This window comes from Serratia sp. TSA_7 (genome assembly GCF_052692135.1).
The window spans coordinates 57,672-99,499 of record NZ_JBQZFU010000013.1; the positions used below are offsets into that span (position 1 = coordinate 57,672).

Consider the following 41,828-nt stretch of genomic DNA (forward strand, 5'->3'; position numbering starts at 1 on the left):
AAACGGAGAACGCACAGAATATGGACGCATCAACCAAGTTGTCCCTGGATGTATCGAAGAATTTTTATAAAAAATGCTGGGATCTGCTGCCCGGCGGCACGCACTACAACTTTGGCGATCCCGAACGACCGCTGGTGATCCCGTTCAACCGGGGGCGTAATTCGCGCGTCTGGGATCTGGACGGCAATGAACATCTCGATCTGTTCTGCAAGTTTGGCGCGCTTTTCGTTGGCCACCACAACGAAGCCTACAACGCGGCGCTGATGGATTACATGGGCAAAGTCACCTCGGTGGACACCTGCGATCTTGAGGTCGAGGTTTGCGAAACGCTGGTGAAACATATTCCCAGCGCGGAGATGGTGCGCTTCTGCCTGAGCGGTACCGAAGCGGTACAAAACGCATTGCGTCTGGCGCGCGGCTTCACCGGTAAAAACCGCTTTATCCGCTTCCACGGCCATTATCACGGCAACGCCGACAATATTATGGGGTGGCGCAAAAAACAGGATTTGAGTTACCCGGTACCGGAGCAGTTCAAAGGCGATCTGCTGGACACCTGGGGCCGCGCGACCGGGGCGATTGCCGATCAATCCTTTATGCTGCCGTGGAACGACATCGAGGTGCTGACCGCCACCATCGAGCGCTACCACGATGAGATTGCCGCCGTGTTGATGGAGCCGATCTGCATCAACGGCGGCGGTATTTTCCCGCGTGAAGGCTATCTGGAAAAAGCCAAGGCGCTGTGTGAAAAGTACAATATCGTCCTGATTTTCGACGAGATCATTACCGGCGTGCGTCTTGGCCTGGGCGGCGCGCAACAGCTGCTGGGCGTTACGCCGCATCTCTCGACTTTCGGTAAAGCGCTGGGCGGCGGCTCCATGCCGATCTCCGCCATCGTCGGGCGTCGCGACATCATGAACCTGTATACGCGCGGTAAGGTTATCCATGCCGGCACCTTCAACGGTTATCCGCTGGGCCTGGCCGCCATCAAGGCGACCTTCTCGCTGATAGAACAAGATCCCGGCTGTTATGAGCGCATGGCCGGCTTCACCCGCCAGATCTCGAACATCTTCGTTAAAGCCGCCGAATCGGTAGAGCTGCCGCTGGTGGTTCAGGGGATGCCGACGGCGCTGGTTTACCACTCGCAGAACTCGCCGGTCGATCGTTCCGAAGGGTACAGCGATAAGGTGAAATTCTGCGACATCATCATTCGTGAAATTTCCAAACGCTACGGTATCCAGTTCTCTCCGTTATCGCGCATTTACGCCAACATGCTGATGTCCCAGGACGATGTGCAGTTCTTTGAAGAGCGCATTTATGACGCAATGGCTAATGCGAGAAAAATCATCGACATCACCTTTAAAGAGGGTGTTGACGCATGAGCCATCAGGTCGCCGTGGTGACCGGTGCCGCAGGAGGGTTCGGCACGGCCATCGCCAGGGTGTTGCTGGATATCGGCTACCAGGTCGCCGCCGCAGACGTCAGTGCAGAACGGCTGACGCAACTGGCTGAGCGCCTGGGACACCCGGAAGGGTTGCATACCTTCGTTATGGATGTCACGCAGGAGGAATCCATCGCCCAAGCCGCGCGCGAAATCGAAGCGCGCCTTGGCGCTGCGTTGACCGTGCTGGTGAATAACGCCGGCGTTATCGAACGCAGCTTCTGTCTTTCCGAACGTGGTCTCAGCGGCGCGGCGCGCGTGCTGAACGTCAACCTGCTGGGCACCTTCAACTGTACCGCCGTGTTCTCCCGTTATATGGCGCGCCTGAAGTACGGGCGCATCATCAATATCGCCTCCATTGCCGGTATCTGGGGCGCTGCCGGCGGATCCGCTTACGCGGCCTCGAAGGCGGGCGTGATCTCGGCTACCGAGTCATGGGGGCGCGAACTGGGGCCGCTCAATATCAGCGTTACGGCGGTTGCGCCGGGCATCTGCAAAACCGAAATGCTCGCGCAATTCGTCGACCCGCACATGATCGATACCCCCGAAGAAGAGAAGATCGTGCGCTCCATCGTGCCGGTAGGCCGATGGGGTACGCCGGAGGATGTGGCGGAGGTTGTTGGCTTCCTCGCCAGCTGTAAAACCAATTACCTCAATACAACGGTGATCCCGCTGGACGGAGGGATGCGTGTCGGCACCCTTTAGCCGTCGCGGGTCAGGCTCATTTAATCGCTTTGTTGAGGGATGAACATGGTCAATGTTAATCAACAGGTAAAAAATATACTGCTTACCGGCGCAACGGGGGTATTGGGCGGCCGTATCCTGCTCGAAATCCTGCAGAGTACCGACGCCTGCGTGTACTGTCTGGTGCGCGCCGCCAGCCCGCAGCAGGCGCTGGAGAGGCTGGAACAACTTCTCTATACCTACGATCCCGAACGTCGCAGCCGGGAACATCTCTGGCGCGTGATCCCGCTGATCGGGGACATCACCCAGCCAAGGCTCGGGTTGGACCAGGCGGATTACCAGGAACTGGCAATGGGGATCGATCGCGTTATCCATTGTGCAGCTAACGTCAGCCTGGTGGCGTCGTACGGCAAAATCGCGCCGGTCAACGTCGGCGGTACGCAGAACCTTATTGCGCTGTGTCTGCTGGGCAATGTGCCGCTGCTCTATACCTCAAGCTTCAGCATCGTCGGCGATAAGCTTTACCAGGACGGGTTTACGCTGCAGGAAACGGATTTGGACGTCGGCCAGTCGTTTAATGACATGGACTATGAACGATCCAAGTTCGAAGCGGAGCAGGCGGTACACGAGGCGGGTAAACGCGGGCTGCGTTGGGTGATCACCCGGCCGGGCAATATCTGGGGTGACAGCGTCAGCGGGCGCTACCCGCTGGTGGAGACCCGGGTGAAGGGCATCTACTACGAGATGATCAAAGCGCTGGTGGAAACCGGTATGACGTTTAGCTCGCGGGAAGATTTTGATATTACGCCGGTGGATTACGTTGCCCGCGCATCGCTTTGCGCGATAGTGGACATAGACAGCTTCCAGGGCCGTACGCTCAACCTGACCCATCCCAACCCCATTACCTATGACGATATCGTCGACTTCCTGCGGCAGTACGGCTATCGCATCAGCACGCTGATCAACGCCGATTATTTCGACGCACTGACCGAAAACCGTCTCTGGTTACAAGGCAAACCTTATCGCTCCACCTTCACCGATCTGCTGGCGCTGTTCTACTGCGGCAGCGAAATCAGCGAGAAGGCCCGTTACGCCACGCAGCACACCCGTCAGCAGTTGTCGCATGCCGGGATTACCTGCGTGCCATGCGACCGTGCGCTGCTGTTCCGCTACTTCGATTATCTGGTGGAAAGCGGTTTTATCGCCGCGCCCGGGCAGCAGGGGCCTGCCGCTGAAATTCGGGAAATCGTGCGTCAGGGCGGCTTCCTGGAGCAACTGTATGACGCCGATCTGCGCTGAAAAAATCACACATTATTGAGGGAGATTAGAGACATGACAGATCAGGATCTGCGCGTCACCTTGGTCCAGAGCGACATTATCTGGGAAGACGCCGAACGTAATCGCCGCCGTATGGCGGAGCACATCGCCAAGGCCGAAGCCAGCGACATTATTATCCTGCCGGAAATGTTCACCACCGGCTTTTCCATGGCGCCGCGGGGGATCGCGGAAACCATGCAGGGGCCTGGCATCGCGTGGATGCAGGAGCGCGCCTCTCATTCCGGCAGCGCGTTGGTGGGCAGCATGATCATCACCGAAGAAGGGCGCTTTTATAACCGCCTGCTGTTTGTCACGCCGGACGGCGGCATTGCGCACTACGACAAAAAACACCTTTTCTCTTTTGCCGAAGAGGACCGGGAATATACCGCGGGCGAGGCTCAGTTGGTGGTTAAGCATCGCGGCTGGCGCATTGCGCCTTTTATCTGTTACGACCTGCGCTTTCCCCTTTGGTCACGCAATGCGGACGCTCGCTACGACGTCGCTCTCTATATCGCCAGCTGGCCGGAAAAGCGCGCGGCGCATTGGCAAGCCCTGCTCACCGCGCGGGCGATTGAAAATCAAAGCTACGTGATTGGCGTCAACCGCGTGGGAGAGGACGGTAACCGGCTGCGCTACAACGGCCACTCGATGCTTATCGACCCGCTCGGCGAGGTTCTGATCGATGAGGTGGAGGTGGAAAGCGTGCGCAACGCCACGCTGTCGCGTGAGCATTTGCTGGGTGTCAGGGAGCAATTGCCTTTCCTCAGGGATGCAGACGCGTTTGCGCTGATCTAACCCCTTTTACCGTTATCCCCGTCAAGAAAAGCAAAGGAAGGATGGCAAATGTCTGTTTCCGCAGTATTTGAGCAGTCTGTAAATCGTGATCCGCAGCAGGTCGCCATTAGTCAGGGCGAAACGCGGGTAACCTATCAACAGCTATTGCAACGGGTCACCGCATTGAGCGCCGCGCTGCGCCGACAGCCGGGTAGCCCCTTTACGCTGGTGCTGTTGGAGGAAGGGGCCGCGCTGGTGACGGCGGCGCTCGCGATTATGCATGCGGGGCAGGCATTTGTTCCTTTATCGCCGACGTTGCCTCGGCAGCGACTGGAAACCCTGTTGGCGCAGTTCCCCGATGCGCGGTTGATCTCGACGTCGCACGGGCTGGCTTCGGTTCGCCATCTTACCGACCGGCTGAACGTTGTCGAGGTGGATGAGCTGGGCGTGCCCGCGCTGTCCACCGGCGAGCCCCTTCCCTTAGCGCCGATGCGAACGCAGCCGTTGGCCTACGTCTATTTCACTTCCGGCTCCACCGGCATACCCAAAGCGGTGCTGGGGCGCAGTGACAGCCTGCTGCATTTTATCGAGTGGGAGAGCCGGGAACTGGCTATCACGCCGGACGATCGCGTCAGTATGCTGACGTCGCAGATGTTCGATCCTTTTTTGCGCGACATGCTGCTGCCTTTGCTCAATGGCGCCACTTTGTGCATTCCGCCGTCCCGCGAAGTGATCCACACGCCCGCCGCGCTGCTGGCCTGGATGCAGGCGCAGCGGATTACCGTCACCCATCAGATCCCCTCGTTGCTGCAGGTTTTGCTGGAGTATCCCGATGCGGCGCAGCGGCTGCACGCCTTGCGCTATGTGCTGCTGGCGGGCGAGATGCTGAAAGGTTCGCTGGTGGCGCGCTTTTATCATAACGGCCCGGCAAACGCCCAACTCATCAACCTTTACGGCCCGACGGAAACCACGCTGGCTAAGCTGTTTTATCGCGTAACGCCGGCCGATGCCGCTTGCGCGGGCGTGCCCGTAGGGCGGCCCATTCCCGGCGCGAGCATCAGCGTGATTGATGAAAGCGGCAATCCCGTCGCCGATGGCGAAAGCGGCGAGGTCATCATTATTACGCCGTGGATGAGCGCCGGCTATCGGCAGCCCGCCGCCTCCGACGCCTTTTTCACCGACGAGCGCGGCACGAAAATGTACCGTACGGGCGACGTGGGTCGCCTGACGGCCACCGGCGATCTGGAGCTGCTGGGGCGCAACGATTTTCAGTTGAAGATCAACGGACAGCGCGTGGAAACGGCGGAAATTGAAACGCTGCTTGAGCGCCATCCGGCGGTGCGGCAGGCTGCTGTCGTCGCCTTTGCGCAGCCGCAGCAACTGGTGGCGTTCATTACCCTGAAAAGCGAACTGAATCAGGCGTCAACCGAGCTGCGCGACTATCTGGCCGCGTCGTTGCCCGCCGCGCTGTTACCGACCGATTTTAGCATCCTCGAGCTCTTTCCCCGCCTGCCTAACGGCAAGCTTGACCGCAAAGCGCTGCCTCAGCCTGCGCCGCGCCGAAGCGCCCCGTTGACCGCGGCGCAACAGCCCCACGCCGGTGAGGAGCAGAAGCTGGCGGCGATCTGGCAGCGTCTGCTGCCGGTGAACGCGGTCGGGCGCGATGACGACTTTTTCGCCCTCGGCGGGAATTCCCTGCTGGCGATGCGCATGATCGCCTGCGTGCGCGCCGAACTGGACCGGGAGCTTGAGTTCGCCGCTCTGCTGGCGCAACCGACGCTGGCGGGCTGCGCACAAGCGCTGCGCCAGGCCGAGCAAGATAGCGTGCAGACGCAGAGCAGCGTCACGCTCAGCGATGAGCAGCAGGGCATGTGGTTAATTCAGCAGCAGGCTCCCGAATCGCCCGTATGGCAGTTGGCCTACCGTGCCGAATGGCAGGGGCCGCTGAACATTGAGCTGTTGCAGCAGGCGTTGAATCAGGCGCTGCGTCGCCATGACGCGCTGCGTACCCGCTTTATCCCGGATCAAGACGGCGTGACGGCGCAGATCGCCGAACAGGTTGTCGTGGATATCGACCGGCAGGATTTTGGCGCGCAAGGCAGCGACGCGCGTGGAGCGGCGGAGGGCTGGTTGACGCAGTTAGCCACGCGACCGTTCAATCTTGCTCAGGCGCCGCTGTTGCGCATCGCTTGTGCGCAGGTGCAGCCGCACCGGACGCTTATCGCTCTGGTGTGTCATCACATTATCGCGGATGCGGAGTCCGTGGCGCTGCTGTGGCGACAGATGTTGGCGGATTATGGCCGTCTGCTGGCGGGCAAAACGCTGACGCCGGTTGCAGCGACCTCCTGCCAGACAGCCCATGCACGCCGCCAGCAGCAGCGTAGCGCGGGGCCGCGGGGCGAAGCGCTGCGTGCCTGGTGGCGACAGCAACTGGCGGGGCCGCTGCCGTTGCTGCAGCTACCTTATGATTTTCCCGTCCCGGCGGTGCGCAGCTACTGCGGCGGCCGTATTCCTTTCCACTTGTCCCAGGCGACCGCAGGTGCGCTGGCGGCGCTGGCCGTGCGTCACGGCGTTACGCCTTACGTGGCGTTATTGACGGCCTACACCGCTTTTATGGCGCGCTATACCCGCCAGCAGGATCTGACGATAGGTACGCCGATCAGCTCCCGCCATGCGCTGGATAACGAGCAGGCATTCGGCTTGTTGTTCAATGTGGTGGCGTTGCGTCAGACCGTGGATTTGCATCAGCCGTTCAGCCGATTGATGCGACAGGTTGCCGCCGGTTTTATCGCGGCCGTTGCCCATCAGGATTTGCCGTTTGGTCAGGTGCTGACGGCGCTGGAGGAGACGCGTCATCCGGGCATTTCCCCGCTGTTTCAGACGCTGTTCGTCTGGCAGCAAAAGCCGGATGCCGCAATCCGCCTGGGCCAGAGCAGCGTCTCAGCGCTGCAGGCGGTGGATCGCGGCAGCGCCACTTATGAACTGACGCTGGAGATGTGGCCCGACGAGACGGGCATCGCAGGCCAGTTTGAATATGCCGACGATCGCTTCCTGCCGGACACTATTGCCCGTATGGCGGCCAACTTTACGACTTTTGTCGAGCGCTGCATCGCGGACAGCGAAGAGGCGGTGGGGCGTCTGCCGCTGCTTTCCGAAGCGGAGCGTCGGCAAATCTGGCAGTGGAACCAGACGGCGCAGCCTTTCAGCAGCGATATCGGCATTCATCAGATGTTCGAGCGCCAGGTGGCGCGCACGCCGGACGCGCCTGCGCTGGAGTTTCTCGATGAGGTGCTGAGTTATCGCGAACTGGACGCGCGCGCCAACCAGCTCGCCCACTGGCTCATCGCACAGGGGGTTGGGGTGGACGTCGCGGTCGGGCTGTGTATCGAGCGTTCGCTGTCGCTGGTGATTGGCTTCCTGGCCATCCTTAAGGCGGGCGGCGTCTATGTTCCGATCGATCCGGACTACCCGCAGGAGCGCAGCGATTATGTGATTGCCGATTCCGGGCTGCAGTTGATGCTGACGCAGCCGCAGTTTGTCGACCGCTTCACCCGTGCCGCGCAGCACATAACGCTGTTCACTGTCGAAGCGCTGGAGCCGCAGTTGAACGGCTTGCCGACCCTGGCCCCCGCGCCGCGCGCCGGTGCCGACAACATCGCCTATATCATCTATACCTCCGGCTCCACGGGCCAGCCGAAGGGCGTGCCGATTCGTCATCGCGGCGTGTGTAATCTGGCGGAAACCGAAGTGGCGCTGCTGGATATGCAGCCCCCAGGCCGGGTGCTGCAGTTTGCTTCGTTCAGCTTCGATACGTCGGTCTGGGAAATCGTCATGACCCTGTGCTCCGGCTGTACGCTGCTGATGGCGCCGCGCCTCTCGCTGCTGCCCGGACCGGATCTGCTGGAGCAACTGGAACAGCGCCGGGTCAGTCACGTCACGCTGCCGGCCTCGGCGCTGGCGGCATTACCGGAGGCTCCGTTGCCGGATCTGCGCGTGCTGATCGTGGCGGGCGAAGCCTGCGGACTCGATCTGCTGCAAAAATGGGGGAAAACCCGCCGCTTCATTAACTCTTACGGCCCCACGGAAACGACCGTCAGCGCCACCAATGCCGAACTGACGCTGGCCGACAGCCGTGTGCATATTGGCCGACCTGTGCATAACACCCAGGTATGGATCCTGGATGAGTTCCATGAGCCGCTTCCCGTGGGCGTCGTCGGGGAGCTGTGTATTGGCGGCGTCGGCGTTTCACAGGGCTATTTGAACCAGCCCGCTCTGACCGCCGATCGCTTTATCGCCGATCCCTTCAGCGCGACGCCTGAGGCGCGGCTCTATCGTACCGGCGACCTCGCCTGCTATCGCAGCGACGGCAATATTGATTACCTGGGACGCATCGATAACCAGGTGAAAATCCGTGGTTATCGCGTTGAGCTGGGCGAGATTGAGACCGCGTTGCGTCGCCATCCCGCCGTGGCGGATGCGGTCACCCTGGTGCGCGAGGATTACCTGGCCGCCAGCGCCGTCGTCGCTTATGTGTTGCCGCATGCGGGGCAGCAGCCGGATCGGGCGCAGTTGCATGCCTGGCTGGCCGCCACGCTGCCGGAGTTCATGTGCCCCGCCTGCTATGTATTGATGACCGCGTTCCCTCGCCTGCCGAACAATAAAATCGATCGTAAGCGTTTTCCGACGCCGCAACCCGATGCCGTGGCGAACGCGCCAGGCGAGGCGCCGAAGGGCCGGGCGGAGCAGGCGATTGCCGCCGTCTGGAGCCGGGTGCTGGGGATCGAGGGCATCGGCCGCGACGACTCCTTCTTCGCGCTGGGCGGACATTCGCTGCTGGCGGCGCGGGCAGTGGCGCTGCTGGCCGCTGAGCACCAACTGCATTTGCGCGTCAGCGACATCTTTACCCGTCGCACTCCGCGCCAGTTGGCGCTCAGCGCAGGAGAAACCCAGGCGGACAGCGCGCTGTGCAGGCAGCCGGCGCTGAAAGAGGCGCCGCTGAGTTTCGCTCAGCAGCGTATCTGGTTCCTTGAGCAGCTTCATCCCGACGGCAACAGCTACATTACGGGGGAAATCAAAACCTTTACCGCGCCGGCGGTGACCATCGAGCGCCTGAGCGCGGCGCTGGACGCGCTGTTCCGTCACTTCCCCTTGCTGAATACCCGCCTGCGCGCCGACGGTGCCGTACCGTGTCAGTATTGGTCTGAGGCTCCCGTTGAATTTACGGCCGAAGGCGTCGACGATGACGCGTGGCACGCCTGTGTGCAACAGCGCGCGGCCGAGCTGATGAGCGAGCCCTTTACGCTGCTCGCGGCGCCGCTCTATCGTCTGTGCTTTATCCATTCCCCGCAGGGACAGAGCGCGCTGATCTTCTGCGTACATCACCTGCTGGTCGATGAACACACGCTGTCGTTGATAGACCGGAGTCTGACGCTGTTGATTGACGATCCGCAGGCGGCATGCACCGCGCCTGCCGTCAGCTATTTGCAGTATGCCACGTGGGAGCGCAGCACCTCGCATCAGGAGGGGCTTGATTGGTGGCGCGAAGTGTTCCTTACGCCACCGCCGGTCATCGCCCTGCCGCAGCGTCCACAGCCCGATGAAACGGACTGGCGGGCGGCTTATCAGACGTTGACGTTGCCCCTGCCGCTGACCGAAGCGCTGCGCCAACTGGCGCGGCAGCAGGACACCACGCTGTTTACCCTGCTGCTGTCGACGTTCCAACTGCTGCTGCAGCGTTACAGCGGCGAAAACGATTTAACTATCGGCCTGCCGGTGTCGCTGCGCGACAGCGACACCTTGCAAAATCTGCCGGGGTTGCTGCTCAATACGCTGGCGTTTCGTCAGACCCTGGACACCAGTCAGCCTTTCGCCACTTTTCTTGCCGCCAGCGAGGCGGCGCTGCGTGAAGCGCTGGCTCATAAAGAGACGCCCTTCGAGCAGGTGGTTAATGCGGTATTGCCGGCGGAGGGGCGCGCTACGTCCCCGTTGTTCCGCATTATGTTCGTTTATAACGCCTCACCGGATGAGCGCAGAGAGGGGGCCGAAGCGCGGCTCAGTAGCCAGGCACTCAACGCGCCGGACGCCAAGTTTGATCTGACGCTGTTTGTGCAGGAAACGGCGACGCAGTTGACGCTGAATATTGAGTATCGCCCGTCGCTCTATAGCGCCGAGGCTATCGACGCTCTTGCCGCGTCCTATGGTCGCCTGCTGGCGAGTGTGAGCCGCCGGCCGCAGTTGCCTGCCTGCCGGTTGGATATGCTGTCAGAGGCGGAGCGCCGCCATTTGCTCGATACCCTCAGCGCAGGTCCGCGCCGTGCGGCCGCGCCGTTGTTGCAACAAGCTTTCGAACGGCAGGCGCGGGCCACTCCGCAGGCCACGGCGTTGGCCTGGGGCGAACGGCAGATGAGTTATCAGCAGCTTAATCAGCAGGCCAATCAGTTGGCGCATCTGCTGGCGGGGCTGGATGTCGGGCCTGGCGCGCGCGTGGCGGTGCTGCTGCCGCGTTCCCCCGCGCTGGTCTGCGCGATCCTCGCGACGGTCAAAAGCGGGGCGGCCTGGGTGCCGGTGGATATCGCTTATCCGGCGGAACGCATCCGTTACATGCTCGACGATGCACGCGTGGCGCGCGTTATCACCACGCGCGAACAGGCTCTGCGGCTGGAACTGACCGAGCAGCAGACGATGTTGTTGACGCCGGAGATGACGACAGACGGCGACGTCGGCATGGCTGACCCGGCGCAGGGCGCCGTTGCGGACGATCCCGCTTATGTGCTCTACACCTCCGGCACCACCGGCGCGCCGAAAGGCGTGGTCATTCCCCATCGCGCGCTCGCCAATTATCTGCAGCATGCCTACGATAACTACGATTGCGCGCAGGGACGCGGCAACACGCTGCACGCCTCCATCTCGTTCGATGCCACTCTGACCAGCCTGTTCCTGCCGCTGTTGAGCGGTAAAACGCTGTTTATTCTGCCCGACGAGGAGGATGTCCCCGCGCTGGTGTCGGCCTGGAAGCAACTTTCCGGCATGACGATGGCGAAGATAACGCCTTCTCATCTTGAACTGCTCAGCCAGCAGATTCCCCCTGCGGCGGCCGGCCACGCGGCAACGCTGGTCATCGGCGGCGAAAACCTGGCGGGCGCCGCAGTGCGCTTCTGGCGTGAACATGCGCCTCAGGTCTCGGTCGTGAATGAATATGGACCGACGGAAACCACCGTCGGGTGCTGCGTCTATGCGCTGGCTGCGGGCGAATGCGCCGTCTCGGGCGCGGTTCCGATTGGGCGGCCGATTGCCAATATGCGCATTTTCCTGCTGGACGAACACCGGCAACTGACGCCGCCGGGGGGCGCAGGGGAGATCTATATCGGCGGGGCGGGTGTGGCGCTGGGCTATTTTAACCGCCCGGAACTGACCGCCAGTCGTTTTATTGACGATCCCTTTGCCGCCGAACCCGGCGAGCGGCTCTATCGTACCGGCGATCTGGCCCGCTGGTTGCCGGATGGCAATCTGCTCTATCTCGGCCGCCGGGATAATCAGGTGAAGCTGCGTGGGCACCGTATTGAGCTCGAAGAGGTTGAAGCGCAACTGGTCGCGTGCGAGGGCGTCAGTCAGGCTGCGGCAGGCATTCGTCAGGTCAACGGGCGTCCTCACCTGGTGGCCTATGTGGCCCTGGCCAAGGGGGCGGCAGCGCTGGATGGCGTGCGTCAGCAGATTGCGCACCGCCTGCCGGAAATCATGCGTCCGACCCAGTGGCTATTGCTGCCGTCCATTCCCCTGACCGGCAACGGTAAAATCGATCGCGCCTGGCTGGCCGCACAACCGCTGCCGGTGACGGTCGCGCTCTGCTTCCGGGCGGCGGAGAGTGAGACGGAGCGGCAACTGGCGGCTATCTGGCAAAAGGTGCTGGGAGGCGAAACGCCAGGGATGGATGACGACTTCTTTGCCCTGGGCGGCGACTCCATTCTTAGTCTGCAAATCGTCTTCCTCGCTCGCGAGGCGGGGCTGCGCGTTCAGGCGCGTATGCTGTTTGATTATCCGACGATCGCCAGCCTCGCCAGCGTGGTGGAACCACTGGCGTCCGCGCCGGCGCAAGCACGCCCGGCCATGCAGGCTTATAAGCTGCTGCCTGCCCAGCGCTGGTTCTTCGCGCTGGGCGCGGAAAAAGCGCATCACTACAACCAGTCTTACCTCTGGCGGCTGGACGCACAGGTCAATTTGCCGCAGTTGGAACGGGCGCTGCGCGGGGTTTTGCAGCAGCATGAAGGGTTGCGCGCCCGCTTCAGCGCAGCCGATGCGCCGGCCACTATCGCCGCCCTGACGGACGCGCCGCTGCTGCGTGAAACGTGCCTTGGCGCACCTCACGACGACGAAGCGGCGGTTATCGCCTGGGCCGGAGCGCGGCAGTCGCAGCTGGACATTGCCCAAGGGCCGGTGTTCAGCGCCGATGTTATCCGTGCGGCATCCGCCGATTACCTGCTGTTAAGCGTTCACCACCTGGTGGTGGATGGCGTCTCCTGGCGCATTATTATCAGCGATCTCAGCCGCGCGTATCAGGCGCTGGCACGGGGAGAAGCGCTGCCCTGCGAGCCGGCGACGGCTTCGCTGGCGGAATGGGGCGCATGGTTGCAGCAGGTCGTCGACCCCGTTTCGGCTGCCGATGAGCACCGCTATTGGGAAACGCAGCGGCATGCCGGCGCCGCCATTCCGGTAGACAGCGGCATGCGTGCGCTGCCTGGCCGTACGGGAGAAATGCGCAAGGTTCAGATTACGCTGGATCGCGCGGCCACCCAGGCGTTGGTGCGTCAAACCGGGCGGGCTTATCACACCCATGTCGGCGATCTGCTGCTGGCGGCGCTGGCGCAGACGCTAAGCGAATGGACCGGCAGCCGCCGACTGCGTATCGATTTCGAAGGGCACGGGCGCGATGACGCGCCGGATGCGCCGGATGTCAGCCGTACTGTGGGCTGGTTCACCGCTATCTACCCGATCCTGCTGCAATTGCCGTCGACGGGGTCGTGGGGCGATCTGATCCAGGATGTTAAAGAGGCGCAGCGTCGGGTTCCCCACGGCGGCGTGGGGTACGGCATGCTGTATGACGCCGCGGCACAGGCAGCGGAGGTCTGCTTCAATTATCTTGGGCAGTTCGACGGCGATTTCCATCAGCCTCCGCTGAGCGGCGTGGCCGATCTGCTGATGGCGCACCGTTATGCGCCGGAAAACCGTCGCGGCTGGGCGCTGGAGGTGGACAGCTACATCGATGAGGGCGAACTGGTCATCGTCTGGAGCTATAACCCGAACAGTTGGCGGGCGGAGACCATCGCCGCGCAGACGGACGCGATGAAAAAGCATCTCGATGCGCTGATCGCCCACTGCCAGGCGCAAGCGCGCACGACCTGGACGCCGTCCGATTTTCCTCTCGCGGGCCTGAGCCGGGCATCGCTGTTGCAACTGCAACAGCGTCATTCGCAGATTGTGGATATTTATCCTCTTACGCCGACTCAGGAGGGGATGCTTTACCATTCGCTGGCCGACGGCGATGCAAGGCTCTATCACGAGCAGATCTGTTTTGATCTTGCGCGCGGGGTCGATCTTGCTCGCCTGCAACAGGCGTGGACCCAGGTGATCGCCGCCTGCCCGGCGCTGCGTACCACCTTCGATCTGAACGCCGAAGCCGGGCCGCTGCAACTGGTGCATCAGCAGATGCCTGACGCTTGGCGCGTGGTGGATTACCGCTCGCCGCAGGAGGAGGACATCGCGGCGCTGTGGCGTGCGGACCGGGAGCAGGGATTCGATCTGCATCAGGGGCCGCTGTTCCGCATCACCGTGCTGCTTGCGCAGGATAGCGTGCAGATGCTGTTCAGCCATCACCACGCCATTCTGGACGGCTGGTCGGTGACCCTGCTGCTGGCGCAGGTGGCTGCGGCCTATCATCAGACACCGCCGCCGTCGGCACCGGCATTCAGGCACTATATCCAGTGGCTGCGCCGTTCCCGCGCCGGCAGCCAGGCGCACTGGCAGCAACGGCTGGCGGGCCTCAGCGCCGCGACGCCGTTGCCGGCCGCTTATCCGGGGCGTACGCCGTCTCGGCAACGCCAGCGGCAGGATTTTCAACTGGATGCCGCCCTTTCCGCGCAACTGGCCCGCTTTGGCCGCCGTCACCGCCTGACCATCAGTACGCTGGTGCAGGGCGCCTGGGCGCTGCTGCTGCAACGCTACAGCGGTTCGACGGAGAGCCTGTTCGGCGTCACCCTTTCTGGCCGCCATGCCGATCTCAGCGGCATTGAGCGCATGGTCGGTTTGCTTATCGGCACGGTGCCGATGCGGGCGAGCGTTCAGCCGGACGTTCGCGTGGTCGACTGGCTGCATGAGCTCCAGCGTCAGCAACTGGAAAATGAGCGTTTCAGCGACATTTCGCTGGCGGAGCTGAAGCACAGTTGCGGGCTGGCCGGTTGGCCGACGCTGTTTGATACCCTGGTGGTCTTTGAGAACTACCCGCAGCAGGAGAATAACGGGTTATTCAGTTTCGCGGCGGCCCAGGAGAGCACCAACTATCCGTTAACGCTGGTGGCTTCGTTTGGCGCGGCCCTGAGCGGGGCGCTGGTGTATGACGACGGGCTTTACTCTCCGCACACCGCCGGCCAGTTGACGCAGCACCTGCTGCATATATTGCAGCAATGGATAGACGCGGATGACCGGCGGCTGTCGGAGATCTCCTTGCTGGACGCCTCGGGAAATGCGGCTTTGCTCAAAGGGCTGCAAGGGCCGGTTCTGCCGCTGCCCGAGGGCGGCGTTTACGCGCTGTTTGCCCAGCGCGCCGCAGCCATGGGCGACCATATCGCGGTGATTGAAGGCGAGCTGAGCCTGACCTATGACAGGTTGCGGCAGCGTGCCGAGCAGATCAGCGCCCGTCTGCATCAGCGCGGGTTGCGCGCCGGGGATCGCGTCGCGCTGTTTTTGCCTCGCGGCGTGGAGTATGTCGCGGCGATGCTTGCCGCCAGCCGCATCGGCCTTTGCTATGTGCCGATCGACGCCGCCAGCCCTGCCGAACGCGTCCGTTATCTGCTGTCCGACAGCCAGTGCCCGCTGACCCTCACCCAGCAGACCCTGGCGGGTGCGCTGCCGTCCGATCAGCCTCTGCTGCTGGTTGACGAAGCCTCGCCCGATCTGCCTTTGCCGCCGGAGGTCAGCCAGGGGAACTCGCTGGCTTATATCCTGTATACCTCCGGCTCAACCGGCAGGCCGAAAGGCGTCATGATTGAGCATCGCAGCCTGATTAATTATCTCCTCGATGCGTGCCGACGCTATCAGCTACGTGCCGGTATGCAGAGCCTGTTCCATTCGTCGGTGAGCTTTGATGCGACCCTGACCAGCCTCTGGCTGCCGCTGCTGACGGGCGGCACCCTCGTCGCCATCCCCGGTGAGGGCGATTTGCAGGCCATGGCGCGCCACCTGAGCACCTCTTCTGCGGAACAACTGCTGAAAATCACCCCTGTCCATCTCGCGCTGTTGCAGGAGCAACTGGATCACGCGGCGAAAAGGCGCGTCAGCGCGCTCGTCGTCGGGGGCGAAGCCCTCAATTGCGAAACCGTGCAGCGCTGGCTGCGGGAGGCGCCCGACACTCGCATATACAACGAATATGGTCCGACGGAAACCGTGGTGGGCTGCTGCGTCCATTTGGCGGATGCGGCGCGCGATCGTCAGGGTGCCATGGCGATTGGTTTGCCCATCGCCAATACCCGTCTGCTGGTGCTGAACGAGGATCGGTCGCCGACGCCGCCGGGGGCGGAGGGCGAGCTTTATATCGCCGGCGCCGGGCTGGCGCGGGGGTACTGGAACCGGCCTGATTTGACCGAGGAAAAATTCATTACGCTGGATTTGGCCGGGGAAACCGTACGCGCCTACCGCACAGGCGATCGGGTCGGCCTGATGCCGAACGGCGAACTGATGTATTTCGGCCGCTGCGATCGCCAGCTCAAAGTGCGTGGCTACCGTATAGAGCCGGGTGAGATTGAGGCGCAGCTGATGCGTCATCCGCAGGTGCTGCAGAGTGCCGTTGCCCTGCTGCCCGGGCGCTCGCAGGAAGATGCGCAACTGGCGGCCTGGGTCGTGCCGCAGCAGGCGGGGATGGAGAGCGAGGCGCTGCGCGCGTTTCTGGCGCTGACGCTGCCTGGGTACATGATCCCGGGCGCGATCGTGGTGCTGCCCGCGCTGCCGCTGACGTCGAACGGGAAAGTGGATTATGGCGCTCTGCCTCTGCCCGTTCGCCCGCAACATACCGAGCTGCTGGCCCCCGCTACGCCGCTGGAGAGCGCCATTCAGGCTACCTGGGGAGAAATTTTACGCTGCGGGCCGGTCAGCTGCGACCAGAACTTTTTCGCGCTGGGTGGGCATTCGCTGCACGCCCTGCGGGTCGCCGCGCGACTCGAAAATCAACTTAACGTCAGGGTCTCCCTGACCGATCTGCTTAACCATCAGACCGTCCGGCAGTTAGCGGCGGTACTGGCGCAACGGACGACGCCGATATCGGAAGAGCGCGCTATCACCCGCGTGTCGCGCCGACAGGAGAGGCCATTGTGATGCACAACCCAGAATACGATAAACCGCAATTTACCGGAGGCGACATGCAGGAAAACCATTTCCAGTTCAGGGCATCGCTGGCGCAAAAGCGTCTGTGGCTGCATGAACAACTGGGACATGATTCAGCAATTTATCACATCAGCACGTTACTGGAGCTGGAAGGGGAGCTGGACGAAACGGCGCTGCAACAGAGCGTGAATGACCTGGTGGCGCGCCATGAATCTTTCCGCACCGATTTTGTCTGGCAGGATGAGGCGCTCTTTCAGCGCTGTCATGACACCATGACGCTGCCGCTGGAGAAGGTGGATTGGGTTGCGGCCGATGAAGCGGCGTTGCAGGCGCAGCTGAATGCGGCGAGCGAACGCCCGTTCAATTTACAGCAGGCGCCGCTGTCGCGTTTCGTGCTGTTCCGCCGCGGCGCCTGTCACCATATGCTGCTTATCGTGTTGCATCATATTATTTCCGATGGCTGGTCGGCCGGTATTATCAGCCGCGAGCTGGCTTCCTGCTATAACGCCCGGCGCCAGGGGTTGGCGGCGGATCTGCCCCCGCTTGACATTCAGTACATCGATTATTCCGAATGGCAGCATCAGCAGCAGGAGGGGGGTGACGTCGCCCGCTCCCTCGACTGGTGGCGCGAAAAACTGCGTAACCTTGAACCGATAGATTTGCCCTGCGATCGCCCACGGCCAAATCGGCTCAGCCTGCGCGGAAAAACCCGCTTCTTCTCGCTGCCGCCGGCGCTGGCGCAAACGCTGGGTGAACGCGCCCGCGCACGCAACAGCACGCTTTATTCGCTGTTGCTTAGCGCCTTCTCGTTGATTCTGCATCGTTATAGCGGACAGCGCGACCTGGCCATCGGCTCGCCGGTGTCCGGGCGTGGGCGGCTTGAGCTGGAAGGCGTGGTGGGCTTCTTCGTCAATACGCTGGTTTACCGTATCCAGATCGATCCGGAAGAGAGCTTCACCGCCTTGCAGCAAAGCGTTTTCCGCACGGTGGTCGAAGCGCTGGAGCATCAGCGGGTGAGCTTCGATCGGCTGGTTGAAACCCTTAACCCAACGCGCGATCTCAGCTACTCGCCGCTGTTCCAGGTGATGTTTTCCTTTGACGAGAGCGGGCAGCAGGGCTGGACGTTCGATGGCCTACAGGTTAAGCCGCATTCTCTGGCCGGTGAACAGGCAAAATTTGATCTGACGCTGTCGATGGAGAGCCGAGGCCGGCAGCTACAGGGTGCCTTCGAGTACAGCAGCGATCTGTTTGATGACGCCACCATCGCCCAGTTGGAAGCGGATTTCCTGTTCCTGCTCGGTGAAGTGGCCCAGGACGACACCCAGCGGCTGGAGAGCTACCCCTGCATCACCGCGCGCGACCTGCACAGCGAACGCCCCCATACGCACCCGGTCAGCCAGGCGTTGCATCAGCGTTTCGAATATCAGGCGCAGCGCTATCCGGATGCCGTAGCTATCGGAACGGGCGGGGGACGCGGGCTGACCTATCAGCAGTTGAACGCGCGGGCGAATCAACTGGCGCACTATCTGCTGCTGGGCATGCAGGATCGTCCGGCGCAAGGCGGCGGTCTGGTCGGGATCTGCATGGATCGCGACGAAGCCTTGCCGATCGCCATTCTGGCGGTGCTGAAGGCGGGGATGGCCTATCTCCCCATTGACAGTGGCCACGGGGCGGAGCGCGTCCGTTTCTACGTCGAGGACGCCGGGGTTCGTCAGGTGATCGGCGTCTCGGCGCATCAGTCGCTGTTTGAGGGCTGCGAGGTCGACTATCTGTGCACCGATTGCGAAAGCGGCTTGATCCAGACGATGCCGGAGACCAATCCCGATCGGCCGGTTACGCCCGATGCGCTCGCCTATGTCATCTACACCTCAGGCTCTACCGGCACGCCGAAAGGCGTGGAAATCCCTCATGCCAACGTTATGCGCTTGTTTGCCGCCAGCGAGCGCCATTTTGCCTTCAGCGAACATGACATATGGACGCTGTTCCACTCCAGCGCCTTTGATTTCTCCGTCTGGGAAATCTGGGGCGCATTGCTGTATGGCGGTCAGCTCAGCGTGGTGCCGTACTGGGTCAGCCGCTCCCCGGAACAGTTCCGGCAGTGGGTAAGCGATGAGCGAGTGACCGTGCTTAACCAGACCCCTTCCGCCTTTGCGCAGTTTATCGCCGCCGATGCGACGTCATCGGACGCGGCGCCTCTGTCGCTGCGCTACGTGATTATGGGCGGTGAAGCGCTGGAGCCGGCGACGCTGCTCGGCTGGCTGGCGAAATATGGCGAAGATGCGCCGCAGATTATCAATATGTACGGCATTACCGAAACCACGGTGCACGTCACCTGGCGGCGCATCACGTTGGCGGACGCGCGACAGGGAGGCAAAAGCCCCATCGGCGAGCCGCTGGACGATCTCGAAATCTATCTGCTGGATGCGCAGCGGCGGCCGGTGCCGCCCGGCGTGGTGGGCGAAATGTATGTCGGTGGCGCCGGGGTCGCGCGCGGCTATCTGAATCGTCCCGAACTGACTCGCGAGCGGTTTTTGAATAAAGCCGAGCTGCTGGGCGGCGGCGATGACGATGGTGCGCGCCTCTATCGCAGCGGCGACTTGGCGCGTCGACGTCGCGACGGCTCGCTGGAGTATCTGGGGCGCGCCGATCATCAGGTCAAAATACGGGGTTTTCGCATTGAGCCGGGAGAGATTGAAGCGGCGCTGCAGCGGCTGGATGGCGTGGATCAAGCGGTGGTGATTGCCCGTGCGGACAGCGCCGATCGTCAGATGCGTCTGATTGCCTGGGTCGCCACGCGTGAAAACGGTCTCAAGGTGGAGACGCTGCGCAACGGGCTGCGCCGTACGCTGCCGGATTATATGCTGCCCTCCGCCTTTGTGTTTATGGAGGCGTTGCCGCTAACCGCGAACGGCAAGCTGGACCGGCGCGCGTTGCCGGATCCGCAGGCGCTTCGCCCGCAGTTGGCGAGCGACTATCAGGCGGCGCGCACCGATACCGAGGCGGCGCTGCTGGCGCTCTGGCGCGACGTGCTGAAGGTGGATGACATCGGCGTTTATGACAACTTCTTTTCGCTGGGCGGTGATTCGTTACGCGGAGTACAGGTTGTCGGACGCGGGCGCGAACGGGGGTTGGCGCTGACGCTGGTCAATCTGTTCCAACATCAGACCGTGGCCGAACTGGCGGCGTTGCTGGACGCCGGCAGCGGGCAGGGCGTCGGCGGGCCGATAACCGCTGCGCCATTCAGCCAGATCACGCAGGAAGATCGCGAGCTGTTGCTGCCGGAGGTGATTGACGCCTATCCGCTGAGCCGTATGCAGGCGGGCATGTTTTACCATATGAACCTGACGCCGGACGCCAACGTTTACCACTGTACCGGCACCTCGCACTTGCGTATCAACGCCGCCTTCGACGAAGCGGCTTTTCGCCGGGCGGTGGCGGAGACGGTGGCTGCTCACGATGTGTTGCGAACCGGGTTTGATTTCGCACGCTACAGCCAGCCGTTGCAGTTGGTCTGGCCGCAGGCGGAGCTGCCGATCGTAGTGGAGGATCTGCGCCATCTCGACAAGCAACGGCAGGAGGAGCGTATCAGAGCCCTGTTGGATGAAGAACGCCGTACACCGTTCGATTTGCAACGACCGACGTTGCTGCGTTTCTTCATTCAACTGCGTTCCCCGCAGAGCTTCCAGTTCACCATGACCGAATGCCACCCGGTATTCGATGGCTGGAGCTATCACACCATGATCGTCGAGGTGTTTAACCGCTATGCCGTTCTGACCGGCGGCAGCCAGTGGCAGCCGCCGTTCAAGCCGCAGCAGGAGTACCGCGACTTTATCGTTCAGGAACAGGCCGCCATCCGGGACGATGCGCAGCGCCGTTACTGGCAGCAGACGCTGGCGGATTGCACCCTTCTCAGGCTGCCTCATCAGGCTCAGGATGCGACGCCGGGAGCTGCGCCGCGTCTGAAATCGCTCTCGTTTACGCTCGACGATACGGTTTATCAGGGGATGCGCCAACTGATGCAGCAACTGGGCGTGCCGCTAAAAAGCGTGCTGTTGGCAGCCCATGTCAAAGTGATGAGCGTGTTCAGCGGCGAGCCGGATATCCTGACCGGCATTCCGACCAATGGTCGTCCGGAGGCGGAGGGCGGCGATTGGCTCTATGGCCTCTATCTCAATATTTTGCCGTTCCGCCAGGTGCTGGGTGCGCAAAGCTGGGCGGAAGTGATTCGTCAAACCTTCGCCAACGAATGTGCGGCGATCCCTCATCGCTGCTATCCCCTTGCCGAAATTCAGCGCCACTTTGGCCCCCAGCCGTTGCTGGATGAGGTGCTGTTCAACTATATGGATTTCCATATTTACGATCAGATGACGCCGGCGCTGGGATTGGGCGTGGTGGATAAGCTGAACGTGCAGGATGTCCATGAGGGGACGCACTTTACCCTGAATGCACATTTCCAGCACAAAACGCTCTCTTCAGCGCTGGCCAGCAATCAGGTGAGCGTCCAGCTGGATTATAACGCCAGGCTGCTGAGCCGGGAGCAGGTGGAGCAAATGGCGGCCTGCTACCAACGCGTCCTCGGCGCGATGGCGGCAGAGCCGCAGGCATTGCACCTTGCCGTCGATTTTGTTCCCGCAGAGCAGCAGCGGCAGTTGGCCGCATTTACGCGCGGGCCGGCAGGCTACGCCGGCACCGAAACCCTGGCGACGCTGTTTGCCCGTCAGGTGGCGCAGCAGCCCGATGCCGACGCGGTAGAATGGGAAAACCAACGCCTGAGCTATCGCGAACTGGATCGGCAGTCAGACCGGTGGGCGTCCTTGCTGGCGCAGAGCGGCGTGACGCGCGGCAGCCGCGTAGCGCTCTATCTGGGCCGCAGCGTCGGCCTGATTGTGTCAGTGTTGGCGCTCAGCAAACTGGAGGCGGTTTATCTCCCGCTCAATCCGGAAGATCCGCATGCGCGTCTGGTGGAGCAGATAACGGATGCGCGCTGCTGCCTGTTGATCACGCACCAACCGGAAAGGGCGCTGGCGGCAGAGACCGGCGTGCCGCAGTTGACGGAGAAGGAACTGAGCCAGAGCGATGCCCCGGCGATGCCTTTTGCTGTCGCGCGAGGGGAGAGTTCCCTTCCTCTGTACGTGATGTACACCTCCGGTTCGACCGGCAAGGCCAAAGGGGTGCTTATCGCTCAGCAAGGGGTGATTCGCCTGGTGAAAGAGGTCGGCTATCTCGATTTCACCCATTGCCGCCGCTTTCTGATGCTGGCCGCCGTGAGCTTTGACGCGTCTACGCTGGAAATCTGGGGGCCGCTGCTGAACGGGGGCACCATCGTCATCTATCCGCAGGGTCCGGTGGCGATACCGCAACTGGAGACATTGCTGGTCGGGCAGCGGGTAGAGAGCCTGTTTCTCACCACGTCGCTGTTTAACCTGATTGTCGATGAATGTCCGCAGGCATTGCGTGAAGTACGCCAGGTGATAAGCGGTGGCGAGGCGATGTCGCTGCGCCATGCCGCCCGCATCAGCGGGCTCTATCCGGCGCTGACGCTGATCAATGGCTACGGCCCGACCGAAAATACCACCTTCACCACCAGTTGGCGTTATCGCGCCACCGAAAGCGGCAGCGTGCCAATCGGCAGGCCCAATGAGGGCAATATTGCCTGGATTCTGGACGCCTTTATGCAACCGACGCCTCTCGGCACGCCTGGCGAGCTCTATATCGGCGGGCCAGGCCTGGCGCTGGAGTACCTCAATCAGCCCGAACTCTATCAGCAGCGTTTTATCGCGAATCCTTTCGATCCGGAACGATCCGAACGCCTTTATCGCACGGGCGATCGCGCCCGTTTCCTGGCCGACGGGGCGATCGAGTTTTTGGGGCGGATTGACGATCAGTGCAAGATCCGCGGTTTTCGTATCGAGACGGGCGAGATCGAAGCGACGATCGGTCGCCACCCTGACATTGAACGGGCTGCGGTGCAGGTGGTGGAGGAGCCCAGAGGCAAACGCATTGTCGCCTGGCTGGTGATGCAGCCGGGACGTTCTTTCGATGCCGCTGCGCTGCGCACCTGGCTACTCCAGCATCTTCCGCGCTATATGGTTCCGGCCCGCTTCCAGGTGCTGGATGCGTTGCCGCTGACGGCCAACGGCAAGCTGGATACCTCCCGCCTGCGCGCGGAAGATCGCCAACCCGCGCCGACCGACACGGCTCCGGTGGAACTCACCGATCCCACGGCAAAAGAGATACAGCAGGTCTGGAGCAAGGTGCTGGGCGTGGCCGCGCCAAATCAGCAGGAGAACTTTTTTGACCTCGGCGGCGATTCGTTGCTGCTGGCGCGTGCGCACCTGCGGCTTGCCGCGCTGGGCTATAGCGGGGTGAGCATCGTTGACCTGCTTAACTACCCGACCATTCAGCAACTGGCGGATTACATCAACGGCGGCCAGCGGCAGCCCGACGCCAGCCTTGATGCCATTCAGTTACAGGTGAATGCCGGCCGCAGCCGTCTTGCCGGCTTGCAGCAAAGAAGGAGCGGTAAACAATGAGCAATGCGGAGATGTTAAAGGACGCACTTCCTCAATCCCTGCACGGTTTTGAGATCGCGATTGTGGGTATGGCGGGGTCGTTTCCCGGCGCGGCAGATATTGAGGCTTTCTGGCGAAACATTGCCGCAGGGGTTGAAGCGATACGCGAACTGAGCGATGAGGAACTGGATGAGGCCGGTACGCCGCACGCCGAACGCGAACAGCCGGACTTTGTGCGCCGGGCGGCGGTGCTGGAGGATGCCGAGGCGTTCGACGCCGCTTTCTTCGGCTACTCGCCGCGCGAAGCGCAGGCGATGGATCCGCAGCAGCGGCTGTTTCTGGAAACGGCGTGGCTGGCGCTGGAACATGCCGGTTATGCGCCGGGGAAATTTCCCGGACAGATTGGCGTTTTCGCCAGCGCGTCCAACAGCAGCTACGCCATGAGTTATCTGTTGCGTCATCCCGATATCCAGCGGCATGTGGCGCTGGACGGTCTGTTGTCGGGCAATAATAACGATCTGTTATCCACCCGCGTTGCTTACAAGCTCAACCTGCGTGGCCCGGCGATGACTATCGGAGCCGCCTGTTCCAGCTCGCTGTTGGCGCTGCACGCCGCCTGCCAGTCGCTGCTGGCGGGCGAGTGCGATATGGCGCTGGGCGGCGGCGTGCACGTCGGCTTCCCGTTAAAAAGCGGCTACCGCTATGAAAACAGCGGAATTTTATCGCACGACGGACGCTGCCGCAGCTTCGATGCCGATGCCAGCGGCACGGTGGCGGGCGATGGCGTCGGCGCGGTGGTGCTGAAGCGGTTGCAGGATGCTCTCGATGGCGGCGACAGAATATACGCCATCATTAAAGGCTCGGCAGTCAACAACGACGGCTCCAGCAAACCGGGCTTTACCGCACCGTCGATCAACGGTCAAACCGAGGTGCTGCGGCGCGCGCTGGTCGCGGCAGACGTGGCCCCGGAAAGCATCGGCTACATTGAGGCGCACGGCACGGCCACGCGGCTTGGCGATCCCATTGAGTTAAAGGCGCTGCTGAATGCTTACGGTAAACAGCGGGGGCCGGATCATCGCTGTGCGGTCGCCTCGGTCAAAGCGAACGTTGGCCATCTCGATTCTGCGGCGGGCGTCACCGGCGTGATCAAAGTGGCGCATATGCTGATGCATCGCTATCTGCCGCCGGCGGTGAATTTTTCCCGGCTGAATACCGAGATCGACCTGCGGGGATCGGCGTTTTATATCCCGCAACAGGGGGAACCCTGGTCCAGCGACCGGCCGCGTCGCGCCGGGGCCAGCGCCTTCGGCATCGGCGGCACCAACGTGCATATGGTGCTTGAGGAGTCGAGTTTTGTCGCTCCCTCCGGGCCGGGACGCCCGCAGCAGTTGCTCTGTTTCTCGGCGAGCTCGGCGGCGGCGCTGCGCGACGGGATGGCGCGTATGCAGGCATGGTTGTCATCCACAGAGGAGAATGAATCGGAGGGCGAAGCCCTGGCCGATATCGCCTGGACGTTGCAGGTTGGACGCGAGGAGATGAACCATCGCTGCGCGCTGGTCTGTCGCGATCGTCAGCAGGCGCGAGCGGAACTGGCCCACCGGTTGGCCCTGCCCGACGGGGGCAAGGCGATGGCGGATGCGCGGACGATTTTTATGTTCAGCGGCCAGGGATCGCAGTATGCGGGCATGATGCATGATCACTATCAGCAGGAGCCGTTTTTCCGGGATGTGGTGGATGAATGCGCCGGCTTGTTGAAACCGCTGCTGGGACGCGATATTCGTCCGCTGCTGTTTGAAGCCGCCGACGATGCTTCGCTCTCGGCGCTTTATCAAACGCGTTTTACCCAGCCTGCGCTGTTCGTGGTGGAATACGCGCTGAGCCGGCTGCTGATGTCCTGGGGCCTGGCGCCTGCGGCCTGCATCGGGCACAGCATTGGCGAATATGTTGCCGCCTGTCTTGCGGGCGTATTTTCGCTGGAGGACGGACTGCGCATTGTCGTCCGCCGTGCGGCGCTGATGAACGAGATGCCGCCGGGCAAAATGCTGGCGGTTGGCCTGAGCGCCGCAGAGCTGGCGCGCTGGCTGCCGGATGGCGTGTCGCTGGCCAGCGAAAACGCGCCGGAGTTTTGCGTGGCATCAGGAGAAAGCGAGGCTATTGAAACGCTACAGGCTCTGCTGGATGCCCGCGGCGTCGAGGCGAAACCCCTGCACACCTCGCACGCCTTTCACAGCGCCATGATGGAGGGCTGCCTGGCGGATTTTGAACGCGCTTTTGACGACATCACACTCTCGCCGCCTGGGCTGCCGTTTATTTCCTGCGTCACCGGCGACTGGATACGCCCTGAGCAGGCGACCTCTCCGGATTATTGGGTCAGTCAGTTGCGTCAGCCGGTGGCTTTCAGTCAGGGGGTAAAACGCCTGCTGGACGAACCGCAAAACCTGCTGCTGGAAGTGGGACCGGGCAGTACGCTCACCGGTCTTGCGCGTATGCAACTGGAGGGTGTCGCTGCCCGGCGCCGGGTGTTTAACGGCGGCGTCGGCGTCAAGCAGCCGCGCGCTGGCCTGCAGACGCTGTTGGCGGCACTGGGCGAGTTATGGTGTCAGGGCGTGGTTGTCGACTGGCCGCGTCTTTATCAACATCAGCAGCGGCGACGCGTGCCGCTGCCCGGCTATGCGTTTCAGCGTCAGCGCTATACGCTGGCGTCATTGGTCAACAGCCAGAGTGCGCCACTTCCGGCGGTCGGCGAGCGTCTGCCGATGGCGGAATGGTGTTATCAGTCACGCTGGAAGCAACTGCCGCCGCTGTCGTCAACGCCGGATTCCTGGCGCGGGCGGACGGTGGTTCTGTTTATGGATCGGCTGGGCAGCGCTAAACGGCTCGCGCGCATGCTGGAAAATCAGGGCGCGCGCGTCAGGCGCGTCAGTAAAGGAATACGCTTCCGTATCCTGAGATCCGGCAGCGTCACCGTCAATCCGCAGCGTCCACAGGATTTTCATCTGCTGGCAGAGTATCTCCGCAGCCAGCAGCAGGCGCCGGACGCGCTGATCCACGGCTGGAGCATCACGCGCAGTCGTGCGCTGTCGGCAAAAAACGCCACCCTTCATTATGAGTCGCTGTTGCATATCGCCCGCCATTTTCACCCGGAAAATGACGACGCCCCGTTGGATCTGTTTGTGCTGTCCAATCATCTGCATGCGCTGGCAGGCGATGAGCAGATCGATCCGGGCAAGGCGCTCATCATCGGCCCGAGCCGCATCATTCCGAAAGAGTTCAGCCAGATTCGTTGCAAAAGCATCGATTTCATCCCGCCGTCGCGCTACCGGGGGCTGGCGACCACCCGCGCTTTGTCGACGCTGCTGGCGGAGATGCAGCACACCGATGAGGCTCCGATGGTGGCGCTCCGTGGCGCGCAGCGCTATGCACCGCTGACGGAACTGGATTGCGGGCCGCAGACTGAACCGCCGTTTAGCTTCTGCAATGGTGGCAATTACCTCATCACCGGGGCATTCGGCGGCATAGGTTCCACCATTGCCGAGAATTTGGCGCGCCGCCATCGTGCCCGGCTGCTGTTTATTGCCCGTGGGGAGCTGCCGCCCGAAGCGGAGTGGGAGAGCTGGCTGGCGCAGCATGATGCCAGCAACGCCAAATCGCGGCGCATCGCTTTCTTGCGGCAACTGCAGCAGGCCGGCGCCCAAGTCACGGTGATCAGTGCCGACCTGGCCGATAAGCGCAGCGTCGGTCGCGGTATCGCCGCTTTTACCCAGCGCTATGGAACGCTTAACGGCATATTCCACTGCGCAGGCGTGGCGGACGGCGGTCTGATCCAGAACCGCTCGGCGGACGATTCGCAGCGGGTATTTCAGGCGAAGGTGCAGGGGACGCGCGTGCTGGAAGCCTGCCTGCGCCAGCATGCGCCCGATTTTTTTGTCGTCTGTTCTTCGCTGGCCGCTTTCGTCGGGCCGGTCGGCCAGGTGGCCTACTGTGCGGCTAATGCCTGGCAGGATGCCTGGGCGCTCAACGCTCACCAGCGGCGCGATGCGCGCACCCGTTATCTGGCCATCGGCTGGGATGCCTGGCGCGATGTCGGCATGGCGGTTGACAGCCTGCGGCAGTGGCACGGTGACAGCGGCGAGAAGACGTTGCGTGACGCCATTACGCCCAAGGAGGGATGGACGTTGCTGACGCAACTGCTGGCGCGCAATGGCGGCCATTATCTGATCTCGACCCGCGGTCTGCCGCTGGTCGACAGCGACGCGAATGTGCAGACGGATATCGCCCAGCCGGATCGGGATGGAGAGGGGCTTCAGCCGGCCTTGTTTCCGCGCCCGCCGCTCAGCAGCGAATATCTGGAGCCACGCAATGAAACCGAACGTCAAATCACCGCAGCCTGGCAGGAAAAAATGGGTATCGGACCGCTTGGCATCGAGGATGATTTCTTCGAGCTGAACGGCCATTCGCTGATGGCCGTGCAGATCATCGCCCTGATTCGCCAACGGCTGAACGTTTCCCTGCCGGTCGGTTTTATCTATGACCACCCGACAGTGGCTGCGCTGTCGGAGCAGGTTCTTATGCGTTTGCAAGAGCGTCAGCCCGCGGTGGAGGAGGCTAAATGAGTGTTCATCATGACGTTCAGCATGCACGCAGCCCTTATGGCGACGAATGGGCAAGCGCCGCACCGCAGGAGGGCGTCGTCTATCCGCTGGGTTATGCCCAGCACTGCTTCTGGTTTGTTGCCGCCACACTTGGGGATACGGCGAATAACCAGAGTTGTATTCAGATTGAGGGAGAACTGCAGCCCGCGTTGCTGGAGCGGGTATTGGGTGGCCTGATTGCCCACCATCCGATATTGCGCAGCGCCATTTCGCGCTGGGCGCCCACGCAGCGTATCCAGCCGGTTGGCGGCTTCGATTTGCCCTTTGCCGATTTGACCGGCGAGACCCCGGTGCAGGCGCAGCAGCACGTCAAGGACGTGGCGCGTCGTTTGCTCGCCGAGCCATTCGATCTCCAGCGGCCGCCGCTGCTGCGCGCTCAGCTTTTTCGCCTGCAGCCCCAGCAGCACGTTCTGGTGCTCTGCTTTCCGCATATCGTGGCTGATGGCGCGGCGGTGCATCTCTTCTGCCAGCAGCTCTGGCAGCGCTATCGTCTGCTGGCGCGCGGAGACAAGCTGCCGTTAGCCGGACAGGCAGAGATGCCCTTTACCGCGTTAATCGCCAGTGAACGGGCGCGCTATCGTCGTCATGGCAGCGAAGATCAACGCTTCTGGCGCCGGCATTTACAGGGCTATCCGTGGGCCACTTTTCCCCAGTGCTATGTCAATCAGCAGCAGACGCACGCCAGCGACCGCTATGTCTCTTTTCCGGCCGACAGCTATGAACGGCTGGAGAGCGTGGCGCGTCAGCATAAGGTGAGCCTTCAGATGGTGCTGTTGGCGCTTATCGGCAGGGTGGTGCGCGAGATGACCGGCGCATCGCGTTTCGCGTTGAATTCCGTGCTGGAAGGGCGTGACCGGCCGGGGAGCGAGTCGCTGATGGCGCCGTTGCTTCGCGTCATGCCTGTCCCCCTGGATATGAACGATGCGCCAACCTTTCCCACGCTGCTGGCCCAGGTGCGGGAAAGGGTGCTGCGCGCCTACGAACATATCGACTGTCCGTGGAGCTTGCCGGTTGGCGTGATGGCCGAACAACGTTGGCGCAACAGCCCGCGTCTGTTAACGCTGTTGATCCGTGCCGTCAGCGGGATCTATACCGCGCTCTGCCCGCGTGCAGCCCTCTATCCGCGCTTTCTAGCCGATTTCCTGCTGATGGAGCCGCAGCCGCCGCGCGCCTTGTTCCGGCGCGTTCCGCAAAGCGTCGGTGTCGCAGATCCGATCATCAACATCAATATTCTCCAGGATGCATTTCGGCAGAAAGCGCCGAGCGGCGGGGATGATCCGTTACGCCTGAGCGTCTGGCGGCAACCTGATTCGGAGGATGAGCAAGAGGAGGCGGATAACTGGGAGAACGACTCGATCAATATTTATCTCACCAGTTCGGCGGAGGGAAAACCCGTTTTACATATCACCTGCTGCTGCTTCAACGCTGACGGGATAGAACAATTTATCAATCTGATGCAGCGGGAGCTTAGTGCTGTTGCGTTTGCGGCCTCCTGATAACGGACAAAAAAATTATGGAAAATAAAAGCAGTGAAAAAGTCATCGCCTTCGATGGGGTGCGTAAGCGCTACCGCAATCATGAGGCGCTTAAAGGGATTACTCTGGATATTTTTCGTGGCGAGTTTATCGGCCTGCTGGGCCCGAACGGCGCCGGTAAAACCACGCTGGTGGAGATCCTGGAAGGGTTAAAACAGCCGGACTCCGGTTCGGTAAAGGTGTTGGGAAAAAGCTGGGCGCAGGATGCGCAGTTTCTGCGTCGACGGTTGAGCGGGGTGCTGCAGGAGACCCTGTTTATCAACAAACTGCGGGTTGAGGAGACGGTGAATCTGTTCGGCAGCTTTTACGGCTGCCCGCGCCGCCGTACCGGTGAAGTGCTGGAGTTGGTCGAGCTGTCGGCCAAGCGTCGCACCTTTGTGGAGGGGCTTTCCGGCGGCGAGCGTCAACGTCTGGCACTGGGGGTGGCGATTCTCAACGAACCCGAGATTATGATCCTCGATGAGCCGACGACGGGCCTGGATCCGCGCATCCGTCACGATACCTGGAATATTTTGCGTCGCCTCAACCAGGAGAATGGTTCAACCATGATGCTGACCACCCACTATATGGAGGAGGCCGAGTATCTCTGCGATCGCATCTGCATTATGAACCAGGGGGAGATCCTGACGCAGGGCACCATGACGCAATTGCTGAAAAAGCATTGCGACGGTGAAGTGATTGAATGTCGGGCCACCCGGCCCGAGCGCCTGGAGGCCATGAGACAGCATCCTCAGGTGCTGGAATACGATTTCAACGAAAAGGACGGAAAAATCAGCATGCTTATTATGGATGCGAGCAGCTTTATCAGTCACTTGCTGGCATTTGCGCAAAACGCCGGCGTCGAAATAGCCGAGCTGATCGTACGGAAAAAAACGCTCGACGATCTGTTTATGTCGCTGGCTGGGAGGGGGTTCCATGAATAGCGCGCTGTTCAACCTGATGCTCACTCAATTCCGGCAATACATTCGTGAGCCGCAGATCCTTTTCTGGTCATTTGGGTTTCCCCTGCTGCTGGTATGGCTGTTGGGCCTCTCTTTTTCCTCGCAGGACATACCGGAGCGGCGTATTGGCATTGTTATGCCGCAGGATCAGACGGCGGCGGCGCAGGTTCGCGAGTGGAGTGAGCAACTGGCCGCTACCGATCACCAACTGCAAGGTATCGTCAATCTGCAAGAGGTGAAGCGTCAGCATCTGATTAAGGTGAAATACCTCGTCAGTTATTATCAGAACCGCGATGAGGTTATCTTGGCGCTGAAACGCGGCGACATTCAGATGTTCGTCGAGGTCATTCCGCAGCAGACGGGGCAGAAGCGGATTTACTATCTCGATCCGCAGGACAATGAAGCCATGCTCTCGTACTATTTGATGAATGAGAAGGAACAGGGCGAGCGGCAACCGACGGAGAAAAATCTTTCCGTTCTCGAAACTGCCGGCCTCCGTTACGTTGATTTCCTGGTGCCGGGGTTGCTGGCGATGGCGATCATGGAAACCTGCCTGATCGCCGTTGGCTGGGCGTTGGTGGAGAAGCGAATTACCCGCGTCACACGGCAGATGTGTATCACGCCGATGCGAAAATCCACCTTTCTGATGGCCCATATCGGCGCCTGTTTTCTGATCAACTTCATTGAGATTCTGATCATTAACCTGTTCGCGCGCGTTTATTTTGATGTGGAAATTCAGGGATCGTTCAGCGCGTTTCTGCTGCTGCTGTTCGCCGGTAATGTCTGTTTCTCTGGCATAGCGGTGCTTGCCTCGTCACGGGCGATGAAGGCGCAAACGGCAAACGGCCTGCTGGAAGTGACCATTCTGGTCCAGGTGCTGTTTTCCGGCATCTTCTTCAGCTACAAAAATTTCCCGCACTGGATGGTCAGCATTATTGAATACCTGCCGCTGACGATGCTGGCGGACGCCATGCGCAAAGTCTTTATCGAAGGCGGAGATATCAGGTTGATCATGCCGGCTACGCTGATGCTAATGGGATTTGGCGTATTTACCTTTGTTCTGGGGATGCGGATTTTCCGCTGGCACTAGATAAGGAAGAGGGCGGGGAGGAAGACTCCCCGCAGAGGTTTTTTACTGGCAATGACGGTGCTGCCAAGCGAAATCCTGCTGATCTTGTAAAAAACCGGGATAGAAAATGGCGCGTGGGAAAAATAAACCTTTGTACCAGGTCTCTATTAATGAGTCCTCGGTGCTTTTTTCCAGCATGGAGTGCGTCGCCTGCGGATAAAATTTGATATCCAGCTGGCCTGCTTTGTTTAAGCGCTTGCGGTATTCATTTTCGGTATTTTTAATATCGACGTTAATGTCTTTTCCGCCCAAGGCCAAAAAGACCGGCGAGTGAACCTGGGCAAGGTCTTGCGTAGCGTCCGAACGGTAATTTTTCATCACGAAGGTCCAGCGGTCGGCGGTGAAGTCGGCGGCATTCCCCTCTTTTTGTTGATATTGTTCGAAGCTGGCGTTGGCGTCGAGCAATGCCAGGACCTGCTGCTCGCGCTTTAACTCCGCCGCTATCTCACTTTCCGAACGGCCTTTTTGCTTCATGCTGGCGATAGTATTATAGCGACCCTGCTCCAGCCAGTTAACGGCGGGCGAAACGGCAATCATGAAACAGATATCGGGATATCGCGTTGCGACTTTCGGTAATACCCATCCACCTTGGCTGGCACCCCAGAGTGCGATACGCTGGCCGTCCAACTGGGGCTGATGTTTTATCCAATCGATGGCGGAGATCACTTCGCTGGTGCGATCGTCCATGCTCTGTTGCAGCCAGTTGCCCGGCGCGCCGCCAACGCCAGGTTTATTCCAGGAGAGCGAACTGAAACCGGCTTTGGACAGCGCTTCCCAGATGGGGCGGTAAAAACCGCCGTGAGTGGCGTTAATATCTCCGTCGCCGTGAACAAATATCACTACGCCGGGTTTCTCGCCAGGAGGAAGATGGCGCGGCATCGCCAGGACGGCATCAAGATTATTCGGTTTGTGAGGGATCGTTACCGTACTTTCAACCAACTGATAATTATTCTGATAAAGAATAAATGCCAGAATGGAGGATGTGACGGCAAGTGTGAAAACTATTTTTCTTTTTAAAAGAAAACGCCTGATTAATTTCATTACGTATATTTTTAAAAATGTTATTTCTTGTACAATAATGAAACTGTTTTGGCAGGTCAAGCTTAAAGCTCTGTCGCCGTAAAATGAGTGGCAAGCGGGATATCTTGATAACAGCGTTGAATTATTTTCCAGGAAAGTAATTCACTGCTTATGAGAAAGGTTAACGCGAAAGAATAACGGCGCAGCGGGCAGCCGGCAGGAAGTCGGCTGGGTTAAATACGTCGAATGTTGGTTGTTATCCGGCGCAAATCAGGCAACGTCTGACGATACCTAAGCCATTTTGTGGCAAAGAAAAAGTTCAACATCACCCATTGGAAGGTTTGCATAAGGCGTTCATTGATCGCAGTGATTGATATTGGGTTCCGCGCAGTTATCGGCGTAGTACTTCAGCACTCGTTTATATAATGACGGCACAGGTTTTTGCGGGGGAATAATTAGCGGTAAATTAATTACATATCGTGGGCAGGGTTTGCCATTATCCAGCCAAGCCTCTTTTAAAACTAGGGGTAATGGTTGACGAAAATGGCTGACCAGCTTGGGAATAATGTTGTGACCGGCACCCTGATAAATGTTGGCGATAATGTTCCCGACTCTCCTTTACCAAGCCTGTCGGCTATATCGGGCAGCGCATGCAAACTGTGCAGTGAATTTTAAACGGAAAATAACCCCGTTCGCAGAAAGGTGTGGGTCGCATTATAATTTAATGGATATTTTTGTTTTTTGTACCCTCATTTATACCCTCAGGCCTTAATGATAAGAATACGGAATAGAATCGAGCACGAGATTGAGACAAGCCCTTGGTCAAAAATGTAAACACACCCAGTGAGAGTCATGTTGATAAGGGCTTTGAACGGCGTCTCTGACCTGTTCAAGGTACAGGTGAACGCCCCCGAAAAACACGCCAGAAACACCAGAACAACGTTGTACATGCGTCGCATCATTCACGCAAATCTGCCGCTGTCTCTTGCCGGTCAAACAACAAAATTCAAGCCTCTGGAGGTAATGCTGCAGGAAAATGCTTTGCTGCAATGTCCTTCATCTTATCGACCGGTTCCGGTCTTTTAAAAAGTGAAAAGGGGGCGTTTACCGGTGCCGGCACCCGGCGTATGGGGCGTTTTGAGCTGGTGGGCCAAGGCACGCTGTTTTTACGAGCCGGCAGAAATCTCGATCGAGTCGCCGCCACCCACCGCGACCTGCAGCAGAGGGTCGCCGACCGCGAATTCCGCAGCGGCCTCTATTACCGGCTCAATGTCTTCCCGATACTCATTTCGGCAGAAAACAATTTCCGAATGTTGCTGAGTATTTGTATGAAAACCAGACGGATAATTGTTTTTAGACTGAATGTTTGAACGTGAAAAAGATATTATTTTATGGATGTTTTTATACGTAATTAACGAATGAATCTGAATCGATTATTCTTGTTGGCTGGCAAGTTTATAATGCATCACCTATAACTATCTGGGTGTTGGATTTATAGGATTGTGAGCATGCTATCAATTCCGAATGCATTAATATCCAATAGGTAATTTGTTTATTTAAAGGATGAGGTCAAAGCGGTGTCGGCAGTGATTTAAAGCGTCTGACATGACCCTTTTTGATAAGTTTATTTGCCTCTTTTCATTATGATTGCTCAGTAAAAACAGCAGGTTATGTAAATCCACTTTGGGATGGGTTGAGGTGTTATAAGGCTTGATTTCATTATGATAAATAATGAGGTGGTCTTGTTTTTCCGGCTTTTCCCGTAATTTTAACCGGTTGAAAGTAATATATTTAACCGGGTGGAGGGTGGTGCATAATTAGGGTGTTTAGGGGGCGCTTCGCGTGAGGATATATCGCTGAGTTAATTCTAAAACGGAATGTGGTAATTTTCAGACGAGAGTCTAGCCTGATTAGAACCTAATCTAACATCTCCACTATCCTCCTATGGGAGAGTGTCATGAGCAAACCGATCAAGAATATCGTCATCGTGGGCGGCGGCACTGCGGGCTGGATGTCCGCCTCATACCTCGTCCGGGCGCTCCAGCAGCAGGCGAACATTACGCTCATCGAATCTGCGGCGATCCCCCGGATCGGCGTGGGCGAGGCGACCATCCCGAGTTTGCAGAAGGTGTTTTTCGACTTCCTCGGGATACCGGAGCAGGAGTGGATGCCCCAGGTGAACGGCGCGTTCAAGGCCGGCATCAAGTTCGTGAATTGGAGAAAGTCTCCCGACCACTCGCGCAACGATTACTTCTACCATTTGTTCGGCAATGTGCCGAGCTGCGACGGCGTGCCGCTGACCCATTACTGGTTGCGCAAGCGCGAACAGGGCTTTCAGCAGTCGATGGCATACGCTTGCTACCCGCAGCCCGGGGCGCTCGATGGCAATCTGGCACCTTGCCTGCACGACGGCACCCGTCAGATGTCCCACGCGTGGCACTTCGACGCGCACCTGGTGGCCGATTTCTTGCAGCGCTGGGCCGTCGAACGCGGAGTGAACCGCGTGGTCGACGAGGTCGTTGAGGTTAACCTGAACGACCACGGCTTCATCTCCAGCCTGCTCACCAAAGAGGGCCGGAAACTGGAGGCGGACCTGTTCATCGACTGCTCCGGCATGCGGGGGCTCTTGATCAATCAGGCCCTGAAAGAGCCCTTCATTGACATGTCCGACTACCTGCTGTGCGACAGCGCTGTCGCCAGCGCCGTACCCAACGACGACGCGCAAGTGGGGGTCGAACCCTACACCTCCGCGATCGCCATGAACTCGGGGTGGACCTGGAAAATTCCGATGCTGGGCCGGTTCGGCAGCGGCTACGTCTTCTCGAGCAAGTTCACCTCCCGCGACCAGGCCACCACCGATTTCCTCAACCTCTGGGGCCTCTCGGACAATCAGCCGCTCAACCAGATCAAGTTCCGGGTTGGGCGCAACAAGCGGGCGTGGGTCAACAACTGCGTCTCCATCGGGCTGTCGTCGTGCTTTTTGGAGCCCCTGGAATCGACGGGGATCTACTTCATCTACGCGGCGCTTTACCAACTCGTGAAGCACTTCCCCGACACCTCGTTCGACCCGCGGTTGGCCGACGCGTTCAACGCCGAGATCACCTACATGTTCGACGACTGCCGAGACTTTGTTCAGGCGCACTATTTCACCTCGTCGCGCGAAGACACGCCGTTCTGGCTCGCGAACCGGCACGACCTGCGGCTCTCTGACTCCATCAAAGAGAAGGTTGAGCGCTACAAGGCAGGGCTGCCGCTGACTACCACGTCGTTCGACGATTCCACGTACTATGAGACCTTCGACTTCGAATTCAAGAACTTCTGGTTGAACGGGAACTACTACTGCATTTTTGCCGGCTTGGGCATGCTGCCCGACCGGTCGCTGCCGCTCTTGCAACTGCGACCGGAGTCGATCGAAAAGGCCGAGGCGATGTTCGCCCGCATTCAGCGTGAGGCCGAGCGTCTGCGGGCGAGCCTGCCGACGAACTATGACTACCTGCGGTCGCTGCGCGGGGGCGACGCGGGGCTGTTTCGACCCGGGCCGACGCCCGCGTCGCCGGAGAGCCTGTAGTGGAGCGCGCCCACGACCGGGCATGTGTATTCGCGGCCACGCACGCTGCCGTGGCGGCCTGCGATCCGCTGCAGGCGCGCTCGCTCGTTCTGCAACTGCCGGACCTGAACCGTAACAAGGACGTGCCCGGCATCGTGGGCCTGCTGCGCGAGTTCCTCCCGGTGCGCGGCGTGCCCTCCGGATGGGGCTTCGTCGAAGCCGCCGCCGCGATGCGGGACATTGGGTTTTTCCTGGGGTCGCTCAAGCGGCATGGACACGAGCCCGTGGACGTGGTGCCCGGGCTCGAGCCGGTGCTGCTCGACCTGGCGCGCATGACCGACCTGCCGCCGCGCGAGACGCTCCTGCATGTGACGGTCTGGAACCCCGCGGCGGCCGACGCGCAACGGAGCTACACCGGGCTCAGCGACGAAGCGCACCTGCTCGAGAGCGTGCGCATCTCGATGGCGGCCCTCGAGGCGGCCATCGCGGTGACCGTCGAGCTGCACGACGTGCCCCTGAGGTCGCCCGCGTTTGCGCAAGGGTGCGACGAGCTGGCGGCCTATCTGCAAAAAATGGTCGAATCGATCGTTTACGCGTACCGCTTCATCTCGCCGCAGGTCTTCTACGATGAGCTCCGCCCCTTCTACGAACCTATTCGCGTCGGGGGCCAGAACTACCTTGGCCCCGGTGCCGTAGAAATGCCCCTCTTCGTGCTGGACCACGTCCTGTGGGGCTCGCAATCGGACCACCAGGCTTATCGAGAATTCAAAGAGACGTATCTGCCCTATGTGCTTCCCGCGTACCGGGCGGTCTACGCTCGGTTCGCCGGGAGGCCGTCGCTCGTCGACCGTGCGATCGGCGAGGCGCGAGCGGCCGGTGCCCAGGGCGAATCCGTCCGGGCCGGGCTGGCGGCCCTCAACCGGGTCTTCGTGGTCCTGCTGCGCTTCCGGGCACCTCATGTTCAATTGGCGGAGCGGGTGTACGAAGTCGGGCGAAGCGGCCCGGCAATCGGCAGTGGGGGGTACGCGCCCAGCATGCTCGGCGATCTGGCCACGCTCACGCTTGCCGCGCGCTCCCGCATCCGCACCGCTCTCAACGAGTCCTGACACGCACGGCCATCTGTTCCATCTCATTAAGGAGATTTGCCCTCATGACTCAGAAGAGCCCCGCGCACGGGCGCGATAACAACCACTTCGACGTGATCATCCTCGGCTCGGGCATGTCCGGCACCCAGATGGGGGCTATCCTGGCCAAACAGCAGTTTCGCGTGCTGATCATCGAGGAGTCGTCGCACCCGCGGTTCACGATCGGCGAATCGTCGATTCCCGAGACGTCTCTGATGAACCGTATCATCGCCGATCGCTACGGCATTCCGGAGCTCGACCACATCACGTCGTTCTACTCGACGCAACGTTACGTCTCGTCGAGCACGGGCATCAAACGCAACTTCGGCTTCGTGTTCCACAAGCCCGGCCAGGAGCACGACCCGAAGGAGTTCACGCAGTGTGTCATTCCCGAGCTGCCCTGGGGGCCGGAGAGCCATTATTACCGGCAAGACGTCGACGCCTACCTGTTGCAGGCCGCCATTAAATACGGTTGCACGGTCCGCCAGAAGACTAAAGTGACCGAATACCACGCCGATAAAGACGGCGTCGCGGTGACCACCGCCGAGGACGAACGGTTCACCGGCCGGTACATGATCGATTGCGGAGGACCCCGCGCGCCGCTCGCGACCAAGTTCAATCTCCGCGAAGAGCCGTGTCGCTTCAAGACGCACTCACGCAGCCTCTACACGCACATGCTCGGGGTCAAGCCGTTCGACGACATCTTCAAGGTCAAGGGGCAGCGTTGGCGCTGGCACGAGGGGACCTTGCACCACATGTTCGAGGGCGGCTGGCTCTGGGTGATTCCGTTCAACAACCACCCGCGGTCGACCAACAATCTGGTGAGCGTCGGCCTGCAGCTCGACCCGCGTGTCTACCCGAAAACGGACATCTCCGCGCAGCAAGAGTTCGACGAGTTCCTCGCGCGGTTCCCGAGCATCGGGGCGCAGTTCCGGGACGCCATTCCGGTGCGCGACTGGGTCAGGACCGACCGCCTGCAGTTCTCGTCGACCCGTTGCATCGGCGATCGCTACTGCCTGATGCTGCACGCGAACGGGTTCATCGACCCGCTCTTCTCCCGGGGGCTCGAGAACACCGCTGTGACCATCCACGCGCTCGCGGCCCGCCTCATCAAGGCGCTGCGCGACGATGACTTCTCCCCTGAGCGCTTCGAGTACATCGAGCGCCTGCAGCAAAAGCTTTTGGACCACAACGACGACTTCGTCAGCTGTTGCTACACGGCGTTCTCGGACTTCCGCCTGTGGGACGCGTTCCACAGGCTGTGGGCCGTCGGCACGATCCTCGGGCAGTTCCGGCTCGTGCAAGCCCACGCGAGGTTCCGCGCGTCGCGCGACGAGGGCGATCTCGATCACCTCGACAACGACCCTCCGTACCTCGGGTACCTGTGTGCGGACATGGAGGGGTACTACCAATTGTTCAACGACGCCAAAGCCGAGATCGAGGCGGTGAGCGCCGGGCGCAAGCCGACCGGGGAGGCCGCGGCGCGGATCCACGCCCTCATCGACGAACGAGACTTCGCCAAGCAGATGTTCGGCTTCGGGTACTGCATCACCGGGGACAAGCCGCAGCTCAACAACTCGAAGTACAGCCTGCTGCCGGCAATGAAGCTGATGCACTGGACACAAACCAGCGCGCCGGCGGAGGTGAAAAAGTACTTCGACTACAACCCGATGTTCGCGCTGCTCAAAGCGTACATCACGACCCGCATCAGCTTGACTCGGAAGAAGTAGCCGGCCATCGAGGACACAAAAATGATGAACGACATTCAATTGGTTCAAGTGAACGCCGAGGAGCATCCTTCGAGGGCGTACGACGCGACCACGAGCGTGGCCGCGAGCTGGTACGTCGCGATGCGCTCGGATGACCTCAAGGACAAACCGACGGAGTTGACGCTCTTCGGCCGTCCTTGCGTGGCGTGGCGCGGAGCGACGGGGCAGGCGGTGGTGATGGACCGCCACTGCTCGCACCTCGGTGCGAACCTGGCCGACGGGCAGGTCAAGGACGGGTGCATCCAGTGCCCGTTTCATCACTGGCGGTACGACGAGCAGGGCCAGTGCGTTCACATCCCCGGTCACAACCAGACGGTGCGCCGGCTGGAGCCCGTGCCGCGATCGGTACGCCAGCCGACGTTGGTCACCGCCGAGCGATACGGCTACGTGTGGGTCTGGTACGGCTCCCCGGAGCCGCTGCACCCGCTGCCCGAAATCGCCGCAGCCGACGTCGACAACGGCGACTTTATGCACCTGCACTTCGCGTTCGAGACGACGACGGCGGTCTTGCGGATCGTAGAGAACTTCTACGACGCGCAACACGCGTCCCCCGTGCACGAGCTCCCGATCTCGGCCTTCGAGCTCAAGCTCTTCGACGATTGGCGCCGGTGGCCGGAGGTTGAGTCTCTGGCACAGGCGGGCGCGTGGTTCGGTGCCGGGATCGACTTTACCGTGGACCGGTATTTCGGGGCCTCCGGCATGCTGGCACGCGTGCTCGGCCTGAACATGTCGCAGATGAACCTGCACTTCGATGGCTACCCCGGCGGGTGCGTCATGACCGTCTCGCTGGACGGAGACTTCAAATACAAACTGCTCCAGTGTGTGACGCCGGTGAGCGACGGCAAGAACGTCATGCACATGCTCATCTCGATCAAAAAGGTGGGTGGCGTTCTGCGCCGCGCGACCGACTACGTGCTGTTTGGGCTGCAGACCAGACAGGCCGCGAAGTACGACGTCAAAATCTGGAACGGGATGAAGCCGGACGGCGGCGGCGCGTACAGCAAGTACGACAAGCTCGTGCTCAAGTACCGTGCGTTCTACCGGGGTTGGGTTGACCGCGTTGCGAGTGAGCGGTGATGCGTGAGTCGGCGGCCCTCACCGAGCAGGTTTCGGACACGTCGTTCCGCCAGGCGCTCGCGAACCTGGCGAGCGGCGTCACTGTCATCATGGCGTATGGCGCGGCGGGCCCGCTCGGGCTCGCGGCCACCAGATTCGTGTCGGTGTCACTCTTTCCGAGGTATTCATGACTGTCTGGCTGTTGCAACTGGTGCTGGTGATCGCGCTCTGCAACGTCTGCGGCCGCCTTGCCGAACGGCTTGGCCAGTGCGCGGTCGTCGGCGAGATCGCGGCCGGTTTGCTGTTGGGGCCTTCGCTGTTCGGCGTGATCGCACCGGATTTCTACGATGCATTGTTCGGCCCTCGTACGCTGTCGGCGATGGGGCAGGTCGGTGAAGTCGGCCTGATACTGCTGATGTTTCAGGTGGGTCTGCATATGGAGTTGGGCGAGACGCTGCGCGGCAAGCGCTGGCGCATGCCCGTCGCGATCGCCGCGGGCGGGCTCGTCTTACCGGCCGCGATCGGCATGATCGTCGCCACTGTCTCGAAAGACATGCTCGCCGGCGACGCGCCGGCGCTGCCTTATATACTCTTCTGTGGTGTCGCGCTTGCGATATCAGCGGTACCGGTGATGGCGCGCATCGTCGACGACCTGGCGCTCAACGCCATGGTGGGGGCACGGCACGCAATGTCTGCCGCGATGTTGACGGATGCGCTCGGATGGATGCTGCTTGCAGCCATTGCTTCGCTATCGAGCGGGCCTGGTTGGGCATTTGCGCGCATGTTCCTCAGCCTGCTCGCGTATCTGGTGCTGTGCGCGCTCCTGGTGCGCTTCGTGGTTCGGCCGACGCTTGTGCGGCTCGCATCGACTGCGCATGCGGCGCGCGACCGCTTGGCCGTGTTGTTATGCTTCGTCATGGCATCGGCACTCGCGACGTCGCTGATCGGATTTCATAGCGCATTTGGCGCACTTGCAGCGGCGCTGTTCGTGCGGCGCGTGCCCGGTATCGCGAATGAGTGGCGGGACAACGTCGAAGGTTTTGTCAGGCTTGTGCTGATGCCGGTGTTTTTCGCGTATGCGGGGCTGCATGCGTCGGTCGGCACGATCGACGACGCGGCATCATGGATGTGGTTCGGCGTATTCCTCGCGGGCGGATTCATCGGCAAGTTCGGCGGCAGTTATCTGGGCGCGCGTGCCACCGGGCTTGAGCCACGCGATGCGATGTTGGTGGGTTCGCTGATGAATACGCGCGGCTTGATGGAGCTCATCGTCCTGTCAATCGGTCTGCAGATGCAGATCCTTCCGCCAAAGGTCTACACGATCCTCGTGGTGTTCGCGCTGGTGACGACGGCGCTGACCGTACCGCTGGTTCGACTCACGCTGCGCGCGCAATCGCGCGCGACGTCAGCAATCCCGGGGGCCGGCAAGTGACGCGCATTAGGTAGGTTGCGCCAATTGAAAATAGGCCCTCTGGCGGATCGCTACGCATACGCGCCAGGGCTATTATCCGCAGGGCATTATTTGCTTCACATGAGCCACCACGTTTAATCGGTCCCCTGAAGAGGCTGGTGGGATTCACGCCACAGAGTGATGCCAGCCGCTTCACTTTTCAACCGTTCGGGGTTATCACCAGTGAGCGAGAAAAGGACGCCTGTGCGCCAACACAGGCATCCTTTTTTAAGAGAATGACCCGTCCTGAATAGCGTTGACACATTTTACTCACGCACAGAGGAAAATGTGATGA

General features: G+C 60.8%; 17 protein-coding genes and 1 pseudogene (1 of these 18 only partly in view). 17 read left to right on the forward strand and 1 reads right to left on the reverse strand.

The genetic code is table 11. The features are described from left to right. The 10 genes in view from ACUTQW_RS24110 to ACUTQW_RS24155 are tightly spaced (at most 48 nt apart) and all read left to right on the forward strand, a layout consistent with a single transcriptional unit that may run on beyond the window. Window positions 1-1,379, forward strand: the 3' portion of a protein-coding gene (locus ACUTQW_RS24110; RefSeq protein ID WP_020439796.1) for a PfaD family polyunsaturated fatty acid/polyketide biosynthesis protein. It extends 1,654 nt beyond the left edge of the window; 1,379 of the gene's 3,033 nt are visible here — the last part of the coding sequence; the start codon falls outside the window, past its left edge; its stop codon occupies window positions 1,377-1,379. Beyond that, complete coding sequence (locus tag ACUTQW_RS24115) at window positions 1,376-2,143, forward strand: SDR family NAD(P)-dependent oxidoreductase (RefSeq protein ID WP_006328024.1); 768 nt, start codon at window positions 1,376-1,378, stop codon at window positions 2,141-2,143. Before ACUTQW_RS24110 ends, ACUTQW_RS24115 begins: the two co-directional genes overlap by 4 nt. Before the next feature lie 45 nt (window positions 2,144-2,188). Next, window positions 2,189-3,421, forward strand: coding sequence for a thioester reductase domain-containing protein (locus ACUTQW_RS24120; protein ID WP_006328022.1), 1,233 nt, complete (start codon window positions 2,189-2,191; stop codon window positions 3,419-3,421). 33 nt (window positions 3,422-3,454) lie between these two features. Then, window positions 3,455-4,234 carry an amidohydrolase gene (locus ACUTQW_RS24125; RefSeq protein ID WP_006328020.1) on the forward strand — a complete coding sequence of 260 codons (780 nt, stop codon included), beginning with the start codon at window positions 3,455-3,457 and terminating at the stop codon, window positions 4,232-4,234. Window positions 4,235-4,282: 48 nt separating this feature from the next. Further along, complete coding sequence (locus tag ACUTQW_RS24130; RefSeq protein ID WP_445654994.1) at window positions 4,283-16,789, forward strand: amino acid adenylation domain-containing protein; 12,507 nt, start codon at window positions 4,283-4,285, stop codon at window positions 16,787-16,789. Next, window positions 16,789-23,331 (forward strand): non-ribosomal peptide synthetase, encoded by a 6,543-nt coding sequence (locus tag ACUTQW_RS24135; RefSeq protein ID WP_208295267.1) that lies wholly within the window; start codon window positions 16,789-16,791, stop codon window positions 23,329-23,331. The genes ACUTQW_RS24130 and ACUTQW_RS24135 overlap by 1 nt, the downstream gene beginning before the upstream one ends. Continuing rightward, entirely contained in the window at window positions 23,328-27,923 is a 4,596-nt protein-coding gene (locus ACUTQW_RS24140) for a type I polyketide synthase (protein WP_006328015.1), read from the forward strand. Before ACUTQW_RS24135 ends, ACUTQW_RS24140 begins: the two co-directional genes overlap by 4 nt. Next, entirely contained in the window at window positions 27,920-29,458 is a 1,539-nt protein-coding gene (locus ACUTQW_RS24145; protein ID WP_006328013.1) for a condensation domain-containing protein, read from the forward strand. Before ACUTQW_RS24140 ends, ACUTQW_RS24145 begins: the two co-directional genes overlap by 4 nt. A gap of 17 nt (window positions 29,459-29,475) precedes the next feature. Continuing rightward, the gene (locus ACUTQW_RS24150) at window positions 29,476-30,420 is read left to right on the forward strand and encodes an ABC transporter ATP-binding protein (protein WP_006328010.1); all 945 of its coding nucleotides are present in this window, start codon (window positions 29,476-29,478) and stop codon (window positions 30,418-30,420) included. Continuing rightward, window positions 30,413-31,528 (forward strand): ABC transporter permease, encoded by a 1,116-nt coding sequence (locus tag ACUTQW_RS24155; RefSeq protein WP_006328007.1) that lies wholly within the window; start codon window positions 30,413-30,415, stop codon window positions 31,526-31,528. Before ACUTQW_RS24150 ends, ACUTQW_RS24155 begins: the two co-directional genes overlap by 8 nt. 42 nt (window positions 31,529-31,570) lie before the next feature. Here the strand turns inward: ACUTQW_RS24155 and ACUTQW_RS24160 are convergent, their stop codons facing one another. Beyond that, window positions 31,571-32,668 carry an alpha/beta hydrolase family protein gene (locus tag ACUTQW_RS24160; protein WP_445654995.1) on the reverse strand — a complete coding sequence of 366 codons (1,098 nt, stop codon included), beginning with the start codon at window positions 32,666-32,668 and terminating at the stop codon, window positions 31,571-31,573. A gap of 992 nt (window positions 32,669-33,660) precedes the next feature. Here ACUTQW_RS24160 and ACUTQW_RS24165 point away from each other — a divergent pair. From ACUTQW_RS24165 to ACUTQW_RS24195, 7 genes and pseudogenes are all read left to right on the forward strand, one after another. Further along, window positions 33,661-33,876: pseudogene (locus ACUTQW_RS24165) on the forward strand (sigma 54-interacting transcriptional regulator); the annotation flags it as partial. A 668-nt stretch (window positions 33,877-34,544) separates the two neighbouring features. Then, a complete protein-coding gene (locus ACUTQW_RS24170; protein WP_006327996.1) occupies window positions 34,545-36,155 on the forward strand; it encodes a tryptophan halogenase family protein in 1,611 nt (536 codons plus the stop codon). Further along, a complete protein-coding gene (locus ACUTQW_RS24175; protein ID WP_006327994.1) occupies window positions 36,155-37,240 on the forward strand; it encodes a monodechloroaminopyrrolnitrin synthase PrnB family protein in 1,086 nt (361 codons plus the stop codon). Before ACUTQW_RS24170 ends, ACUTQW_RS24175 begins: the two co-directional genes overlap by 1 nt. Window positions 37,241-37,284: 44 nt before the next feature. Further along, the gene (locus ACUTQW_RS24180) at window positions 37,285-38,988 is read left to right on the forward strand and encodes an NAD(P)/FAD-dependent oxidoreductase (protein ID WP_037433648.1); all 1,704 of its coding nucleotides are present in this window, start codon (window positions 37,285-37,287) and stop codon (window positions 38,986-38,988) included. 21 nt (window positions 38,989-39,009) lie between these two features. Beyond that, window positions 39,010-40,104 carry a Rieske 2Fe-2S domain-containing protein gene (locus ACUTQW_RS24185; RefSeq protein WP_004948052.1) on the forward strand — a complete coding sequence of 365 codons (1,095 nt, stop codon included), beginning with the start codon at window positions 39,010-39,012 and terminating at the stop codon, window positions 40,102-40,104. After that, complete coding sequence (locus ACUTQW_RS24190) at window positions 40,104-40,274, forward strand: hypothetical protein (protein WP_020439787.1); 171 nt, start codon at window positions 40,104-40,106, stop codon at window positions 40,272-40,274. The genes ACUTQW_RS24185 and ACUTQW_RS24190 overlap by 1 nt, the downstream gene beginning before the upstream one ends. Continuing rightward, window positions 40,271-41,515 (forward strand): cation:proton antiporter, encoded by a 1,245-nt coding sequence (locus ACUTQW_RS24195; protein WP_020439786.1) that lies wholly within the window; start codon window positions 40,271-40,273, stop codon window positions 41,513-41,515. Before ACUTQW_RS24190 ends, ACUTQW_RS24195 begins: the two co-directional genes overlap by 4 nt. Window positions 41,516-41,828: the final 313 nt, after the last annotated feature.

Excerpts from the sequence above, each read along its gene's own strand:
- ACUTQW_RS24120 (WP_006328022.1), top strand. The coding sequence starts at position 2,189 with ATGGTCAATGTTAATCAACAGGTAAAAAATATACTGCTTACCGGCGCA.
- ACUTQW_RS24145 (WP_006328013.1), top strand. The coding sequence starts at position 27,920 with ATGAGTGTTCATCATGACGTTCAGCATGCACGCAGCCCTTATGGCGAC.
- ACUTQW_RS24135 (WP_208295267.1), top strand. The coding sequence starts at position 16,789 with ATGCACAACCCAGAATACGATAAACCGCAATTTACCGGAGGCGACATG.
- ACUTQW_RS24185 (WP_004948052.1), top strand. The coding sequence starts at position 39,010 with ATGATGAACGACATTCAATTGGTTCAAGTGAACGCCGAGGAGCATCCT.
- ACUTQW_RS24170 (WP_006327996.1), top strand. The coding sequence starts at position 34,545 with ATGAGCAAACCGATCAAGAATATCGTCATCGTGGGCGGCGGCACTGCG.
- ACUTQW_RS24155 (WP_006328007.1), top strand. The coding sequence starts at position 30,413 with ATGAATAGCGCGCTGTTCAACCTGATGCTCACTCAATTCCGGCAATAC.
- ACUTQW_RS24150 (WP_006328010.1), top strand. The coding sequence starts at position 29,476 with ATGGAAAATAAAAGCAGTGAAAAAGTCATCGCCTTCGATGGGGTGCGT.
- ACUTQW_RS24125 (WP_006328020.1), top strand. The coding sequence starts at position 3,455 with ATGACAGATCAGGATCTGCGCGTCACCTTGGTCCAGAGCGACATTATC.
- ACUTQW_RS24190 (WP_020439787.1), top strand. The coding sequence starts at position 40,104 with ATGCGTGAGTCGGCGGCCCTCACCGAGCAGGTTTCGGACACGTCGTTC.
- ACUTQW_RS24130 (WP_445654994.1), top strand. The coding sequence starts at position 4,283 with ATGTCTGTTTCCGCAGTATTTGAGCAGTCTGTAAATCGTGATCCGCAG.
- ACUTQW_RS24140 (WP_006328015.1), top strand. The coding sequence starts at position 23,328 with ATGAGCAATGCGGAGATGTTAAAGGACGCACTTCCTCAATCCCTGCAC.
- ACUTQW_RS24180 (WP_037433648.1), top strand. The coding sequence starts at position 37,285 with ATGACTCAGAAGAGCCCCGCGCACGGGCGCGATAACAACCACTTCGAC.
- ACUTQW_RS24115 (WP_006328024.1), top strand. The coding sequence starts at position 1,376 with ATGAGCCATCAGGTCGCCGTGGTGACCGGTGCCGCAGGAGGGTTCGGC.
- ACUTQW_RS24195 (WP_020439786.1), top strand. The coding sequence starts at position 40,271 with ATGACTGTCTGGCTGTTGCAACTGGTGCTGGTGATCGCGCTCTGCAAC.